The sequence below is a fragment of the Mycobacterium deserti genome, assembly GCF_025345615.1.
Classification (GTDB): domain Bacteria; phylum Actinomycetota; class Actinomycetes; order Mycobacteriales; family Mycobacteriaceae; genus Mycobacterium; species Mycobacterium deserti.
On sequence record NZ_JAODWD010000003.1, the window covers coordinates 792,087 to 849,757 of the forward strand.

The 57,671-nt window shown below is 67.3% G+C and carries 47 protein-coding genes and 1 pseudogene (2 of these 48 cut by a window edge); 33 read left to right on the forward strand and 15 right to left on the reverse strand.

Going from position 1 to position 57,671, the window contains the following annotated elements:
- On the reverse strand, positions 1-1,328 hold the 5' portion of the coding sequence (gene tkt / locus N4S67_RS15290) for a transketolase (protein ID WP_260993805.1). 763 nt of this gene lie to the left of the window's left edge; only the first 1,328 of its 2,091 coding nucleotides appear in the window; its start codon is at positions 1,326-1,328; its stop codon lies beyond the left edge, outside the window.
- A gap of 203 nt (positions 1,329-1,531) precedes the next feature.
- Here tkt and N4S67_RS15295 point away from each other — a divergent pair, with 203 nt between their 5' ends.
- Positions 1,532-2,464 carry a heme o synthase gene (locus N4S67_RS15295; protein WP_260993806.1) on the forward strand — a complete coding sequence of 311 codons (933 nt, stop codon included), beginning with the start codon at positions 1,532-1,534 and terminating at the stop codon, positions 2,462-2,464.
- A gap of 13 nt (positions 2,465-2,477) precedes the next feature.
- Here the strand turns inward: N4S67_RS15295 and N4S67_RS15300 are convergent, their stop codons facing one another.
- The gene (locus tag N4S67_RS15300) at positions 2,478-3,449 is read right to left on the reverse strand and encodes a quinone oxidoreductase family protein (protein WP_260993807.1); all 972 of its coding nucleotides are present in this window, start codon (positions 3,447-3,449) and stop codon (positions 2,478-2,480) included.
- Positions 3,450-3,478: 29 nt separating this feature from the next.
- Between N4S67_RS15300 and N4S67_RS15305 the strand changes: the two genes are divergently transcribed.
- A complete protein-coding gene (locus N4S67_RS15305) occupies positions 3,479-4,414 on the forward strand; it encodes an ATP-grasp domain-containing protein (RefSeq protein ID WP_260993808.1) in 936 nt (311 codons plus the stop codon).
- On the opposite strand, the gene N4S67_RS15310 is transcribed toward N4S67_RS15305, so the two are convergent.
- The gene (locus tag N4S67_RS15310) at positions 4,310-5,293 is read right to left on the reverse strand and encodes a COX15/CtaA family protein (protein WP_260994054.1); all 984 of its coding nucleotides are present in this window, start codon (positions 5,291-5,293) and stop codon (positions 4,310-4,312) included. The genes N4S67_RS15305 and N4S67_RS15310 overlap by 105 nt on opposite strands.
- A 44-nt stretch (positions 5,294-5,337) precedes the next feature.
- A complete protein-coding gene (locus N4S67_RS15315; protein WP_260993809.1) occupies positions 5,338-5,928 on the reverse strand; it encodes a TetR/AcrR family transcriptional regulator in 591 nt (196 codons plus the stop codon).
- Between the two features lie 89 nt (positions 5,929-6,017).
- Between N4S67_RS15315 and N4S67_RS15320 the strand changes: the two genes are divergently transcribed.
- A complete protein-coding gene (locus N4S67_RS15320) occupies positions 6,018-6,701 on the forward strand; it encodes a hypothetical protein (protein ID WP_260993810.1) in 684 nt (227 codons plus the stop codon).
- Here the strand turns inward: N4S67_RS15320 and N4S67_RS15325 are convergent.
- The 3 genes from N4S67_RS15325 to mptB are packed head-to-tail and all read right to left on the reverse strand — an operon-like array spanning position 6,615 to position 10,032.
- On the reverse strand, positions 6,615-7,391 hold the full coding sequence (locus N4S67_RS15325) for an ABC transporter permease (protein ID WP_260993811.1): 777 nt from the start codon (positions 7,389-7,391) through the stop codon (positions 6,615-6,617). The genes N4S67_RS15320 and N4S67_RS15325 overlap by 87 nt on opposite strands.
- Entirely contained in the window at positions 7,388-8,320 is a 933-nt protein-coding gene (locus tag N4S67_RS15330; protein WP_260993812.1) for an ABC transporter ATP-binding protein, read from the reverse strand. Before N4S67_RS15330 ends, N4S67_RS15325 begins: the two co-directional genes overlap by 4 nt.
- Positions 8,317-10,032 (reverse strand): polyprenol phosphomannose-dependent alpha 1,6 mannosyltransferase MptB, encoded by a 1,716-nt coding sequence (gene mptB / locus N4S67_RS15335; protein WP_390893372.1) that lies wholly within the window; start codon positions 10,030-10,032, stop codon positions 8,317-8,319. The genes N4S67_RS15330 and mptB overlap by 4 nt, the downstream gene beginning before the upstream one ends.
- A gap of 91 nt (positions 10,033-10,123) precedes the next feature.
- Between mptB and N4S67_RS15340 the strand changes: the two genes are divergently transcribed.
- From N4S67_RS15340 to N4S67_RS15375, 8 genes are read left to right on the forward strand one after another with little or no spacing between them, the layout of a single operon-like run.
- Positions 10,124-10,825 carry a helix-turn-helix transcriptional regulator gene (locus N4S67_RS15340; protein WP_313959950.1) on the forward strand — a complete coding sequence of 234 codons (702 nt, stop codon included), beginning with the start codon at positions 10,124-10,126 and terminating at the stop codon, positions 10,823-10,825.
- On the forward strand, positions 10,822-12,267 hold the full coding sequence (sufB, locus tag N4S67_RS15345; RefSeq protein WP_260993813.1) for a Fe-S cluster assembly protein SufB: 1,446 nt from the start codon (positions 10,822-10,824) through the stop codon (positions 12,265-12,267). The genes N4S67_RS15340 and sufB overlap by 4 nt, the downstream gene beginning before the upstream one ends.
- Positions 12,264-13,439, forward strand: coding sequence for a Fe-S cluster assembly protein SufD (gene sufD / locus N4S67_RS15350; RefSeq protein ID WP_260993814.1), 1,176 nt, complete (start codon positions 12,264-12,266; stop codon positions 13,437-13,439). Before sufB ends, sufD begins: the two co-directional genes overlap by 4 nt.
- On the forward strand, positions 13,436-14,203 hold the full coding sequence (gene sufC / locus N4S67_RS15355; protein ID WP_260993815.1) for a Fe-S cluster assembly ATPase SufC: 768 nt from the start codon (positions 13,436-13,438) through the stop codon (positions 14,201-14,203). Before sufD ends, sufC begins: the two co-directional genes overlap by 4 nt.
- A 2-nt stretch (positions 14,204-14,205) precedes the next feature.
- A complete protein-coding gene (locus N4S67_RS15360) occupies positions 14,206-15,456 on the forward strand; it encodes a cysteine desulfurase (protein ID WP_260993816.1) in 1,251 nt (416 codons plus the stop codon).
- Between the two features lies 1 nt (position 15,457).
- Positions 15,458-15,934 (forward strand): Fe-S cluster assembly sulfur transfer protein SufU, encoded by a 477-nt coding sequence (gene sufU, locus N4S67_RS15365; protein ID WP_260993817.1) that lies wholly within the window; start codon positions 15,458-15,460, stop codon positions 15,932-15,934.
- Positions 15,912-16,259 (forward strand): metal-sulfur cluster assembly factor, encoded by a 348-nt coding sequence (locus N4S67_RS15370; protein WP_260993818.1) that lies wholly within the window; start codon positions 15,912-15,914, stop codon positions 16,257-16,259. The genes sufU and N4S67_RS15370 overlap by 23 nt, the downstream gene beginning before the upstream one ends.
- Before the next feature lie 53 nt (positions 16,260-16,312).
- A complete protein-coding gene (locus tag N4S67_RS15375; RefSeq protein WP_260993819.1) occupies positions 16,313-16,864 on the forward strand; it encodes a hypothetical protein in 552 nt (183 codons plus the stop codon).
- Here N4S67_RS15375 and nbtC read toward each other — a convergent pair.
- The 4 genes from nbtC to N4S67_RS15395 all read right to left on the reverse strand — a co-directional run bounded on the left by nbtC (position 16,832) and on the right by N4S67_RS15395 (position 22,578).
- Complete coding sequence (gene nbtC / locus N4S67_RS15380; protein WP_313959952.1) at positions 16,832-19,819, reverse strand: nocobactin polyketide synthase NbtC; 2,988 nt, start codon at positions 19,817-19,819, stop codon at positions 16,832-16,834. The two genes, N4S67_RS15375 and nbtC, sit on opposite strands and share 33 nt — an antisense overlap.
- 74 nt (positions 19,820-19,893) lie before the next feature.
- The gene (locus tag N4S67_RS15385) at positions 19,894-21,204 is read right to left on the reverse strand and encodes a beta-ketoacyl [acyl carrier protein] synthase domain-containing protein (RefSeq protein WP_260993821.1); all 1,311 of its coding nucleotides are present in this window, start codon (positions 21,202-21,204) and stop codon (positions 19,894-19,896) included.
- Positions 21,201-21,959 carry a thioesterase II family protein gene (locus N4S67_RS15390; protein WP_260993822.1) on the reverse strand — a complete coding sequence of 253 codons (759 nt, stop codon included), beginning with the start codon at positions 21,957-21,959 and terminating at the stop codon, positions 21,201-21,203. The genes N4S67_RS15385 and N4S67_RS15390 overlap by 4 nt, the downstream gene beginning before the upstream one ends.
- Positions 21,960-22,011: 52 nt before the next feature.
- On the reverse strand, positions 22,012-22,578 hold the full coding sequence (locus N4S67_RS15395; protein WP_313959953.1) for a GNAT family N-acetyltransferase: 567 nt from the start codon (positions 22,576-22,578) through the stop codon (positions 22,012-22,014).
- Positions 22,579-22,717: 139 nt separating this feature from the next.
- On the opposite strand from N4S67_RS15395, the gene N4S67_RS15400 reads away from it, so the two are divergent.
- The 8 genes and pseudogenes from N4S67_RS15400 to N4S67_RS15435 all read left to right on the forward strand — a co-directional run bounded on the left by N4S67_RS15400 (position 22,718) and on the right by N4S67_RS15435 (position 37,055).
- Positions 22,718-23,659, forward strand: coding sequence for a methionyl-tRNA formyltransferase (locus N4S67_RS15400; RefSeq protein WP_260993823.1), 942 nt, complete (start codon positions 22,718-22,720; stop codon positions 23,657-23,659).
- Positions 23,656-28,604, forward strand: a pseudogene (locus N4S67_RS15405) (amino acid adenylation domain-containing protein). The gene N4S67_RS15400 and the pseudogene N4S67_RS15405 overlap by 4 nt, the downstream one beginning before the upstream one ends.
- A gap of 7 nt (positions 28,605-28,611) precedes the next feature.
- The gene (locus tag N4S67_RS15410) at positions 28,612-33,144 is read left to right on the forward strand and encodes a non-ribosomal peptide synthetase (RefSeq protein ID WP_260994058.1); all 4,533 of its coding nucleotides are present in this window, start codon (positions 28,612-28,614) and stop codon (positions 33,142-33,144) included.
- 22 nt (positions 33,145-33,166) lie between these two features.
- Positions 33,167-33,793 carry a hypothetical protein gene (locus N4S67_RS15415; protein WP_260993824.1) on the forward strand — a complete coding sequence of 209 codons (627 nt, stop codon included), beginning with the start codon at positions 33,167-33,169 and terminating at the stop codon, positions 33,791-33,793.
- Between the two features lie 66 nt (positions 33,794-33,859).
- Complete coding sequence (trxA, locus tag N4S67_RS15420) at positions 33,860-34,225, forward strand: thioredoxin (protein ID WP_260993825.1); 366 nt, start codon at positions 33,860-33,862, stop codon at positions 34,223-34,225.
- An 18-nt stretch (positions 34,226-34,243) separates the two neighbouring features.
- Positions 34,244-35,107, forward strand: coding sequence for an enoyl-CoA hydratase (locus tag N4S67_RS15425; RefSeq protein ID WP_260993826.1), 864 nt, complete (start codon positions 34,244-34,246; stop codon positions 35,105-35,107).
- Between the two features lie 24 nt (positions 35,108-35,131).
- On the forward strand, positions 35,132-36,760 hold the full coding sequence (locus tag N4S67_RS15430) for an ABC-F family ATP-binding cassette domain-containing protein (protein WP_260993827.1): 1,629 nt from the start codon (positions 35,132-35,134) through the stop codon (positions 36,758-36,760).
- Positions 36,761-36,860: 100 nt separating this feature from the next.
- On the forward strand, positions 36,861-37,055 hold the full coding sequence (locus tag N4S67_RS15435) for a helix-turn-helix domain-containing protein (protein ID WP_260993828.1): 195 nt from the start codon (positions 36,861-36,863) through the stop codon (positions 37,053-37,055).
- Here the strand turns inward: N4S67_RS15435 and N4S67_RS15440 are convergent, their stop codons facing one another.
- Together N4S67_RS15440 and N4S67_RS15445 are read right to left on the reverse strand one after the other, a co-directional pair.
- Positions 37,056-37,667, reverse strand: a complete 612-nt coding sequence (locus tag N4S67_RS15440) for a TetR/AcrR family transcriptional regulator (RefSeq protein WP_260993829.1) — start codon at positions 37,665-37,667, stop codon at positions 37,056-37,058.
- Between the two features lie 2 nt (positions 37,668-37,669).
- Positions 37,670-40,492 (reverse strand): aconitate hydratase, encoded by a 2,823-nt coding sequence (locus tag N4S67_RS15445; RefSeq protein ID WP_260993830.1) that lies wholly within the window; start codon positions 40,490-40,492, stop codon positions 37,670-37,672.
- A gap of 160 nt (positions 40,493-40,652) precedes the next feature.
- Here N4S67_RS15445 and N4S67_RS15450 point away from each other — a divergent pair, with 160 nt between their 5' ends.
- The 10 genes from N4S67_RS15450 to N4S67_RS15495 all read left to right on the forward strand — a co-directional run bounded on the left by N4S67_RS15450 (position 40,653) and on the right by N4S67_RS15495 (position 50,648).
- Positions 40,653-41,216, forward strand: a complete 564-nt coding sequence (locus N4S67_RS15450; protein WP_260993831.1) for an Rv1476 family membrane protein — start codon at positions 40,653-40,655, stop codon at positions 41,214-41,216.
- A 311-nt stretch (positions 41,217-41,527) separates the two neighbouring features.
- Positions 41,528-42,946, forward strand: a complete 1,419-nt coding sequence (ripA, locus tag N4S67_RS15455; RefSeq protein WP_260994059.1) for an NlpC/P60 family peptidoglycan endopeptidase RipA — start codon at positions 41,528-41,530, stop codon at positions 42,944-42,946.
- On the forward strand, positions 42,940-43,665 hold the full coding sequence (gene ripB / locus N4S67_RS15460) for an NlpC/P60 family peptidoglycan endopeptidase RipB (RefSeq protein ID WP_260993832.1): 726 nt from the start codon (positions 42,940-42,942) through the stop codon (positions 43,663-43,665). Before ripA ends, ripB begins: the two co-directional genes overlap by 7 nt.
- A gap of 149 nt (positions 43,666-43,814) precedes the next feature.
- Positions 43,815-44,963, forward strand: coding sequence for a chaperone MoxR1 (gene moxR1, locus N4S67_RS15465; protein ID WP_260993833.1), 1,149 nt, complete (start codon positions 43,815-43,817; stop codon positions 44,961-44,963).
- A complete protein-coding gene (locus tag N4S67_RS15470; protein ID WP_260993834.1) occupies positions 44,960-45,904 on the forward strand; it encodes a DUF58 domain-containing protein in 945 nt (314 codons plus the stop codon). The genes moxR1 and N4S67_RS15470 overlap by 4 nt, the downstream gene beginning before the upstream one ends.
- Positions 45,905-45,935: 31 nt before the next feature.
- Complete coding sequence (locus tag N4S67_RS15475; protein ID WP_260993835.1) at positions 45,936-46,943, forward strand: VWA domain-containing protein; 1,008 nt, start codon at positions 45,936-45,938, stop codon at positions 46,941-46,943.
- 28 nt (positions 46,944-46,971) lie between these two features.
- A complete protein-coding gene (locus tag N4S67_RS15480; RefSeq protein WP_260993836.1) occupies positions 46,972-47,982 on the forward strand; it encodes a VWA domain-containing protein in 1,011 nt (336 codons plus the stop codon).
- 55 nt (positions 47,983-48,037) lie between these two features.
- Entirely contained in the window at positions 48,038-48,802 is a 765-nt protein-coding gene (fabG1, locus tag N4S67_RS15485; protein WP_260993837.1) for a 3-oxoacyl-ACP reductase FabG1, read from the forward strand.
- 29 nt (positions 48,803-48,831) lie between these two features.
- A complete protein-coding gene (gene inhA / locus N4S67_RS15490; protein ID WP_260993838.1) occupies positions 48,832-49,641 on the forward strand; it encodes an NADH-dependent enoyl-ACP reductase InhA in 810 nt (269 codons plus the stop codon).
- Positions 49,641-50,648, forward strand: coding sequence for a ferrochelatase (locus N4S67_RS15495; protein WP_260993839.1), 1,008 nt, complete (start codon positions 49,641-49,643; stop codon positions 50,646-50,648). The genes inhA and N4S67_RS15495 overlap by 1 nt, the downstream gene beginning before the upstream one ends.
- Here the strand turns inward: N4S67_RS15495 and N4S67_RS15500 are convergent.
- The gene (locus N4S67_RS15500; RefSeq protein WP_260993840.1) at positions 50,645-51,496 is read right to left on the reverse strand and encodes a hypothetical protein; all 852 of its coding nucleotides are present in this window, start codon (positions 51,494-51,496) and stop codon (positions 50,645-50,647) included. The genes N4S67_RS15495 and N4S67_RS15500 overlap by 4 nt on opposite strands.
- A gap of 60 nt (positions 51,497-51,556) precedes the next feature.
- Here N4S67_RS15500 and N4S67_RS15505 point away from each other — a divergent pair, with 60 nt between their 5' ends.
- Together N4S67_RS15505 and N4S67_RS15510 are read left to right on the forward strand one after the other, a co-directional pair.
- Positions 51,557-51,988, forward strand: a complete 432-nt coding sequence (locus tag N4S67_RS15505; RefSeq protein ID WP_260993841.1) for an NfeD family protein — start codon at positions 51,557-51,559, stop codon at positions 51,986-51,988.
- Positions 51,989-52,022: 34 nt separating this feature from the next.
- Positions 52,023-53,243 carry an SPFH domain-containing protein gene (locus tag N4S67_RS15510; RefSeq protein ID WP_260993842.1) on the forward strand — a complete coding sequence of 407 codons (1,221 nt, stop codon included), beginning with the start codon at positions 52,023-52,025 and terminating at the stop codon, positions 53,241-53,243.
- A gap of 9 nt (positions 53,244-53,252) precedes the next feature.
- On the opposite strand, the gene N4S67_RS15515 is transcribed toward N4S67_RS15510, so the two are convergent.
- Positions 53,253-53,999 carry a TVP38/TMEM64 family protein gene (locus tag N4S67_RS15515; RefSeq protein WP_260993843.1) on the reverse strand — a complete coding sequence of 249 codons (747 nt, stop codon included), beginning with the start codon at positions 53,997-53,999 and terminating at the stop codon, positions 53,253-53,255.
- Positions 54,000-54,148: 149 nt separating this feature from the next.
- On the opposite strand from N4S67_RS15515, the gene mutA reads away from it, so the two are divergent.
- Both mutA and scpA read left to right on the forward strand, forming a co-directional pair.
- On the forward strand, positions 54,149-55,996 hold the full coding sequence (gene mutA, locus N4S67_RS15520) for a methylmalonyl-CoA mutase small subunit (protein WP_260993844.1): 1,848 nt from the start codon (positions 54,149-54,151) through the stop codon (positions 55,994-55,996).
- A 3-nt stretch (positions 55,997-55,999) separates the two neighbouring features.
- Positions 56,000-57,671 carry the 5' portion of a methylmalonyl-CoA mutase gene (gene scpA / locus N4S67_RS15525; protein WP_260993845.1) on the forward strand. 617 nt of this gene lie beyond the right edge of the window, so only the first 1,672 of its 2,289 coding nucleotides appear in the window; it begins with the start codon at positions 56,000-56,002; the stop codon falls past the right edge of the window.

Genomic DNA, 57,671 nt, shown 5'->3' on the forward strand with positions numbered 1-57,671 from the left:
GCGTGCTCGCGAATGCCGAAGTGCAGCACCCGGCCGTACCAGTCGGCCGTGAAGTCGTCAGTCGAAATGGACGGCGGACCAAAGGACTTGACGCCTTTGATCGTGGTGTTGTTGCTGCCGGCCAGGTCGGCCGAGCCGCCCCACAGTTCGGGGAGCTTGGGTGCGACGTCGTTGAGCACCTGGCCGAACGCGGCGCGGGTGGCCACCGCCTTGGAGCCGGGCTCCCAGTACGTCAGGTCGGCGTCCCAGCCGTCGGGCAGCTCTTCGGCGGTGAGCCGGTCGAGCAGCTTCTTGCGCTCCGGTTCGCGCTCGGCCCAGGCGTCGAACGCCGGCTGCCACTTCTCGTGCGCCTCCCGGCCCCGGTCGACGAGTTTGCGGGTGTGTTCGATGACCTCGGGCCGCACCTCGAACGTCTTGTCCGGGTCGAAGCCGAGCACTTTCTTGGTGGCGGCGACCTCGTCCTCGCCGAGCGCCGACCCGTGTACCCCGCCGGTGTTCATCTTGTTCGGCGCGGGATAGCCGATGATCGTGCGCACCGCGATGAACGACGGCTTGTCGGTGACCTTTTTGGCCTCCGCGATGGCCTGCTCGATGCCGGCGACGTTCTCGCCGCCCTCGACTTGCTGGACGTGCCACCCGTAGGCGCGGTAGCGGGCCACCACGTCTTCGGAGAGGGCGATGTTGGTGTCGTGCTCGATCGAGATCTGGTTCTGGTCGTAGAACACGATCAGGTTGCCGAGCTGCTGGGTGCCCGCCAGCGAGGAGGCCTCGCTGGTGACGCCCTCTTCCATGTCGCCGTCGGAGGCGATCACGTAGATGTAGTGGTCGAACGGGCTCTCGCCGGGGGGAGCATCGGGGTCGAACAGCCCCCGCTCATACCGCGACGCCATGGCCATCCCGACGGCCGACGCCAGGCCCTGCCCGAGTGGGCCCGTTGTGATCTCGACACCCTTGGTGTGGCGGAACTCCGGGTGTCCGGGCGTCTTGGACTTGAACGTCCGCAAGGCCTCGATGTCGGACAGTTCGAGCCCGAAGCCGCCGAGGTACAGCTGGATGTACAGCGTCAGGCTGGTATGCCCGCACGACAGCACGAAGCGGTCCCGCCCGAGCCAGTGCACGTCGCTGGGGTCATGGCGCATCTGACGCTGAAACAGCGTGTAGGCCAGCGGTGCGAGGCTCATGGCCGTTCCCGGATGGCCGTTGCCGACCTTCTGCACCGCATCCGCCGCGAGCACCCGAACTGTGTCCACTGCAACCGAGTCCAGGTCGGTCCAGTCGTCGGGGTGATTGGGGCGGGTGAGGGCGGAGATTTCTTCGAGCGTGGTCACAGGTGCTACTCCTGGTCGGGGTCGAGCTCTTCGAGCTGCTCGTTAAAAACACCCTAGTGCGCATAGGTCATCCGCTGCAGGCTGCTGGGGGACGATTAGGCCGCCGTCAAGGCGCGGTCTACCATCGTCTGTAGTAGACGCCGCGCGCTGCAGCATCTTCTGCTCCTCACGTGCGCATCGCCATTTCGACAGGAGTTAACTGCGTGAGAATTCGCGAAGGGCACCTCATCGATAGGGCGCCCCGCCGATTCCGCGACACGCTCCTTGGCTATGTCTCGTTGACGAAACCGCGGGTCATCGAGCTTCTGCTCGTCACGACTATTCCCGCGATGCTGCTGGCCGACCGCGGAACCGTGGACCCACTGCTCATCCTCAACACGCTCGTCGGCGGCCTGCTGGCCGCCGCGGGCGCCAACACGCTGAACTGTGTCGCCGACGCCGACATCGACAAGGTGATGAAGCGCACGTCGCGACGACCGCTTGCGCGGGCGACGGTGCCGCGCAGTCACGCGTTGATCTTCGGCCTGGCGCTGTCGGTCGGCGCCTTCTTCTGGCTGTGGTGGACCACGAACCTGCTCTCGGCGCACTTGGCCGGCGCGACCATCGCGTTCTACGTGCTGGTGTACACCCTGCTGCTCAAGCGCCGGACGTCGCAGAACGTGGTCTGGGGCGGGGCGGCCGGCTGCATGCCGGTGATGATCGGCTGGTCCGCGGTCACCGGGACCATCCAGTGGCCCGCGTTGGTGATGTTCGCGATCATCTTCTTCTGGACACCCCCGCACACCTGGGCGCTCGCCATGCGCTACAAGGAGGACTACCAGGCCGCAGGCGTGCCGATGCTGCCCGTGGTGGCCACCGAGCAGCAGGTGACCAAGCAGATCCTGGTCTACACGTGGCTGACCGTCGTCGCCACTTCGGCGCTCGCCCTGACCACCGGCTGGCTGTACGCGGCGGTCGCGCTGCTGGCGGGGGCCTGGTTCCTGGTGATGGCCCACCAGCTCTACAGCGGCGTGCGCCGCGGCGAGGCGATCAAACCGCTACGGCTGTTCCTGCAGTCGAACAACTACCTGGCGGTGGTGTTCTGCGCGCTGGCGGTGGACTCGGTGCTGGGCCTGCCGACGTTGCTCGGGCACTAGGCACACCGGGCGGCTAGGGCACCAACACCACCGATCCGACCGTCTTGCGGCCCTGCAGGTCGCGATGGGCCTGCTCGGCGTCGGCCAGCGCATACCGCTCGCTGACCGTCACGTTGATGGTTCCGTTCGCGATCGCCTCGAGCAATTCGCCTGCACGCCACGAGAACTCGTCGGCCGTACGGGTGAAGTGCACGAGCGTCGGCCGAGTCAGAAACAGCGAGCCCGCCGAGTTGAGCCGCTGCGGGTCGAACGGCGGGACGGGGCCGCTGGACGCCCCGAACAGGGCCAGCGTGCCGCGGATGGCCAGGCTGGCGAGGCTCGCCTCGAACGTGGCTGCGCCGACACCGTCGTACACGGCCGCGACACCGCCGTCGGTGAGCTCCTTGATCCTGGCGCCGAACTCCGCCGGGTCTTCGGGATAGTCGAGCACCTCGACCGCGCCGGCCTGGCGGGACAACTCGGCCTTCTCCGGGGTGGACACCGTGGTGATGACGCGGACGGCCATGCTGGTCGCCCACTGCGTGAGGATCAGGCCGACACCACCGGCCCCTGCATGCAGGAGCACCGCGTCGCCTTCGGCCACCGGGTACACCGACTTCAGCAGATAGTGCGCAGTCATACCCTTGAGCAACGACGCGGCGGCTACCTCCGGGCTCACCGCGTCCGGCACGTAGGCAACGAAATCGGCAGGCGCAACGCTGTATTCGGCGTACGCGCCGTTTGCCTGCGCGGTGACGACCCGGTCGCCGACCGACAGCGCGGCGACGTCGTCACCGACCGCTTCGACGGTCCCGCACACTTCGCTGCCGACGATGAACGGCGTTTCGCGCGGATACTGTCCGGACCGGAAGTAGGTGTCGAGGAAGTTGACGCCGATGGCTTCGGCTTTGATCAGCACCTCCCCGGGACCGGGTGAGGGCTGTGGTTTCTCGGCGTAGGTCAGGACTTCAGGTCCGCCGGTCTCGGCGACTTCGATGGCGTGCATGCTCACATCCTCCCAATATCCTTGCAGTTGTGAAGCTCGCCCGGCCCGACGTGTTTCATCCGCGCATCGTGTTGGCGTCCTGCCCGGCGCTGCCCGACGGCGACGGGGACGACGCCGGGCTCGTGCCTGCGCTGCGCCAACGCGGCCTGCACGCCCGGTGGCTGCCGTGGGACGACCCCGCCACACTCGACGCCGACCTGGTGATCATGCGAGCCACGTGGGACTACATCGACCGGCTTGACGAGTTCCTCGAGTGGACGCGAAATGTCCGCAATCTCGTCAACTCCCGCGACGTCGTGGTGTGGAACACCGACAAGCGGTACCTGTCCGACCTCGCGGACGCCGGCGTGCCGACGGTGCCGAGTGAATTCTTCGCCCCCGGTGAAGACGTGGCGCTGCCGGGCGGCGAAGTCGTCGTCAAACCGGCGATCGGGGTGGGAAGTGTTGGCGCGCAGCGGTTCACCGACGGTGCTGCCGCTCGGCGCCATGCCTGTGAGCTTCATGCGAGCGGGCGCACAGTACTGGTGCAACCGTACGACGCGCGGGTGCAGGACGGCGAAACCGCGCTCGTCTTCCTCGGCGGCGAGCAGTCGCACGCGTTCACGAAGGGCCCGATCCTGCCCGCGGACGGTCGGCCGGACTTCGACGCGTCGGGCACCTACGCCGAGGAGACACTGTCGCCGGCAGAGCCGGACTTCGAGGTCTGGGATGTCGGTCATTCCGCGGTGGCCGCGGCGGCCGCGCACCTGCGGATCGATGTCGGCGAACTGCTGTACGCCAGGGTCGACGTCATCGGCGGACGCCAGGATCCGCGGCTTCTCGAGCTCGAACTCGTCGAGCCGTCGCTCGGCTGGCGTCAGCTAGATGCCGCCACGCGGGGGCGCCGCGAGCGGCAGTTCGTCGTCGGGGTCGAGCGCACCCTGGATCGGCTCGGGCTTGGTCCGCTCTCGCATCGACGCCCATAGTGCGGCGGTCGCCGCCGTACAGATCGCGGCCCCCGCGACGTGGACCGCGACCAGTGCTGCGGGCACATCGAGGGCGTACTGCACACGTCCGACGAGCGCCTGCACGGCGACCACCGCCAACAACACAGCGAGACGCCGCACGACATGGCGCGGCGCGGCGACTGCGCGCAACCCGAAGATCATCGCAATCAGCAGTGACAGATAGGCCACGAGCAACGTCGCGTGCAATTGCACGAGGGTGACGATCTCGACCTCGAGCCGCGGTACCGGGGCGTCGATGCTCTTATCTCCGGCGTGCGGGCCTGCGCCTGTGACGAGGGTGCCGGTGACCAGAACCGCTGCCAGCGCGAGGCCACTGAGGAAGGTCAACTGCCGCAACGGTTTCGGTACCGAACGGGTCGGGGCACCGTCGTCGGGCTCGCCGATCTTGACGAAGAGCAGTACCGACAGCCACACCATCGTCATGGAGGCCAGCAGATGGATCGCGACGGTCCACCACAGCAGCCCCGTGAGCACCGTGATGCCGCCGATCACCGCCTGGACGACCGTCGACGCCGGCATCAGCCAGGCGTAGACGAGCACCTCGCGTCGGCGCCGGGCGCGGACGACGACCAGCACCGCGGCCGCGGCCGTCAGCACGACGAGGAAGGTGATCATCCGGTTGCCGAATTCGACGGCCTGGTGCACGACGGGCACCTCGGCCACCGGCACCGGGGTGAAGCTACCGGGGAAGCACTGCGGCCACGTCGGGCAGCCGAGCCCTGAAGCGGTGACGCGGACGATCGCGCCGGTGACGGCGATGCCGCCCTGGGTCAGGATGACGAGAAGAGCGACGACGCGCTGGACCCGCAGACTGGGCAGCGGCAGAAGGTCGACCAGCCGCAAGAAGGCGCGACGCACACATCGATGGTAGAGCAGCGCAACTACAGCTCGTAGTAGCGGTCCGGACGAGGCGCGACGAATGGCACCAGGACATCGTCGACCAGCGCCACGATGAGCTCGTCGGTGATCTCGTCGCCGGTGATGAGCAGTCGATGCCACAGCACGCTCTGGCCCAGTTCGCGGGCGATGTCGACCGGTACGTCGGCGCGCACGTCTCCGCGGGCGATGCCCCGGTGCAGCAGCGCGGCCATTTCCTGCTTGCGCCAGCCGATGACGTCGTCCCGGAACGTCGCGGTGAGTTCCGCATCGTTGACGGCCGCGGCGGCGGCTGCCCTGATCACGGCTGCGTGGGGGCCGGTGAACAGCGCTGCCCAACCGCGGAGGACGGCCAGCATGTCTTCGCGGTAGCTGCCCGTGTCGTCATGAGGGATGGCGGCCGTGGCGACGCCGAGCAGGCTGTCACGCAGCAGGCTCGTCCGGTCGGGCCATCGCCGGTAGAGAACCGGCTTGCTGGTGCGCGCCTCGGCCGCGACGGATTCCATGGTCACGCCGCCCGGGCCGCGCTCGGCCAAGAGTCGCAGCACTGCGGACCGGATTGCGGACTCGAGTTCCTCGCCGCGGCGACGGCTCATCAAACCTCCCAGAAGATACGCTTGCGTATCTTATCGCACGGGTCTAGGGTCGGTGATATAAGAAACGAATTCGTATCTCGGGAGTCTCGATGTCTCGTCCAGTGCTCTATCCGCTGCGTTCCGTCGATACCGCCACGGTCCGGATCACGAACGCGCCCCACGGTCGCCGGCGGGTGACCATCGATCACCGGCCGCTGGCTGGGCTGACACCCGCGATGCTGCTGGATTGGTTCACCCATCTCGGCGGCACGATGTCTTACGGCGGCGAGATCATCGACCGCTACCTCGCCTGGCACCCGATCGACCACATCACATGGGAGCTCGCGCGATCGGCACCAGGCGGAGGAGCGGCCGAAGGTGCTCGCTTCCGCATGGTCGAGGCGTTCGGCGGCAGGCCCGAGTTCACGATCGACGAGGTCGCCCGCGTCGAGAAACTCGACGAAACGGGCATCCGGTTGGTCAAGCGCGTGGCCGGGGTGCCCGTCTTTCAGCTCGAGCACACCTGGTCGGCGGGTGCCGACGGGGCCCACTACGTCACGGTGATGGACCTGGGTCCCCGGGCTGCGGTGCTGGCCCCGGTCAACCGGATCGTGCGTCACCGGTTCCCCGACACCAAGGTCCGCGCCTGGGTGAAGCACAACATCGAAGAGGTCGGCCAGCTCGAATACCTGCTGCCGGCGCTGCACTCAGGTGAAGCGGAACCAGCGCAGCGCGCACAACCCGGCAACGGTGCCCCAGACCGCGAGTACGGCCAGACCGAACAAGTCCACTGACGGTGTCATGGCCTGAGACAGCGCTTCGGTGAGCGCACCAGAAGGCGTCAACCGCGCGACCCACTGCAGCCCGCTGGGCACCATGCCGCCCTCGAGCGTCAGTGCGCCGAGCGCGGCGAAGACGAACCACAGCAGGTTGGCCACCGCGAGGACGATCTCAGCGCGCAGTGTGCCGCCGAGCAGCAGACCGAGCGCGGCGAATCCAGCCGTGCCTAGAGCGATGATCACCGCGCCGAGAGCCAGGCCGATGATGTGCGGTCGCCAGCCGAGCGCAAACCCGATGGTGCCCAACAACATCGACTGCAGGAACACCACCGTCACCACGGCCAGTGACTTGCCTACGATGATGCCCCAGACCGGCAGCGCGGTCGCGCCGAGCCGCTTCAACGCGCCGTAGCGGCGGTCGAAGGCCACCGCGATGGCTTGACCCGTGAACGCCGTCGAGATCACCGCCAGGGCCATGATCGCGGGCACGAACGTGGCCGCTCGGTCCTCGCCGAAGTCGCCCAGCGGCAGCAGCGTCAAGCCGATCAACAGCGTGATCGGAATGAACATGGTCAGCAGAAGTTGTTCGCCGTTGCGTAGCAGCAGCTTCAGCTCCAACGCGAACTGCGCGGTGAGCATCTTCGCCACGGTCGCCGACCGCGGGTCGGGCGTGAAGGTGCCCGGCGCAAAGCGATTCGTCGTCACGACCGCAGGTCCCGTCCGGTCAAGTCCAGGAACACATCCTCGAGGCTGCGCGTCTCCACCCGCATGTCGGTGGCCAGCACGTTGAGCCGCGCGCACCATGCCGTCACCGTCGCAAGCACCTGAGGATCGATGTGGCCTTCCACCAGGTACTCGCCCGGCGCGGTTTCGGTGGCTTTGTAGGACTCCGGCAGCGCGGTTACCAGTAGGGAGAGATCAAGCATGCGCGGCGCGCGGAAGCGCAACTGGTTCTCCGCGCCACTGCGCATCAACTCCTCCGGCGTACCGCTGGCCACCGCGGCACCGTGATCGATGATGACGATGCGGTCGGCCAACTCCTCGGCCTCGGTCAGCTGATGGGTGGTCAGCACGACCGTCACCCCGTCGCGGCGCAGTCCATTGATCAACTCCCACACCATAATTCGAGCATGAGCGTCCATGCCTGCGGTGGGTTCGTCGAGGAACACCAGTTCCGGTCTACCCACCACCGCGCACGCCAGCGCGAGCCGCTGCTGCTGTCCGCCGGAAAGCCGCCGGTAGGTCGTGCGGGCGGCCTCGGTGAGTCCGAGTGTGTCCAGCAGCCACTTCGGGTCCAGCGGGTCGGCGGCATAGGCGGCAACCAGGTTGAGCATCTCGCCCGCCCGCGCCGCCGGATACGCACCGCCGCCCTGCAGCATCACCCCGATGCGTTCTCGGACGGCGGCGTTGTCGCCAACCGGGTCCAGCCCGAGAATCTCGATAGTGCCCGAGTCGGGTTTGAGGAAGCCTTCGCACATCTCGACCGTCGTCGTCTTGCCCGCGCCGTTGGGGCCGAGCAGTGCGAACACCTCGGCGGTCTGCACGTCGAAGTCGAGGCCGGCCACCGCGGTCGTCGACCCGTACCGCTTGCTGACCCCGCGCAGACGCACGGGGGTGGACGAGCGGGGGGTCACGGGGATTCAGCGTAGGCGTCGGACCTCACCGCGCGCGGCGGCGGTGGCTCTCGTGGCTCCGCGGCGTCGGCGGCTTCCGCCTCGCGGTCGCGTTGGTCGGATCCGGGCACCTCGCGCCACGGCAACCGGTGGTAGGTCATGCCGATGATCAGCAGCACGATGAGCGTGCTGGCCACTACGGCGAGCAGGATCTGGAACAACGTGAACCGGTCGCCGTTGGCAGTGGGACCAAAGATGCCGACCACCAGCGTCACCGCGATCGTCGTGCTGCGGAACGCGGGACGGGTGGCCCATGCGGCGAGGGGGATGACGGCCCACAGGACGTACCACGGCTGGACCACCGGGAACAGCAGCACGGTCATGCCGAGCACGACGCCCAGCCCGCCGACTGGGTGGAGCCGTCCGCGCAACACAGCGAACAGCAGCCACGTCACGATGATCGCGATGATGGACACGCCTATCGCACGGGTGAGGCCCAGGACCGCCGTCGTGTGGTCCCCCAGACCGAGCAGAATGCCCACCTGACCGGTGCCCAATGCGAGCAGGGTGGGCAGCGACATCCAGCTGCGCACCACGTTCGCGGTGCCGAGGGTGAACAGCCAGCCGAATCCGAGGCCGCTGGCCCAGCCGACGACGGCCATCACGGCGACGGAGATCGCGGTCAGTGAGCCGCCGGCGAGCACGAACGCCTTGAACGTCCCACCCCATCGACACGCCAGCGCCATCGCGACGAACCCGACCGCGAGCAGTGAGGGCAGTTTGACCTGCGACGACATCGCGATCAGCACCGTGCCTGTCACGAGCATCGTGAGTGGATACCAGCGCAACCAATCGACCCGCTCGCGCGGCCAGCGCAGCGGCCGGGGGAGAAGACGCACGCTGGCGTCGACACCGCGCAGCGCGAACTCGGTGCCCGCGAGCATCAGGCCGAGCATCAGCGCCTCGTTGTGGATGCCTGCGACCAGATGCATGATCAGAAGCGGATTGGCCGCCCCCAGCCACAGTGCGCTGACCTCGGCGACTCCGCAGCGGCGGGCCAGTCGCGGCGTCGCCCACACGATCAGGCCGACCCCGAGCAGCACCACCAGCCGGTGACAGAGCACCGCGGCGACGATGTTCTCGCCCGTCACCGCCGAGATGCCCTGACCGATCCACAGGAACAACGGGCCGTACGGCGCAGGCGTCTCGCGCCACATGTTCGGCACCGACAGCGTGAACACGTGGTCGAGACCGAGACCGGTGGCCGGGCCGACGCGGTACGGGTCAAGGCCTTTGATCGCGATCTCGCTCTGCGCCAGGTACGAGTACACGTCGCGGCTGTACATCGGCGGCGCGATCAGCAGTGGTAGCACCCAGAGCAGCAGGGTGCGATCCAGTTGGCTGCGCGTCATGCGCCGCTTGCCGAGCGCGAAGCGGCCGAGCATCAGCCAGGCCAGGGCCATCATCACCGCGCCGGTGGTCGTCATGGTCAGCGACACTGTCTGGATGCGCGAGGGAAGATTGAGCAGCCGCACGCCGAAGGTGGGGTCCTGCACCACCGGGCGGGCGCCGACGCCGAGCGCGCCGATCGTCATCACCACCGTGCCGGCGGCACCGAACAGGCGCGTGCGGCGCAGTGCCATCACTTCGGCGTCGTTGAGCGGGGAGCCCACCGTTCGCTCGTCAGCATGCCACGTGGCAATCGACGAGCTCAGGGACCGGACGCGGGCCATCAGTGCAGCGTAGCCGCCCGCAATATGGCAGTCGTCACCCGTTAGGGTGCCCTTGCTTTACCGGGTTTCGGAATTCCGTCACAATAGTGTTGTGAAATTCGATCCGGGCGCCGACCGCCACACGCGTGGCGCGATCGTCCAGCTTCTGCTGGAGTCCGGACCGGTCACGGCGGGCGAGATCGGCGACCGCCTCGGCATCTCTGCCGCGGGTGTGCGCAGACACCTCGACGCGTTGATCGACGCGGGCGACGCGCAGTCCAGCGCGGCGGCGGCGTGGCAGCACCATGGCCGCGGCAGGCCGGCCCGCCGCTATCGATTGACGGCGCAGGGCCGAGCCAAGCTGGACCACGCCTACGACGACCTCGCCGTAGCCGCCATTCGTCAGCTGCGCGAGATCGGCGGAGACGACGCGGTGCGGACTTTCGCGCGACGTCGCATCGACAGCATCCTGGCGGGAGTAAGTCAGGGGTCCGATGACGTTGAAAAGACTGCGGACAACGTGGCCGCGGCACTGAGCGACGCTGGTTACGCGACCACTGTGACTTCGCTGACACCGGCAAGCGGGCCGATCCACGGAATCCAGCTGTGCCAGCACCACTGCCCGGTGTCACACGTCGCCGAAGAGTTCCCGGAATTGTGCGAGGCCGAGCGCGAGGCGTTCGCAGACATCCTGGGTACCCACGTACAGCGGCTCGCGACCATCGTCAACGGTGACTGCGCGTGCACCACTCACGTCCCGCTCGTTGACACGAGCACCCAACAGCCCTCAAGCAAGCAAGGAGCGTCGACATGACGACCACCCCCGAGGTTCACAAGCTAGGCGAGCCGCTCAGCCAGGACGAGGCCATCGCCTCGCTGGGCCGGTACGGCTATGGCTGGGTGGACTCCGACGTCGCGGGCGCGGCCGCCGCACGCGGGCTGTCCGACGCGGTGGTGCGCGACATCTCGGCGAAAAAGAGTGAGCCCGAGTGGATGTTGGAGACCCGCCTGCGCGCACTGCGCACCTTCGACAAGAAGCCGATGCCGAATTGGGGCTCCAACCTCGAGGGCATCGACTTCGACAACATCAAGTACTTCGTGCGGTCCAGCGAGAAGCAGGCGGCCACATGGGACGACCTGCCTGCCGACATCAAGAACACCTACGACAAGCTGGGCATCCCTGAGGCGGAGAAGCAGCGTCTGGTGTCCGGGGTCGCGGCCCAGTACGAGTCCGAGGTGGTCTACCACTCGATCCGAGAGGATCTCGAGGCTCAGGGCGTCATCTTCCTCGACACAGACTCCGGTCTGCGTGAGCATCCCGAGCTTTTCAAGCAGTACTTCGGCACCGTGATCCCCGCCGGCGACAACAAGTTCTCGGCGCTCAACACGGCGGTGTGGTCCGGCGGTTCGTTCATCTACGTGCCGAAGGGTGTGCACGTCGACATCCCGCTGCAGGCCTACTTCCGGATCAACACCGAGAACATGGGCCAGTTCGAGCGCACACTGATCATCGTCGACGAGGACGCCTACGTGCACTACGTCGAGGGCTGCACCGCGCCGATCTACAAGAGCGACTCGCTGCACTCGGCCGTCGTGGAGATCATCGTCAAGCCGGGCGGTCGCTGCCGCTACACGACCATCCAGAACTGGTCGAACAACGTCTACAACCTGGTCACCAAGCGGGCCCGCGCCGAGGCCGGCGCCACCATGGAGTGGGTCGACGGCAACATCGGGTCGAAGGTCACCATGAAATACCCGGCGGTCTGGATGACCGGCGAGCACGCCAAGGGTGAAGTGCTCTCGGTCGCGTTCGCGGGCGAGGGTCAGCACCAGGACACCGGCGCGAAGATGCTGCACCTGGCGCCGAACACGTCGTCCAACATCGTGTCCAAGTCGGTGGCCCGCGGTGGCGGTCGCGCGTCCTACCGCGGCCTGGTCCAGGTCAACAAGGGCGCGCACGGCTCGCGCGCAAGCGTGAAATGCGATGCGCTGCTTGTCGATACGATCAGCCGCAGCGACACCTACCCCTACGTCGACATCCGTGAGGACGACGTGACCATGGGTCACGAGGCCACGGTGTCCAAGGTCAGCGAGGACCAGCTGTTCTACCTCATGAGCCGCGGCCTCACCGAGGACGAGGCGATGGCCATGGTGGTGCGCGGCTTCGTCGAGCCGATCGCCAAGGAGCTCCCGATGGAGTACGCGTTGGAGCTCAATCGGCTGATCGAGCTGCAGATGGAAGGCGCTGTCGGTTGAGTCATAACCTGACGACAGCGGTCGAGGGTCAGAACAAGGGCGAGCTCTTCACCTCCTTCGACGTCGAGGCCTTCGAGGTCCCCGGCGGCCGCGACGAGCTCTGGCGGTTCACGCCGCTGAAACGCCTGCGCGGCCTGCACGACGGCTCTGCGGTCGCCACCGGCGCCGCGACGATCGAGGTACAGACACCCGACGACGTCTGGGTCGATCGGACGAGCCGTGACGACTCACGCCTCGGCGAGGCCGGGGCGCCAGCCGACCGCGTTGCCGCGCAAGCGTATTCGTCGTTCGAGACCGCGACCCTGGTCGAGGTCCCGAAGGGCACGGTCGTGCGTGATCCGATCGAGATCACCGTGACCGGACCGGGTGAGGGCAAGGTCGCGTTCGGCCACCTCCAGGTGCGGGTCGGCGAATTGGCTGAAGCGGTCATCGTCATCGACCAGCGCGGCGGTGGAACCTATGCCGACAACGTCGAGTTCATCGTGGGTGATGGCGCAACGCTGCGGGTGGTGTCGATCGCCGATTGGGCCGACGACGCCGTGCACGTCAGCACGCACCATGCCGTCCTGGGCAAGGACGCGGTGCTGCGCCACGCTGCGGTCACCCTCGGTGGCGACGTGGTCCGGTTGACGGGACGGGTGCGGTTCTGCGCGCCCGGCGGCGACGCCGAACTCCTCGGGCTGTACTTCGCCGACGACGGCCAGCATCTCGAGACACGTCTGCTGGTCGATCACGCCCAGCCGAACTGTCGCTCGCACGTGACGTACAAGGGTGCGCTGCAGGGTGATCCGGCGTCGGACAAACCTGATACGCACACCGTCTGGATCGGCGACGTGCTGATCCGGGCCGCGGCCAGCGGCACCGACACGTTCGAGACCAACCGCAACCTGGTGCTCACCGACGGCGCCCGTGCCGACTCCGTACCCAACCTGGAGATCGAGACGGGTGAGATCGCCGGCGCTGGACACGCCAGTGCCACTGGACGATTCGACGACGAGCAGTTGTTCTACCTGCAGGCCCGCGGCATCCCCGAGGACCAGGCCCGGCGGCTTGTCGTGCGCGGTTTCTTCGGCGAGATCATCCAGAAGATCGCCGTACCCGCCGTGCGCGACCGCCTCACCGAGGCCATTGAACACGAACTCGAGTTGACCGAAGGAAAGTCGCAGCAATGACCACACTGGAAATCAAAGACCTGCACGTCAGCGTCGTCTCCAAGGAGGACGGGACCGACATCCCGATCCTCAAGGGCGTCGACCTCACCGTGAACTCCGGTGAGACACACGCGTTGATGGGACCCAACGGATCTGGGAAGTCGACGCTGTCGTATGCCGTAGCCGGCCATCCGAAGTACACGGTGACCTCGGGTTCGATCACGCTGGACGGCCAGGATGTGCTCGCGATGAGCATCGACGAGCGCGCCCGCGCGGGGCTGTTTCTGGCTATGCAGTACCCGGTCGAGGTGCCGGGCGTGTCGATGTCGAACTTCCTGCGCACCGCCGCGACAGCCGTCCGGGGCGAGGCGCCGAAGCTGCGGCACTGGGTCAAAGAGGTCAAGGGAGCTATGGAGGGCCTCGGGATCGAGCCGTCGTTCTCCGAACGCAGTGTCAATGAAGGCTTTTCGGGTGGCGAGAAGAAGCGTCACGAAATCCTGCAGCTGGCGGTGCTCAAGCCGAAGATCGCGATCCTGGACGAGACCGACTCCGGCCTCGATGTCGACGCGCTGCGCGTCGTCAGCGAGGGGGTCAACTCCTACGCCGCTGCCGAGAACGGCGGCGTGCTGCTGATCACCCACTACACCCGCATCCTGCGTTACATCCAGCCGCAGTTCGTGCACGTGTTCGTCAGCGGTCGCATCGTCGAGTCCGGCGGTCCCGAGCTGGCCGACGAGCTCGAGGAGAACGGCTACGAGCGGTTCACCCAAGCCGTCGGAGCCTGACCATGACGACCGCGGCGAATCTGGATGTGTCCGCCATTCGCGCGGACTTCCCGATCCTCAAGCGGGTCATGCGCGGGGGGCGTCAGCTGGCGTACCTGGACTCCGGTGCGACGTCGCAACGGCCGCTGCAGGTGCTCGACGCCGAGCGCGAGTTCCTGTTGACTTCCAACGGCGCGGTGCATCGCGGAGCGCACCAGCTGATGGAGGAGTCGACCGACGCCTATGAACAGGGCCGCGCCGACATCGCGGCGTTCGTCGGCGCCGACGTCGACGAGCTGGTGTTCACCAAGAACGCCACCGAGGCCATCAATCTGGTGTCCTATGTTTTGGGCGACAATCGATTTGAGCGCGCCGTCGGCCCCGGTGACGTGATCGTCACCACCGAACTGGAACACCACGCCAACCTGATCCCATGGCAGGAGCTGGCGCGTCGCACCGGCGCGACGCTGAAGTGGTACTCCGTCACTCCCGACGGACGCATCGACCTGGATTCGCTGTCGCTCGATGAACGCGTCAAAGTGGTTGCATTTAGCCATCATTCGAATGTCACCGGTGCTATCGCCCCAGTGGTCGAGCTGGTGAGCCGCGCGAAGTCCGTCGGCGCCCTGACGCTGCTCGATGCCTGCCAGTCCGTTCCGCACCAGCCCGTCGATCTTCACGAGCTGGACGTCGACTACGCAGCGTTCTCCGGTCACAAGATGCTGGGTCCGAACGGAATCGGGGTCCTCTACGGGCGGCGGACTCTGCTGGACGCGATGCCGCCGTTCATCACGGGCGGGTCCATGATCGAAACCGTCACGATGGAAGAGACCACCTACGCACCGGCTCCGCAGCGGTTCGAGGCGGGCACGCCGATGACGTCTCAGGTCGTCGGGTTGGCCGCGGCCGCGAGGTATCTGCGGGAGGTGGGCATGGATGCCGTCGCGGCCCACGAGGCTCACCTGGTCGAGAGGGCGCTGGACGGACTGTCACAAGTCGACGGTGTGCGCATCGTTGGTCCGCTGTCGATGGAGAACCGCGGCTCCCCGGTGTCGTTCGTGCTCGACGGAGTCCACGCCCACGACGTCGGTCAGGTGCTCGACGACGACGGTGTCGCGGTGCGGGTCGGCCATCACTGCGCATGGCCGCTACACCGCCGATTCGGGATCGCGGCGACCGCGCGCGCGTCGTTCGCGGTCTACAACACCCCCGACGAGGTCGACCGCCTGGTTGCCGGCGTGCGGCGGGCCGTTGAATTCTTCGGCGGGGACTGACGTGCGGCTCGAGCAGATCTATCAGGAAGTGATCCTCGATCACTACAAGCATCCGCACAACCGCGGGTTGCGCGAGCCGTTCGGAGCGGAGTCGTTCCAGGTCAGTCCCACCTGCGGTGATGAAGTCCGGTTGCGGGTCGCCCTGAGCGAGGACGGCGAACACGTCGCGGACGTGTCGTATGACGGCGTCGGCTGCTCGATCAGCCAGGCCTCGACATCGGTGCTCACCGATCAGGTGATCGGCCAGAGCGTCGGCGATGCGTTGCAGACGGTCGCCGCGTTCACCGAGATGGTGTCGTCGCGCGGCAGGGTGGACGGCGACGAAGACGTCATCGGAGACGGCATCGCGTTCGCCGGTGTCGCGAAGTATCCGGCGCGGGTGAAATGCGCGCTGCTGGGCTGGATGGCTTTCAAGGATGCACTCGCGCAGGCGAGCCAAGAACTGGAGGAAGACAATGAGCGACACCGCAGTGCCTGACGAAGAGATGATTGCCGACCTCGAAGAGGCGATGCGCGACGTCGTCGACCCCGAACTCGGGATCAACGTCGTCGACCTCGGCCTCGTCTACGGTCTGAACATCGAGAAGGGGGAGCAGGGCAACGTCGCGTTGATCGACATGACGCTGACATCGGCCGCCTGCCCCCTCACTGACGTGATCGAGGACCAGTCGCGCACGGCGCTGGTCGGCGCCGGGCTGGTCAACGAGATCAAGATCAACTGGGTGTGGAACCCGCCGTGGGGCCCGGACAAGATCACCGAGGACGGCCGCGAGCAACTGCGCGCGCTGGGATTCACCGTCTAGCTGTTTTTCGCCGGTCCGCCAGCACGGGATGGCGAAATGCGGACAATCACCGTGTGGTGACGGTTCCGGCGGTCGTCTGGCGAGGCGGCGCCGTGTGCAGAGCGCTCACGATCGGAGCGGTCGTCGGAATGTGCACCGGCGGGCTGGCATGGCTGGATTCCGGCGCCCTGCTGACCGGTGTGATCGTCTTTGGGATCGTCGGCACGTTCTATGGCGTCTGGATGCATCGACGGATGACGCGGTTCTGGCCCGGTGCCCGCAGGCTCACCGGCGACGAACGCGTGGTGGTCGCCCACACCGCACGCCGTGGTGAACGGGTCCCCGACGAACGGTTGGCGCAGGCCGTCACCGACTACGGCCGCGGCCTGCACGCGGCGGCCGAGACCGCGCGGCCGTTCCGCTGGGTGGTGCCGTTCGTTCTCGTGGTAGCGGTGGCGACGGCGGTGTGGGACGCGGCCATCGGCTCGTGGGGCAACGCCGTGGTGTCGGCCATCTACCTCGTCGCGCTCTTGGTCGAGGTGTTGTGGTGGCCGAAACGGCAACAGCTGATCCTCGACAACGCCGACCGCGCCTCAATGAGCGCCGAGCCGGACGAGCACGTCTGAGATCGAGGCGCCCCCAAGCAGATCCGCAATCTCCAGGTCGTGGTTGAACTCTGACTTGACGCGACGGCGGATCTCCAGCGCCTGAAGGGAATCGAGGCCGATGGCGACCAACGGGAGCGTGGTGTCGATCGACTCGACGCCCTGGACGCCGATGGTGCCCGCGACCAGGTTCATGAATCGCTGCGATACGTCGCCGTCGTCGCCGTCGTCGCCCCCAACCAGGTTGTCGGTGACCGGCGAACTGAGCTCCGACAGCAGCGACGCACGCCCGCAGATGTCGAGCACCGACCGCGCTCGTTCGAGGTCGAATGCCGCGACGATCGAGTTCTCCGGCAGGTGGCCCAGTCCCATCGCCAATGCACCGTCGGTTGCCATCGGCAGCAGACCGGTCGAGCCCAGGCGGTTCGTGTGCTCGGCTTCGGGATCGAACGTCACTGCCCAGTGGCCCCACTGCACCGCAACGCAATCCAGACCTTCGGCGCGTCGCCGCCGCGCCATCGCGTCGAGCATCCGGTTCGCCGCGGCGTACACGACCAGCCCGCGACCGCCGACATTGGCGCCGATAGAGGAGCAGAGCAGCACTCGGCACGCGGATGTCCGGGGGAAGCTCTCGAGAACCCGGGAGATTCCGACGACCTTGGCGCGCAGTGCTTCGTCGACCTTATCTGCAGTGATGTCACCCAGCTCGTTGCCGGTGAACACCACGGCGGCGTGGACGATCAGATCCGCAGGGGTGCTCAGGTTCTCGTCGGCCAACCGCTGCACCGCGGCTCCATCGCCGATGTCGCAGGCGCTGACCTGAATGGTGGTCGAGGCGGCAGAGCGGATGTGTCCGAGGCGCTCGGCGACTGCGTCGGTCTCACCGGATCGGCTCACCAGCGTGATGCGCCGCGCACCTCGGTGTGCATAGTGCTCGCAGACTTCGAGTCCCACGTTGCCGGTCCCGCCGACGATCAGGACATGCTCATAGTGGGTGGCGTCGGCTGCGGGGGAGTCGCGTTCGACGACGCGCTTGGCGTACACGGCGCCGTGGCGCAGCGCGAGTTCGGTCTCACCGTCGGTGTGCAGCGACGCCAGGATGTCGATGGCCGACGGTGCCGCCCCCGTCGGCAGGTCCAGGTGACGGAACCTGACGCCGGGGTGCTCGGCGCCGACACTGCGGAAGCCCGCGCTCGCCGCGGCCGCCAGCAGGTCCGGTGGCGCATCGTCGTCGAGGACGGATTCGCCGCCGGCGGTCACCAGCCAGCAATCCGTCACCGTCTCGTCCAGTCCCGGCCACCAGTCGCGCGCGCCGAAGAACGCCGCGACGTCGGCGGCGGCGGCGGAGTCGTTGGTCGCGGCCGACGGCGGAACGAGGATCACCAGTGTGTCGAACCCTGCCGTAGCGCCCCCGCTTTCGTCCGCCACCGGTCGGGCCGAGGCGCCGATGTCAGCGGCTGCCGAGCAGAGATCCGACACCAAAGCCGCGAAAGTCCCGGTGTGATCGACGACTCCGATCGTGCGCGGCGCCATCAGCGAGCGCCGGGACAGCCGCTGCCAGTGCTCGACGAGGAGTCGCGGCCGTGCCCCTGCCGCCGGTTGGCGCACAGGCTCGGCGGGCCGGACCGGTTCGACGCGGGTCGCCTGCGGGTTCTGGCCGGTGATGTACGGCAGCCATGAGACCGACGCGCGCATCGGCGAATTCGGGAAGTCGAGAAGCGGCAGCGGAGCGGGCCGGTCGGACTCGTCACCCAGGCGATCCCACGGGAAGTCCGCAATGTTGATGGCAGCGACCGCCAGGTTGCGGGTGAACTCGTCGAGGTTCCGGGCCGTACGGACCGATGTGCCGATCACGGTCGGCGCGCCGTCGTCGGCCAATGCGGCGAGATTCTGCTCGATCGCCACCTGCAGCGTCGGGTGCTCGGCCAGTTCGACGAACAGGCCGATTTCGTGCTTCCCGGCGGCTTCGATCGCCCTGTCGAACCGAACGGTGTTGCGCAGGTTGAGGAACCAGTACTGGTCCGTGGTGAACTCGTCGGTGAGCCGGCCGCCGAGAGTCGCACCGATGCAGGCGGTTTCGCTGTCGAGGAAGGTGCGGTTGTCCAGGTGGCGATGCATATCACGGCGCACGGTGTCGCCGATCTTGTTCATCAACACGGTGTGGGCGGGATACCGCACGCGGATGACGCGAGCGAAGACCCCCCGCTGCGTGAATGCCTCGACGATGCCCTCGATGACCGTAACCTCGCCCGAGATCCCCACCATCGTGGGCGAGTTGACCACCGAGAGTTGCGCCCAGCCGTCGGACCGGGCGAGCAGGTCCTCACAAGCGTCGCGACCCGCGGCCACAACGCCCATTGCGTAATCGCCCCCCGTGGACACGTCGACCGCCTGCGCCCGGATCCAGATGGCGCGGACGGCATCGGGCAGGGTCATGACCTGCGCCACATAGGCCGCGGCGATCTCACCTTGGCTGTGGCCCACGGTGACGCTGGGCGCGATACCGAACGACTTCCAAATCGCGGCCAGCCCGGCCATCTGCGTGAACAACGCGGGCTGGACCGTGGTGGCCGTGTCATCGACCGGAAACTGTTCTTCGAGAAGGTAGTTGAGCGGCGAGTGGCCGAACTGCTCCTCGAACACCGCGGCGCAGCGGTCCGCCTCGTCGCGGAACGCGGGCACCGACTCGTAGAACAGGCGTCCCATACCGGGCCGCTGGCTGCCCTGCCCGGGGAAGACGAATGCGGCGCGACCGGTCGCTGCGGGCGTGCCCGTACCCACGACCGCCGGATGGTCGCGGCCGTCGGCAACCGCGCGCAGTGCGGAGAGCAGGCCGTCGCGGTCCTCGACCATGCACAAGGCGCGGTATCGTCGCGGACCTCTGGTGCGGAACAACATGTCCGCGATGGCCTGCGGCGGTACCTGCGGATGATCGACGACATACGAGTGAAGCGCGGCGGCATCAGCGGTCAGCAGATCCGGGGCGTCAGCCGACACCAGTACGGGAACGGAGCCGTTCGGAAGCCGGTGGTCAAACGTTGTCACAGTTCTCACTCACTCGCTGGCATGGCGAAGATCGCGTGGGCGTTGGCGCCGCCTGCGCCGAATGACGACACCGCGCCGTAGCGCACACCGTCTTTCGGCTCCCAGGGGTGCAGCGTCGTCGCCAGCCGCAGCCCGGTCAGGTCCCAGTCGACCATCTTGGTGGGTTTGTCGGAAAACAGCGTCGGCGGAATATGTCCGTGCTGGCCGGCCAGGAGCAGTTTGATCACTCCGAGAATTCCCGATGCCGCCTGGGCATGTCCTGCATTGCTTTTCATCGAGCCGACGCGCGCGTGCGATCCGCCTGCGCCGTAGGTCTTCATCAGCGCGATCAGCTCCACCGGGTCACCGGCCAATGTCGCCGTGCCGTGCCCCTCGATCATGCCGATGTCGGCCGGATCGACACCTGAGGCGTCGATCGTCTTGCGCATCAGCTGTTCCTGGGCGCGTAGCCGGGGCACCAGGATCGGCTTGCCCTTGCCGTTGTGGTTGGTGCGAATGGCGCGGATACGTCCGTAGACACGGTGGCCGAGTTGCCTGGCCCGCGACTCGTGCTCGACGAGCACCATTCCCACACCCTCGCCCCAGAGAGCGCCCGATGCGCCTTCGGAATAGGAGCGGCTGTGCCCGTCCTGGGATAGCGCGTTCAGCCGCGCGAACTCGTAAAAGGCTGCGGGCGAACCCATCACACAGGTACCGCCGGCCAGCGCCCAGTCGCATTCACCCTCGCGCACAGAGGAGGCCGCCAGATGCAGTGCGGTCAACGACGAGGCACACGCGGAATCGACGGCCATCGACGGCCCGACAAGGCCGAGGCAGTGCGAGATCCGGCCGGCGGCCCCGAGCTGTCCGAGGTTGGTGATCCGATGTCCGCTGTAGTCGTCGGGCGTGCACGCGCGCGGGCCGTATTCCATGGGCGACATCCCGACGAAAACACCGCCGTCGGTTCCCGCCAGCGCGCCGGGATTGACTCCGGCGTTCTCCAGTGCCTTCCACGCGACCCGGATCGCGACGCGCTGTTGCGGCTGCATGACCGTCGCCTCGCGCTGCGTGATACCGAAGAACGCGGGATCGAATACGCCTGCGTCGTCGAGAAATCCGCCCGCGTCGCACACCTTGCCCCAGCCCTCGTAGGCGTCCAGTGAGAGCAGATCCTCGACGGGCCAACCGCGGTCGCGCGGGAAGGGGCTGATCAGTTCCTTGGCTTCGGCGAGTGCCGACCACATCTTGGCCGGGCTGTCGACGCCACCGGGTGCCTCGATCGCCAATCCTGAGATGACGATCGGGTCGTCATGCGGCGAATATCCGTTGCGGCTCACGCGATCTGTCCGGACATCGCACCCGGCACCAGCAGGTCGGCGACCGCCTCGACGTGCTGATTGACGAAGAAGTGGCCCCCCTCGAACATCGTCACCTTGAAGTCGTCGGTGTGCTTGCTCCAGCCGTAGAGGTCGGCCAACGTGATGAGGACGTCCTGTTCGCCGCCCATCGCGTGGATCGGCGCGCACACCTTGACGTCGTCGGGGCAGGAGTACACGTCGACGGCGCTGAAGTCGGCCCTGACGACGGGCAGCGTCCGCATCATCAGCTCACGGTTGCCCATCACGCCCGCGTCGGTGCCCTCGAGCGCCGAAAGGTGGTTCAACAGCGACTCGTCGTCCTTGGGGTGCGATGGCTTGGCCGCCGCCAGGTGCGGTGCCACGGTGGCCGCGACGTTGAGTTGTCGAACGTCGACACCGGCGGCCTCGGCGATGCGCACGAACTCGAATGCCACAAGGGCGCCCATACTGTGGCCGAAGACGACGAGTGGGCCACGGCGAATGTGCTCCGACGTCGAGAATTCGTCGAACGCTCCGGAAGCGATCTCGGGAAGCGTCCCCAGCAACGCTTCGCCGGCGCGGTCCTGGCGGCCAGGGTACTGGAACACGAGCACGTTGAACTTCGCGCTGAGCACCTTGGAGAACTCGCGGTAAGCCGATGCACCCGCCCCGGCGTGCGGGAAGACCAGTAGCGGGGGACTGTCAGGTCCGGCGGGCTTATGGAATTGCCGGATCCAGCCCAGTTTGCGCGCCATGCACAGACACCTCTCGACTTCCTCCGCCGCGACCGGCGCCACCCCATGCAAGTTAGCGAAGGCTAACATAAGGCGATCGTCGGAACGCCCTGTACCCGGAGCGTTCGCGGACCATCAGAGCAGCTCTCTTCTTCGGCAGATCGATATCGGCCATGCGACGGAACCCGGCTCCCTCGAACGCGCGGATCGACCGGTGGTTCTCTACGTCGGGTTCGGCGACGACACGGGAAGCGCGCGGGTCGGTCCTGAGCAACCAGCCGGAGACCACCTCGATCAGGGGCGCAGCCAGGCCTCGACCTCGAAACTCGGCGGGCCCCAGTAGCAGGTGCACGCCCGCGTCATGTGCGCGCGCCGGGTAGTGCTCGGCGAGCGGATCCAGGTCGGCCCGGTAGAGCTCCCAGTAGCTCATCGGTACGCCGTTGGCTTCGCCGACATGCGCGACGGAATGCGCGCTGTCGTGTTGGTCCCGCAGATAGGACGCGACCTTCGCGAGTGGCCATGCCATGTTCCAGAACTGCGCCACCTCCGGGTCGTTCAGCCAGGAGTGCAGCAGCGCGAGATCGCGATCGGGTTCCAGCCGGCGCAGCGAGAACTCGCCCGGGAAGCGCGGGGGGTTCAGCCCGGCACCTCCTGCGAAGAGTGTGGCCTTGCGCGACGGCGAGGGAGCTGCGCAAGTTAGCGAAGGCTAACATAATCTGCTGACCTGATGGTGGCGCTCATGACTCGGCCGAGAGCGTGGAACGGAAAGGGATCGTGCGATGCGCGTCGTGTTCTTCGGATTTCAGACCTGGGGCCGAAATACGTTGCAGGCTTTGATCGATCAGGGCCACGACGTACCGCTGGTGGTCACCCATCCGGCCAGCGCGCAGGGGTACAAGGCGATCTGGTCGGACTCCGTCGAGGAGCTCGCCCGTGACCACGGCATCCCCGTGCACCTCACCGAGCGCATCGATCCGGAGACGATCGATCTGGTCAAGCGGGCAGAGCCGGAGGTCAATGTCGTCAACAGTTGGTACACGCGGTGGCCCGCGGAGCTGTACGACCTCCCGCCGCACGGCACGCTGAACTTCCACGACTCGCTGCTACCGAAGTGCACGGGCTTCTCGCCCGTCCTCTGGACGCTGATCAGTGGTGAGTCCGAGTTCGGGCTGACGGTGCACCGAATGGACGACGACCTGGACACCGGCGACATTCTGATTCAGCACGCTCTACCGATCGGTCCCACCGACACCGGAACCGAATTGGTGCGCAAGGCCATGGAGCTGATCCCCGGGGTGCTTAAGGATGCGCTCGACGCACTGGAGTCCGGAACCGCGGTCTGGCGCCCGCAGAACCGAGCCGAGCGAACCTATTTCCACAAGCGATCGGAGCGCGACAGCCTGATCGACTGGAGCTGGCCTGCAGAAGATCTCGAACGGTTCGTCCGAGCGCTGTCAGAACCCTATCCCCGGCCCTTCAGCTTCTATCGCGGCGAACGGATCGAAGTGCTCGAGGCTCATGTGTCCGACGCCAGGTATGGGGGAACCCCCGGTCGGGTCATCGTGCAGGAGGGTGGAGGCGCAGTGGTCTGCGGCCTCAATGCCCATCGCGGGGGTAACCGCGCCCTGGTCGTCACCCGCGTCAGCAGCGCCGATGGCGTCGAGCACCGCGGATCCGAATTCTTCCTGCGCGGCGGGTATCTGGACGGCCAGTCCCGATGACCAACGATGCCCGCGACGTGAACGAACTTCGCCGGGAGTTGATGCGCAAGCGGCTGGCCGAACGGGGACTGAAGACGGCCAGACCGGTTGAACAGACGCGCTTGCGGGCAGGGCAGCGCTACCCGCTCTCGACCGGGCAGCGGCGGATGTGGTTTCTGCAGAACCTGGATCCGTCGGACACCACCCTGAACATCTGCATCGCCTACCGGTTGACCGGCGTCGTCGATGAGCGGCGTCTGCGTCGCGCGTTCACCGACGCGGTGGCGCGCCATTCGATTCTGCGGACCACCTACGGTGTCGATGCCGAGGGGGAGCCGTACCAGGTGGCCCACGAGAACATCGACATCGGTTGGCGGGAACGCGACCTGACCGAGCTACCCGACCCCGAGCGCGATCAGCAGCTCGAAGCGCTGGCCCGGGACGAGTTCGGAACGCCGTTCGCCCTGGTGGCGGATGCACCACTGCGCGTCACGCTGGCGCGCACGGCAGCCGACGAGGTCGTGCTGCTCCTCGTCGCACATCACATCTGCTGGGACGACGACAGCACGGCTGTGTTCCTGTCCGATGTAAGCGCGGCTTACAACGGCATCCGACGTAGTACACCTGCCGAGGACTTCGTCGTCGTCGGTGTTTTGAACGGCCGCGGTGAACCCAGCGAGACCGATGTCGAGTACTGGCGCAACGTGCTGCGGCCCCCGCCCGAACCGTTGGTGCTTCCCGGTTCGAGCGCGGCGTCGACATCGCGGCGGGCCGAACGCAGGACCCGTCCGCTACCCAGCCAATTGTGGTCCCGAATCGAGGCTTTCGCGCAGGAACGGCGCGCCTCACCATTCATGGTGCTGCTTGCCGCGTTCGGGGTGCTGGCCCGCCGCTACACCGGATCGACAGATTTTCTCATCTCCATTCCGGTCACCGAGCGCAGCGGCACTGCCGAAGGCGCGCTCGGCTACTTCGGTAACACCTTGCTGCTGCGCTTCGCTGCCGGCTCGCAGAACACCTTTGCCTCGTTCGTCGATTCGGTGCGCGAAACGTGCCTCGCCGGTTTCGCGCACCAATCGGTCGGCGTCGATCGCGTCGTGCGCGAGGCGAACCCGCAGCGATCGGTCGGACGCGACGGCATGGAGCAACTCGTCCAGTTGGGCTTCAGCATGCGTAAGACCGCCACCGAGCTTGCGTTGGACGACGTCGTCGTGCGCCAACTCGAGCTGGGCGCGGTGACGGCCCAGCTGCCGCTTTCCCTTGCCGTCGTACGGGATCCCGACGCCACCATTCTCGAACTCGAGTACCAGACGAGTGTGCTGTCCGATGCTCTCGTCGATCAGATGCTCAGTAATTTCGCGCACTTGCTCGATCACGCGCTCAGCGAGCCGGACCGGCGCCTCACCGCCCTGGAGCTGCTCGGTGAGCGTGAGCGGGCAGCGGTGCTGGCGCAGTCGCGAGGCGAGCTCGCCGCCACCCCGGCGACCACGATGGTCGCCATCTTCGAGGCGGCGGCCGACTCAGCCTCCGAGGCGATCGCCGTGGTCTCCGAGGAGCACCGACTCACCTACGGCGAGTTGCACCGGCGGGCGAATCGACTGGCCCGCTGGCTGATTGGGCAGGGGATCGGCGCTGAGGACGTCGTCGGCCTGCGCATGACGACGTCGACCGAGTTCATCGTCGCCGTACTCGCGGTGCTGAAGTCCGGTGCAGGCTATCTGCCTATCGACCCGGCCTATCCGGACGAGCGAATCGATTACCTGATTGCCGACGCGCGACCCGAACTCGTCATCGGGCCCGCCGACATGGCCGAAGCCGAGCGCGTGTCGGAGACGAACTCCGACGCGGCGCTCACCGATGCCGACCGCGTGCGCCCGCTACGGCCCGAGAATCTTGCCTATGTCATCTACACCTCCGGCTCCACCGGTACGCCGAAAGGCGTTGCCGTATCGCATCGCGCGATCGCCGAGCACGTCGTGAGCTTCGTCGCCGACTGGGACATGACCGCGCAGGACCGGTTGCTCCAATCGTCGTCGGTCAGCTTCGACGCGTCGCTGCTCGACATCTTCGTGACGCTCTCGATCGGGGCTCAACTGGTGGTGCCCAAGCCCGACGCATTCGCCGACATTCCGTACGTCGCCGACCTGATCGACCGGCACCAGGTCACGGTGCTGCACATGGTGCCGTCGATGCTGAGCACGCTGCTGCTGTTGCCGCAGGTTCGCCAATGGCGCCAGCTGCGTCTGGTACCGGTGGGCGGCGAGGCGTTGCCCAGCGAGGTCGCCGACCGGTTCGCCGACTATTTCGACGCACAGTTGCGCAACCACTACGGCCCGACAGAGGCGGTGGTCTGTTCGACGCACAAGCCGGTGCACGGGCCGCAGGGCAGCGCGGTCGTGCCGATTGGCGTACCGAACCGCAACGTATACGCCTACGTACTCGACGAGGAATTGCAGCCGGTCCCCAACGGGGTGGTCGGCGAGCTCTACCTCGGCGGTAACCAGTTGGCCCGTGGCTATCTGCGCCGGGCGGGTCTGACGGCGCAGCGCTTCATCGCCGACCCGTTCATTCCCGGTCGGCGGGTGTACCGCTCGGGAGACCTGGTGCGCCGCAACCTCTCCGGCGACCTCGAGTTCGTCGGTCGCGCCGACGAGCAGGTCAAGGTCCGCGGTTACCGGATCGAGCTCGGCGAGGTCGAGGCGGTGATCGCACGCCATCCCGCGGTGCGGCACTGTGTGGTTCTGGCGCAGGACGCCGAGGCCGGGCCGACACTGGCGGCATACGTGGTGCCTGCTGTCGGCGATGGCGGCATTGCGCCGCTGGATCTCGAGGAGGTTCGCGCCCATGCGGCGGCGGCGCTGCCGGACTACATGGTCCCAGGTGCGTACGCGGTGATCTCCGAGGTTCCGTTGACGGTCAGCGGGAAGCTGGATAAGCGGGCGCTGCCCGCGACGACGCGAATCGCGGCTCGGCGATATCGCGAGCCGACCACGGCGACCGAGCGCGGGGTGTGCGCGATCTTCGGCCGGCTGTTCGACAGCGAGGACATCAGCGTCGACGAGTCCTTCTTCGAACTCGGCGGTCACTCACTGCTGGCAGCGCGGTTGGTGGCTTTGATCAGAGCGGAATTCGACGTCGAGTTGAACGTGCGCGCGGTGTTCGACAACCCCACCCCTGCGGGACTGGCGGCTGCGCTGGCGCAGGCCGCGGCGACACGCCGGCCGGCGCTCGCCACCACGGTTCGACCGGACAAGCCGCCGCTGTCCTACTCGCAGCTGGCGATGTGGTTCCAGCACCGCCTCCGAGGTCCGAACGACGTCTTCAACCTTGCGCTGTCGCTTCGCATCAACGGTCCGCTCGACATCGAAGCGCTGACCGCGGCGATCAACGATGTGGTGGCCCGGCACGAGGCCTTGCGCACGACCTTCGCAGAAAGCGCGGGTGTTCCTTTTCAGGTCGTTCACCCTGGGTTGGCGGTGAAGTTGACGGTGGCGGAGAGCACCGCCGAGCATGCTGATGCCAAGGTGGCCGAATTGCGGCGCCACCTCTTCCCGCTGGAATCCGGACCGCTGATCAAGCCGACGTTGTTGACTGTCGCGCCCGAGTCGCATCTGCTGCTCCTGCTTGTCCACCACATCGTCACCGACCACACCTCACTCGGCGTGATCTTCGACGATGTCGTCGCCGCCTATCGCGCGCGAACGCGCGGCGAAACTCCGCAGTGGGACAACGTACCGGTGCAGTTCGTCGAGTACGCGGTGTGGCAACGGGAGGTGTTCGAAGCCGGAAGCGGCTGGGGTCAGGCCGAACTCGACTACTGGTCGGACGCATTGGCCGGGCTGCCCGAAGAGATACCGATGGCGGCCGATCATTCCCGTCCCCCCGTGCTGGGCACTCGCGCAGAGGTGACGACGTTCACGGTGCCGACAGCCCGGCGGGCGCAGCTCACGGCATTCGCCGAGCAGGTCGGGGCCAGCGAATTCATGGTGTACCAGGCCGCTTTTGCGGTGCTGCTGCACAAGCTCGGTGGCGGCACCGACCTGCCGATCGGCAGCCCGGTCGCATCCCGCAACGAGTTGGCGACGGCGGGCTCGAACGGACCGTTCGCCAACGTGGTGGTGCTGCGCAACGACCTGTCCGGGGATCCGAGCCTGCGCGCCACGGTGGTGCGCAGCCGCGACACGGTGCTCGATGCGCTGGCACACCAGGAACTGCCGATCGACCGGCTCGTCGAGGCGCTCAACCCGCGTCGGTCGACGTCGCGGAACCATCCGCTGTTCCAGAGTTCGATTCACTTCCGGGGTGACGATTGGGCACTCCGGCCGCGCACCCTCACCGACGAAACCAGCGTGGTGCCCGAGTCATTGGACTTCGAGGTGTCCCTGCTCGACCTGAATGTGGGCATGGACGTCAGGTCCGACGGCGGACTCGACGTGCGGGTGGTCGCCAACGCCGATCTGTACGAGCCCGAGACCGTTCGGCACCTCGGCGACGCGTTGGCCGCCGCGCTTGAAGCGTTCGCGACCACGCCCGACGCCGCCTTGTCCTCCGTGCAACTGCTGCCCGACGACATCATGGAGCGGCTGCTCGCGCCGCCGACGGCACGCACTGGCGAGGTGTCGCAGCCCATCGCCGGGGGGTCTGTCGAGACCGAGCAGGCCCTGATCACACTGCTCGAGGAGCTTCTTGACATCACCGACGTCGAACGCGACGACAACTTCTTCGCTCTCGGCGGCGACAGCATCATCGCCGTACAGCTGTCGGCGCGCGCGACCGCACAAGGGCTGGCGCTCACCCCGTTGATGGTGTTCGAGCACATGACCGTCGCCGAATTGGCCGCCGCCGTCGACGCCGGACTGGGACAGCTTGCCGAACAGGCTGATTCACCGTCTGAGCCTGTCAACGCATCCGGTCTGGACACCGACGCGCTGGCCGCGCTCACCGGGCGTGGCAGAACCAGACGTGAGGCGCCGATGACGTCCGCCCCGCCGCAGATCGAAGACGTTCTTGCGCTCACTCCCCTGCAGGAGGGCCTGTTCGCGCTGTACCGGCTGGCCGAGGACGGCGTCGACATCTACACCATGCAACTGCGGGTCGACATCGACGGTCCGGTCGATGTCGCACTGTTGCGCCGCAGCGCGGAGACAATGCTGGAACGCCACCCCAATCTGCGCGCCGCCTTCTGGGACCGTGATGTCCCGAAGCCGGTGCAGATCGTGCCCGCCAAGGCCGCGCTGCCGTGGACCGAACGGACCGCTGCGCCAGCCGAGTTCGACGCGATCGCACGATCTGAGCGGCGCCGTCGGTTCGACCTGAGTCGTGGTCCGGCGTTGCGCATCGTGCTGCTCACCGTTCCCGGTGAGACGAGACGGCGGATGATCTTCACCGCGCATCACATCCTGATGGACGGTTGGGCACTCGCGGTCTTCTTCACCGAGATGCTCGCGATCTACCGGGCAGGCGGATCGCAGGCGAGTCTGCCAGCGCCGCGACCATACCGCGACTACATCATCTGGCTCGCGCAGCAGGACAGCGACGCGGCGCTCGCCAAATGGACTCGGTATCTGGGTGCTCTGTCCGCGCCGCTGATGATCGCCGACAGCGCGGTGCCTGCGGGCGACGGCGTGCCGGTGACAACCCGGCTCGTGTTGACCGCCGAAGACACCGCCCGCCTCCGGGCGTGGGCGGGACGGCACGGACTCACGCTGAACACGGCGGTGATGTTCGCGTGGGGCGTTGTTCTGAGCCGACTCACCGACCGCAGCGACGTCGTTTTCGGCACCATCGTGTCCGGCCGCCCGCAGAGCCTCGCCGGGGTGGAGAGCATGGTCGGGCTGTTCATCAACAGCGTTCCGGTCGCGCTCGAGGTGAGCACCACGGCCTCCGTCGTCGATCAGTGTGTGCGGTTGCAGCGTGAGTCGTCGGCCATGCGCGACATCGGCTACCTCAGCCTGGCGGAGATTCAGCGGGCACACGGGCGGGGCACGCTGTTCGACAGCATGTTCGTCTTCGAGAACGCCCCGATCGACGACGCCATCGACACAATCACCACACCCGACGGCGCGAGCTTCACGCCGATCGAGGGGGAGAGCCTGACGCACTACCCGCTGACGGTCGTCTCCCATGTACTCGACGACACATTGGTGCTGCAGGTCGAGGTGCTGCCGCATGTACTGCCGCACCTTCCTGCGGCCGCACTCTGCGAGCGGTTGCGAAGCGTGCTTCTGCAATTGCCCGATATCGGCGACGAAACGCCCAACGGCCTCGACGTTCTCACCGCGGCCGAGCGTGCCCGGCTGCCGCGACCCGGCACTGCGCCGGCGCCCGTGGACACGATCTGGGAGGCTTTCGAGCGACAGGTCCGCGCGACACCGGGCGCCGACGCCCTCACCACCAGCGGTGGTGTGCGCCTCAGCTACGCGGAACTGCACGCCGAGGCGTGCCGGTTGGCTGGCGAACTGCGTCAGCACGGGGTGGGCCCGGAATCGACGGTGGCTCTCGTCCTTCCGCGTTCGGCGCGAGCGATCGTCGCCCTATTGGCCGTGCTCGCCGCCGGCGGTGCCTACGTGCCGATCGACGTCGCACTGCCGAACACGCGTATCGCGTCGATTGTGGCTCAGTCCGATCCGGTGCTCGCCCTGACTGAGCGGCGTCACTCCGGTCGTGTCGGTCGAGTGCCCGAGCTGGTACTCGACGACGCCGCTGTGGCGGAGCGGATCTCACGCCTAGACGCCGTCGCCGAGGCCATCCGTCGCCATCCCGAGCAGAACGCGTACATCATCTTCACCTCGGGCTCGACCGGAGAACCCAAGGGTGTCATCGGAACCAACGCAGCGGTCCTCGGCTACCTCGCCGACCACAGACAACGGGTGTATGTGCCTGTCGGAGAGCGGCTCGGCAGGCCGCTACGCATTGCGCACGCGTGGTCGTTGAGCTTCGACGCGTCCTGGCAGCCGATGGTCGGCCTGCTCGACGGGCACTGCGTGCACCTGTTCGACGCCGACGAGATGAAGGATGCGCTACGGCTCGTAAACGGCATGGCGTCCTTCGGTATCGACATGATCGACACCACTCCGTCCATGTTCGTCCAGCTGCACGCGGCCGGGTTACTGGATCGACCGCTTGCCGTCCTGGCTCTGGGCGGCGAAGCGGTCAATCCCGCGCTGTGGGCGCAACTTCGGGCGTTGCCCGACACGACGGTCTTCAATTGCTATGGGCCGACCGAGTCGACGGTCGAGGCGGTGGTGGCTCCGGTCGGCCGATACGAGGCGCCGACGATCGGCACGGCGAACGCCGGGACGTTCGCCTACATCCTCGACTCGGGATTGCGGCCGGTTCCCGACGGCGCGGTGGGGGAGCTGTACCTATCGGGTGTGCAGACGGCCCGTGGATATGCGAGCAGGCCCGATCTATCGGCGGCTCGATTCGTCGCTGACCCGTTCCGGGCAGGACACCGGATGTACCGCACCGGTGATCTGGTGCGCCGCCTGCCCCACGGCGGCCTCGCCTACCTGGGACGCGCCGACACCCAGGTCAAGATCCGCGGCTTCCGGGTGGAGATCGGCGAGATCGAGGCCGCGATGCGCGATCAACCCGGGGTGTACGACGCGGCGGTGTCGGTGGTACGCCGCAATGAAAGCACTAGCTTGGTGGGTTTCGTTGTGTGGCAGCGGAATACGACGGGCGAACCGTTGCTCGTACGCGCCGGGCTGATTGATCGGCTGCCGCCCTACATGGTTCCCGCCCGTGTCGTTGCTCTGCCGCAACTGCCGTTGAACGCCAACGGCAAGTTGGACGGTCACGCCTTGGACCGGTTGGCCTCCGACGCGATCTTCAGCGGACATGGTGACGGCGCCGCGTCGGCGTCCACCGCCACCGAGCGTGTGTTGTGCGACGTGTTCTCCGAGCAGTTCAACGCCCCCGCGCCGCACGTCGACGACGACTTCTTCTCGCTGGGCCTCGACAGCATTCTGGCGATTTCGCTCGTCACCAAGGCGCGCCGTCGCGGCCTGATGCTCAGTCCGCGAATGATGCTTGCGAGCCCGACGATCCGTACGCTCGCGGCGGCGATCGACGCCGGTGCCGAGTCGGAGGCGTTCGTCGACGGTGGCGACTTCGGTGAAGTGCTTCCGTTGCCCATGGTGTCCTGGCTTTGCGAGCACGGGAACTATCGCCGCTTCACCCACAATTTCCTGTTGCAGCTGCCATCCGACGTCGATCGGTCGACCATCGAGGCGGTGTTGCAACTGCTTCTCGACGCGCATGACACGCTGCGGTCGGTCATCGTGGAGACCGCCGACGGGCCGCGCCTGGCGACCCGGGACCGAGGCATCGTCAGCGCCTCGGACCTGCTCACCCGCGTCGAGTTGCCCGGTGCCGGCCGGCATGAACTGTGCTCGGCCATTGGGGAATCTGCGCGAAAGGTCATCGACGAGATCGACCCGCACACGGGGCAGATGGTGCGTGCGGTGTGGTACACCGGTGCCGAAAGCGGCGACGTGTTGCTGCTGACCGCGCATCACCTGACCGTCGACGTGGTGTCGTGGCACATCATGCTCGGCGACGTCGCCGAGGCGGTGCGGGCGCTGGGGGCGGGCGAGACGCCGAGGCCGCTGCCCGAGTTCACGTCGTACCGGCGGTGGTCGCAGATGATGTGGCAGCGCGCCGAACTGGCCGAGGTCAGGGACCAGCGCGGCTTCTGGGCCGCTGAGGTCCGCGGACCTGACCCGGCGCTGGGCCGCCGACTGCCCGACCCCACCAGGGACACATGGTCCACCCTTCGCGTCACCCGCGTCGTCACGCCGGCCGAGGTCAGCGAGCACGTGCTGTCGGCGTCGACGAAACGCGAAGGCGCACGCGAGATCCTGCTTGCCGCCACGGCATTGACCGTAGCGAGTTGGCGCCGCGATCGTGGACAGGACCCGTCGACCGGTGCGCTCGTCGCGCTCGAAGGTCACGGGCGCGCTGACGCCCTATTGGATGCGGACACAACCAACACTGTCGGTTCCTTCATCTCCTCGTACCCGATTCGACTCGGCGTGGGGGGTGCCGCCGACGTCGAACAGGCCGAACGCCGGCGAGGTTCGGCGCGAGCGCTTCTCGACACCGTCGTCGCCCGCCTCGACGCGATCCCGAACGATGGCCTCGACTACGGCCTGCTGCGCCATGTTGTCCGGCTGCCCGAACTGCAGGACGCCTCCGAGCCCCAGATTCAATTCAGCTTCCTTGGCCGCCTGGACCTCAGCGGCGCAACCGAACAGCCGTGGTCGCTGCTCACCGAGCCATACGTGGACGCGTTGCCGATCGCACCGGAGCCGGACCTTCCGCTGCGGTTCGCCCTACACATCAGCGCCGCCGTCGCGAACACCGGCCAGGGGTCGCAGCTGATCACCAACCTGCGGTGGAGCGACGCTCTGTTCTCGCCCGGCGACATCGACCACCTGAGCGCACTGTGGCAGCGCAGCATCGCCGCGCTGGCCGACGACTTGAGCCTCGTCCGCGACTGATCGATGTGGTAACTCCATTGCTGTGACCTTTGACGAGACCTACGCCGCCACCCGCGACCAGTTGCGCGGCGTCGCCGAGAGCCTGATCGCCGGCCCGCAGTACCGCGCGTCGAACACGATCCGGTTGGCCGTGCGCCCCGACGGTTTCGCCGGTGTAGCCCTTCCGGTCGCGGTGCGCGGAACCGACCTCGTCTTCCCGAATGGCACCGTCGCGCTGGCCGGGAACCTCGGCGCGATCGCCGAGGCTGCCGGCCTGGACGCCGGCCCGCCCGTCGGCGTGTACGACCTCGTCGACCCGCTGTCGACGGACACCGTCCTCGACATCGACGGCGCCGCCGCCGAGTGGATTCACCGCAGCCATTACGCCGGTGGGCACGCCCTCAAACAGGTTGTGCCTGCGCAGCATCCCGTCCTGTGGCCCGAGCACTTCGACGTCGCGGTCGTCGAGGACGAAGTGAACTACGGCGTGTCCGCGGGTGACTCGGTGCACCCGCGTCCGTACGCCTACGTCGGCCCCTGGGCCAAGCGCACCGGCCCCTTTTGGAACGCACCGTTCGGCGCGCTGTACGCGCTCGACCCCGCCGATGACGTCGACACGTTGACCGCCCGCATCGTCGAGTTCTTCGAGCGCGGCCGCGCCGCGCTCTGACGCGCGAGCCGGTTTGCCCGACCTCATTGTGGGAACACCCAGCTACAACCCGGCGTTAGGAAGATCGTGGCTACCCGAGACATCACCGCTGAACTGTTCAACGAAACCATCAACGACAACGACATCGTGCTGGTGGACTTCTGGGCGTCGTGGTGCGGTCCGTGTAAGGCCTTCGCACCTACCTTCGCCGCGTCGTCCGAGCAGCACCCCGACGTCGTGTACGCCAAGGTCGACACCGAGGCCGAGCAGCAGCTCGCCGCCGCCGCCGACATCCGCTCCATTCCCACCTTGATGGCATTCAAGAAGGGGAAACTGGTGTTCAACCAGGCCGGCGCACTGCCGCCGGCGGCCCTGGAGGAGCTGGTGCAGAAGGTCAAGGAGTTCGACATCGACGCCGCGATCGCGGCACAGGACAACGGTCAGCCGGAGTGACGGCGCGCACGCGATAGCGTGCAGTTCGTGACGGAGCACTCGAACCTGGTTCTTGTTGATCGACCGCGACCCCACGTCGCCCTGGTGACGCTGAACCGGCCCGAACGGATGAACTCCATGGCGTTCGACGTCATGGTTCCGCTCAAGCGGATCCTCGACGAGCTGACGTACGACAACGCGGTTCGCGTGATCGTTCTCACAGGTGCGGGCCGGGGGTTCTCGTCGGGAGCCGATCACAAGTCGGCGGGTTCGGTGCCGCACATCGACGGCCTCACGCGCCCGACCTTCGCGCTCCGATCGATGCAGGTGCTCGACGATGTCATCCTCGCGCTGCGCAAGATGCATCAGCCCGTCATCGCCGCGGTCAACGGCGCGGCGATCGGGGGTGGGCTGTGTCTGGCGCTGGCCTGCGACATTCGGATCGCCGCTGATGGGGCCTATTTTCGCGCGGCGGGCATCAACAACGGCCTGACCGCGAGCGAGCTGGGCTTGTCCTACCTGCTGCCGCGCGCGATCGGGACGTCGCGGGCGTTCGAGCTGATGCTCACCGGCCGGGACGTGCACGCCGACGAGGCCGCGCGCATCGGCCTGGTGTCGACGACCGTTCCGGGCGACCGACTACTCGACACCTGCTATGAGATGGGCGAGCGCATCGCCTCGTTCTCCCGGCCGGGAATCGAGTTGACCAAGCGCACACTTTGGAGTGGACTGGACGCCGCTAGCCTGGAAGGGCATATGCAGGCCGAAGGCCTCGGACAACTCTTCGTCCGCCTGCTCACCGCAAATTTCGAAGAAGCGGTAGCGGCGCGCGCGGAGAAGCGGGCCCCGGTCTTCACCGACGAGCGCTCGCGCGAAAAATCGACGAGCACCGACGACAAGTAACCCCGACGCAGAAGGAGAAGCAGCGTGATCACCGCAACGGACCTCGAGGTCCGCGCCGGGGCGCGCACGCTGTTGTCCACGGACGGGACCGCCATGCGCGTGCAGCCGGGCGACCGCATCGGACTGGTCGGCCGCAACGGTGCGGGCAAGACCACCACCATGCGGATCCTGGCCGGCGAGGGCGAGCCCTACGCCGGAACCATCACTCGTACCGGTGAGATCGGTTACCTGCCACAGGATCCCAAAGAGGGTGACCTCGACGTGTTGGCCCGCGACCGGGTGCTCTCCGCCCGCGGCCTCGACACGTTGATGTCCGACCTGGAGAAGCAACAGGCGTTGATGGCCGAGGTGGCCGATGACACGGCCCGCGACAAGGCCGTGCGGCGCTACGGCCAACTCGAGGAACGGTTCGCCGCGCTCGGCGGGTACGCCGCCGAAAGCGAAGCCGGCCGGATCTGCGCGAGTCTCGGCCTGCCCGAACGGGTTCTGACCCAGCCCTTGCGCACGCTGTCGGGCGGTCAGCGCCGAAGGGTGGAGCTGGCCCGCATTTTGTTCGCCGCATCCGACACCGGCGCCGGGTCCGCGACGACGCTTTTGCTCGATGAGCCGACCAACCACCTCGACGCCGACTCGGTGGGGTGGCTGCGCGACTTCTTGCAGCAGCACACCGGCGGCCTGATCGTCATCAGCCACAACGTCGACCTGCTGGCCGATGTCGTCAACCGGGTGTGGTTCCTCGACGCGGTGCGCGGCGAGGTCGACGTCTACAACATGGGGTGGCAGAAGTACCTCGACGCCCGGGCGACCGACGAACAACGCCGCCGCCGCGAGCGCGCCAATGCCGAGCGCAAGGCGACCGCGCTGCGTACCCAGGCCGCCAAGATGGGCGCCAAGGCCACCAAAGCCGTTGCCGCACAGAATATGCTGCGCCGTGCCGACCGGATGATGGCCGCGCTCGACGAGGAACGGGTTGCTGACAAGGTGGCCAGGATCAAGTTCCCGACACCTGCGCCGTGCGGGCGCACACCGCTGGTGGCCAAGGGGCTGACGAAGAACTACGGCTCGCTCGAGGTCTTCACCGGGGTCGACCTCGCGATCGACCGCGGCTCGCGCGTGGTGATCCTCGGGCTCAACGGCGCGGGTAAGACGACACTGTTGCGGCTGCTGGCCGGTACCGAGAAACCCGATGCCGGCGCGCTCGAACCCGGCCACGGCCTCAAGGTCGGTTATTTCGCGCAGGAGCACGACACGCTGGACAACCTCGCGACGGTCTGGGAGAACATCCGACACGCCGCACCCGACACCGGCGAGCAGGATCTGCGGGGACTGTTGGGCGCGTTCATGTTCAGCGGCGCGCAGCTCGAGCAGCCGGCGGGGACGCTGTCCGGCGGCGAGAAGACCCGCCTGGCGCTGGCCGGCCTCGTCGCGTCCACGGCCAACGTGCTGCTGCTCGACGAGCCGACCAACAACCTCGACCCCGCGTCGCGTGAGCAGGTACTCGACGCCCTGCGCAGTTATGTCGGCGCGGTGGTGCTGGTGACGCACGACCCCGGCGCGGCAGAGGCATTGAATCCACAGCGCGTGGTGCTCCTGCCCGACGGCACCGAGGACTTCTGGTCCGACGACTACCGCGACCTCATCGAACTCGCGTAATCCCGAAAACGAACCGTTTAACGAAATCGGTGCGCCAGGGTGTAGGCCATTCTTACGCTGGGTATGTGTCGGGGCATCGCGAGAGCGGGGAGGTGTGCCGATGAACAAGACAGACAAGTCAAGGGACGATCTGCTGACGGAGTTGCGCAGCGCTTACGAGGGGGGCGCGAGCATCCGGACGCTGGTGGCGTCAACGGGTCGCTCGTACGGCTCGATTCACAGCATGCTGCGTGAGTCGGGTACGACGATGCGCAGCCGGGGTGGTCCCAACCACCGCAGCAGGCGCGCAAGCTGATCAGTGCTGCGGCGAGGGAGTTTCTCGCGACCGCAGGGGCTCGTCTGCGCCTCGCGTCCGCAGTGAAGCTTCGACCAGGTCCAGTACGGCACTGAGCTTTTCGGGATCGTCTCCCGATGCGAGTCGCGCTACCAAGCCGTCGAGCACCAGGTCGAGGTAGGTCTGCAGGACAGCGCTGGGCACGTCGTCGCGCAGCCTGCCGGCCTGCTTCTGTCTGCGCAGGCGTGCCGTCGTGGCCGCCGACAGTTCTGCGGAGCGCTCCGACCAGCCACGGTGAAACGCCGGATCGTTGCGCAGCTTGCGCGCGATCTCCAAGCGGGTCGCCAACCAGTCGAACTGATCGGGTGCGGCCAGCATGTCCCGCATCACCTGGACCAGACCTTCGCGTGCGGCGACGTCGGCCATGCGTTCGGCGTCCTCGCGCGCCAGCTCGAAGAACAGTGTGTCCTTGTCGCGGAAATGGTGGAAGATGGCGCCGCGCGACAGCCCGATCGTCTGCTCGAGCCGTCGCACGGTCGCCTCGTTGTAGCCGTACTCCGCGAAGCACCGCCGGGCGCCGTCGAGAATCTGCCGACGACGCGCCGCCAGATGGTCGTCGGTCACCCGGGGCACGGTCAGGACTTCAGCATGTTGCGCAGTACGTACTGCAGGATGCCGCCGTTGCGGTAGTAGTCGGCCTCACCCGGTGTGTCGATACGCACCACCGCATCGAACTCGATGGTGTCGTTCCCGGAGTCGCCATCTCCCTGTTTCGTCGCGGTGACGTGAACCGTCTTCGGCGTCTTGCCCTCGTTGAGCTCCTCGATGCCGGTGATGTCGAACGTCTCGGTGCCGTCGAGTTTCAGCGACGCCGCGGACTCACCCTCGGGGAACTGCAGCGGGATGACCCCCATGCCGATCAGGTTCGAGCGGTGGATGCGCTCGAACGATTCGGTGATCACGGCGCGCACACCCAGCAGGCTGGTGCCCTTGGCCGCCCAGTCGCGCGACGAGCCGGACCCGTACTCCTTGCCGCCGAGCACCACCAACGGAATGTCCTGCGCCGCATAGTTCTGGGCGGCGTCGTAGATGAAGGCCTGCTCACCGCCGTTGGTGAAGTCGCGGGTATAGCCGCCGGACACGTCGTCGAGCAACTGGTTGCGCAGCCGGATGTTGGCGAACGTGCCGCGGATCATCACCTCGTGGTTGCCGCGCCGCGACCCATAGGAGTTGTAGTCGGCCTTGTCCACGCCGTGCTCGTCGAGGTACTGGGCGGCCGGCGTGCCCGGCTTGATGCTGCCCGCGGGGGAGATGTGGTCGGTGGTGACCGAATCACCGAGCAGCGCAAGCACTCTGGCGCCCGTGATGTCAGAGACCGCCTCCGGCTCGGCAGGCATGCCGTCGAAGTACGGTGGCTTGCGCACGTACGTCGAGTCCGGATTCCACTCGAAGGTGTTCCCGCTCGGGGTCGGCAGGTTGCGCCACCGGTCGTCGCCCTTGAACACGTCCGAGTAGTTCTTGACGAACATTTCGGTGTTGATCGCGCTGGCGATCGTGTCGTCGATGTCCTGCTGCGACGGCCAGATGTCCTTGAGGAAGACCTCGTTGCCGTCGGTGTCGGTGCCCAGCGCATCGGCCTCGAAGTCGAAGTCCATCGTTCCGGCCAGCGCGTAGGCGATGACCAACGGCGGCGACGCGAGGTAGTTCATCTTCACGTCCGGATTGATGCGGCCCTCGAAGTTGCGGTTACCCGAGAGCACCGCGGCGACCGACAGGTCGGCGTCGTTGACCGCCTTGCTGATGTCCTCGGGCAGCGGACCGGAGTTGCCGATGCACGTGGTGCACCCATAGCCGACCAGGTAGAAGCCCAGCTTCTCGAGGTACGGCCACAGCCCGGCCTTCTCGTAGTACTCGGTGACGACCTGTGAGCCCGGCGCCATCGTCGTCTTCACCCACGGCTTGGTGGTCAGGCCCCTGTCGACCGCGTTCTTCGCGAGCAGCGCCGCGCCCAGCATCACCTCGGGATTGGAGGTGTTGGTGCACGACGTGATCGCGGCGATCACCACGGCGCCGTGGTCCAGGATGCAGTCACCGCGTTCGGACGACTTGACCTCTACCGGGTTGCTCGGCCGTCCCGCCGAGCCGTTAGCGGCGGAGACGACGTCGACCGCGTCCTCCTCGGCGAAGGACAGCGACACCGGGTCGCTCCCCGGGAACGTCTCCTCCACCGCCTCGTCGACGTTCGAGTGCGCGGCGGAGTTGCCGTTCTCGACGTAATTGTGAATGTCCTTGCGGAACGCCGATTTCGCGTCGCTCAGTGCGATGCGGTCCTGCGGCCGCTTCGGACCCGCGATGGACGGCTCCACGTCGGACAGGTCGAGCTCGATGTACTCCGAGAACTTCGGCTCGCGCTCGGGGTCGTGCCACAGACCCTGTTCCTTGGCGTAGGCCTCGACGAGTGCCAACTGCTCCTCGCTGCGCCCGGTCATCTTCAGGTATTCGATCGTCACCTCGTCGATCGGGAAAATTGCTGCCGTGGAGCCGAACTCCGGGCTCATGTTGCCCAGCGTGGCGCGGTTCGCCAGCGGCACCTCGGCGACGCCCTCGCCGTAGAACTCGACGAACTTGCCGACGACGCCGTGCTTGCGCAGCATCTCGGTCACGGTGAGCACCACGTCGGTGGCGGTCACGCCGGGCTTACGCTCGCCGGACAGCTTGAACCCGACGACGCGGGGGATGAGCATCGAGACGGGCTGGCCCAGCATGGCCGCCTCGGCCTCGATGCCGCCGACGCCCCACCCGAGGACGCCGAGGCCGTTCTCCATCGTGGTGTGTGAATCGGTGCCAACGCAGGTGTCGCAGTAAGCGACGCCGTCACGCTCCATGACGACGCTGGCCAGGTATTCGATGTTGACCTGGTGCACGATGCCGGTGCCGGGGGGCACCACCTTGAAGTCGTCGAAGGCGCCCTGACCCCAGCGCAGGAACTGATAGCGCTCGCCGTTGCGTTCGTACTCGATCTCGACGTTGCGCTCGAAGGCGTCCGCGGTGCCGAACAGGTCGGCGATGACCGAGTGGTCGATCACGAGATCGGCCGGCGCCAGCGGGTTCACCTTGTCCGGGTCGCCGCCCAGCTCACCGACGGCCTCGCGCATGGTGGCGAGGTCGACGATGCACGGGACACCCGTGAAGTCCTGCATGATCACCCGCGCGGGGGTGAACTGGATCTCCACGCTCGGGTCGGCCGAGGGGTCCCAGTTCGCGATGGCCTCGATGTGGTCCTTGGTGATGTTGGTCCCGTCCTCGGTGCGCAGCAGGTTCTCCGCCAGCACCTTGAGGCTGTAAGGAAGTTTCTCGGTACCGGGTACCGCGTCGAGGCGGTAGATCTCGTAGCTGTTGTCCCCGACCTTCAGCGTGTCGCGGGCTCCAAAAGAATTCACCGAATCTTTGCTGCTCACTTCAACTCCCGGCTAGACATCGCCGCGACGGGCTGTGTCGGCGGCGCTCACAATCCTAACAGTACGCTTGTCCTGCAAAGAACTCAGGGCTGTTTTCAGTCTCGTCCCTCACAGGTCGTGCTGCCACCTGGTTACCCACTCAATGCAGTACCGTGCCGGTGTGACCGGACCGCACCTGCTCCCGTTCCCGCCTGCCTACATTCCGCCCGACATCTGTGGTCCTGTCGGGCAGGATCCCGCGACGACGCCGGTCGACGTGTGCGTTGACATGGTGCGCGCCGACGTCGCCGACGATGGGGTCAGCGCCGCGCCAACCCCCGAGAACGAGGGTCTGGCGGCGGTCGTGGCGGACGCGAAGCAGCAGGGCATCGACCTCAAGGTTGTCGTGGTCGGGGAGAACCCGGCGATCGATACGCCGCTGCGGGATATCGCCACCGAGATCGGCGAGGCGTTTCCGGATTCGACGGTGTTGGTGCTGAGCCCATCGGAGTCCGGCACCTACAGCGCGACCTACGACCGGGCGACGCTGGAGGCCGGCCAGGACGTCGCCGAGGGGCGCGGTCCGGTGCAAGGGACGAAGAATTTCGTCAGCCAACTGACCACTCCGGATTTCCCGTGGACCGCATTCACGATCGTGCTCGTATTGGGCGTCGCGGCCGCCGTCGTCGTTACCCGCGCGCTACAAGTGCGTAGTAGGCGCGCGCTATCTCGAGAGCCGTCGTAAAGGGTGCGCCAGCAGGCGTTTCAGAAGTAATTCGCGCATATTGCGCAATTACGAAAGTCACAGCGCGATAACGCTATTCGCAATTACACTGCTGTAATTTGTGACTAAAGTTTCTTTAGCGTCAGATGTGACGTACGGTGCAATCGGCGCCTGATGTTGTAGTTGTGCTTCTTGGGACTTCTGCGCACTCGCGCTGACCAATCTGCTGGCACGTTCGCGTTTGAGCCCGAGGAGACCTGAGTCGAATGAGACGCACCCTTGGCGCCTTGCGGACGCGAGGAGCCATAAAGCCATGGCGGACGCGAGGAGACATAAAGCCATGGCGGACGCGAGGAGCAGTAAAGCCGTCACGGCTGTGCGGGCGTCTGGGCGCGGCTTTGCTGGCGGTCGGTGTACTGGCCGCGACACCGGGACTGGCCACGGCTCAACCTGGAAGTCCTGACAGCCTGGCCTCGCTCGTTGCCGCTGTCGCCGATGCGGACCAGAAACTGCACGACCTCGGCGCGGCGATTCAGGCCAAACAGGAAAGCGTCAACAAGGCGATCCTCGACGTGCAGACGGCGCGGGACAACGCTGCGGCCGCGCAGCGCGAGGTCGAGGCCAGCGGTCAGCGGGTCGCGGAGGCCAACACAGCGATCACGGCCGCGCAGCAGCGATTCGACTCCTTCGCCGCCGCCACGTACGTCAATGGCCCGTCGGATTCCTACCTGACCGCCGCCGACCCCGACGACATCCTCAACACCGCCGCGGCCGGGCAGACGCTGTCGGTCAGCGCGCAGCAGGTGATGGACGATCTGCAGCGCGCGCGCACCGAACAGGTGAACCGGGACTCGGCGGCGCGGCTGGCCAAGCAGAACGCCGATCGGGCGGTCGCCGACGCCGAAGCGAGCCAGCAGACCGCGGTCTCGGCATTGGCCGAGGCGCAACAGACGTTCGGCGCCCAGCAGGCCCAATTGGACAAGCTGGCCGCCGAACGCGCCTCTGCGCAAGCCAAACTCGAGCAGGCGCGGCCCACCGTGAAATCTGCGGCGACCAACCCCGCGGCGGCACAGCCCGTGGCGGCCGAGACGGGCGACAACTGGGATCGTGCGCCCAAGCGCGCGTCGCCGGCGACCGGCAACTGGGCCACCGGATGGGACCCGACGCTGCCCGCTATTCCGAGCGCGTTCGTCAGCGGCGATCCGATCGCGATCATCAACACCGTGCTGGGCATGATGTCCACCTCGGCGCAGGTGACCCAGGACATGGGCCGTAATTTCGCGCGGAAGCTGGGCCTGCTGCCGACCCCCAGCGGCTACACCAACGGCGCGATTCCGCGCGTCTACGGCAGGCAGGCCACCGAGTACGTGATCCGTCGCGCGATGTCACAGATGGGTGTGCCCTACTCGTGGGGCGGCGGCAACGCCGCCGGGCCCAGCCGCGGAATCGACTCCGGCGCAGGCACTGTCGGTTTCGACTGCTCCGGGCTGATGCTTTACGCGTTCGCGGGCGTCGGCATCAAGCTCGACCACTACTCGGGTTCGCAGTACGACGCCGGTCGCAAGATCCCGTCGTCGCAGATGCGCCGCGGCGACATGCTCTTCTGGGGTCCCAACGCCAGCCAGCACGTCGCGCTGTACCTCGGCGACGGGCAGATGCTCGAGGCGCCCTACACGGGCTCGCATGTGAAGGTCTCGCCTGTGCGCACCAGTGGCATGACCCCGTATGCAACGCGACTCATCGAATGGTGACGAAAAGGAATACTTTGCGGTCCAGGCTCTTTCGGCTCCTGTCCGGCTCCATTGTCTCGGCGGCGGCGCTTGCCGTCGTTGTCGGCTTGTCCACCCCGGCCACGGCCGCACCCGACGACGGTCAGTGGGATCCGACACTGCCCAAACTGATCAGTTCGGGTGCGCCGGGTGATCCACTCGCGGTGGCCAACGCGTCACTGGCGGCCACCGCGCAGGCCACTGAGATCACGATGGATCTCGGCCGGAAGTTTCTCAGCGGCCTCGGCTTCGGCCCCGCGCCGACGGTCGCCAGCGTGGCTCCGGGTCGGGTCCGCGGACCCCAGGCCATCGAGTACGTGATCCGTCGCGGCGCGACGCAGATGGGTGTGCCGTACTCATGGGGCGGCGGCAAGCCCAACGGACCCAGCCGCGGCGTCGATTCCGGGGCCAACATCGTCGGATTCGACTGCTCGGGGTTCACCCAGTTCTCGTTCGCCGGCGTCGGCGTGCTCATCCCGAAGTACTCCGGCGATCAGTACGACACCGGGCGCAAGGTTCCGGTAGCGCAAGCCAAGCGCGGCGACTTGTTGTTCTGGGGGCCCGGCGGCAGCCAGCACGTGGCGCTGTATCTCGGCGGCGGCCAGATGATCGAGGCCTCCGGCAGCGCGGACAAGGTCACCGTCAGCCCGGTGCGGCGCGGCGGCCTGCAGCCCTATGCGGCGCGGATCATCGAATCCTGAGCAGCACCTGAGCGAATCGGCCAACGGTGCGGGCAACGTCGACGGATTCCGAACTGCCTGGAATAGTTGACCAGAAGCGTGCGGTCAAGACTGGCCAACGTGGCTCGGACCAGCGAGCTGACCAGCGAGTCGATGTGGAAGGAACGTTGATGACGTCACCGAGTGGGCCGTCGCAGGGCGCCGGAGGATATCCCGGCCAGGCACCGGCGCAGGGCTACCCGCAGGGCTCGCACTCCGCACCGCCCGCCCCCGCCAACAATGGCGGGCTGCAGCAGGAGGTGCACACCCTCGAACGGGCCATCTTCGAGGTCAAGCGGATCATCGTCGGCCAGGACCAGCTGGTCGAGCGGATGCTCGTTGGCCTGCTCGCCAAGGGCCACGTGCTGCTCGAAGGTGTGCCCGGCGTGGCCAAAACGCTGGCCGTGGAGACCTTCGCCAAGGTCGTCGGCGGCACCTTCGCCCGCATTCAGTTCACCCCCGACCTGGTGCCCACCGACATCGTCGGCACCCGCATCTACCGGCAGGGCAAGGAGGAGTTCGACATCGAACTCGGCCCGGTGGTGGTCAACTTCCTGCTCGCAGACGAGATCAACCGCGCGCCCGCCAAGGTGCAGTCGGCACTGCTGGAGGTCATGGCCGAGCGCAAGATCTCCATTGGCGGCAAGACGTTCCCGCTGCCCGCACCGTTCCTGGTGATGGCCACGCAGAACCCGATCGAGCAGGAAGGCGTCTACGCGCTGCCCGAGGCTCAGCGCGACCGGTTCCTGTTCAAGCTCAACATCGACTACCCGACGCCCGAGGAAGAGCGCGAAATCATCTACCGGATGGGCGTGAAGCCGCCGGAGCCCAAGCAGGTGCTCGCGCCGGGCGACCTGCTGCGCCTGCAGGACGTCGCCGCGAACAACTTCGTGCACCATGCGCTCGTCGACTATGTGGTGCGGGTCGTCACCGCCACCCGTGAACCCGAGAAGTTCGGCATGCCCGATGCGAAAGCGTGGATCGCCTACGGCGCGTCGCCGCGCGCCTCGCTGGGCATCATCGCCGCTTCCCGCGCGCTCGCACTGGTGCGGGGTCGCGACTACGTGATCCCGCAGGACGTCGTCGAGGTGATCCCGGATGTTCTGCGTCACCGGCTGGTGCTGACTTACGACGCGCTGGCCGACGAGATCTCGGCCGAGACGGTGATTAGCCGGATTCTGCAGACCGTGGGTCTGCCGCAGGTCAATGCCATTCCGCAGCAAGGTCATTCGGTGCAGCCCGTCGTGCCTGCCGCAGCGGCTGCGGCCAGCGGTCGGTGACCAGCTCCCGACGTAGGGTCGACCTGCCGTCGCTGAAGCGCGGGGAGATCCGCGACCCTGCGCTGTCGGCTGCGCTGCGCAAGCTCGAGTTGACCGTGCGCCGCAAGCTCGACGGCGTGCTGCACGGCGATCATCTCGGTCTGCTTCCCGGCCCGGGCTCCGAGCCGGGCGAATCGCGGATGTACCAGCCGGGCGACGATGTGCGACGGATGGACTGGTCGGTGACCGCGCGCACCACCCATCCGCACGTGCGTCAGATGATCGCCGACCGTGAGTTGGAGACCTGGCTGGTCGTCGATGTCTCCGCCAGTCTGGATTTCGGCACCGTCGAGTGCGAGAAGCGCGACCTCGCAGTGGCCGCGGCTGCCGCGATCGCGTTCCTCAACAGCGGCGGCGGAAACCGGCTGGGCGCCATCATTTCCAACGGCGACGCCACGCGGCGGGTCCCTGCGTTGTCGGGGCGCATGCACGAGCAGGAACTGCTCCGCGCCATCGCCACCACCCCCAAGGCGCCGCCCGGAGTTCGTGGCGACCTCGCCGCCGCGATCGACGCGCTGCGCAGGCCCGAGCGGCGGCGAGGTATGGCGGTCATCATCAGTGACTTCCTCGGCCCCATCGACTGGATGCGTCCGTTGCGGGCCATCGGCGCACGGCATGAGGTGCTGGGCATCGAGGTGCTCGATCCCCGCGACGTCGAGCTGCCGCCGGTCGGCGACGTGATACTGCAGGACGCCGAGACTGGCCGGGTCCGCGAATTCACCATCGACGAGCAGTTGCGTGACGACTTCGCCAAGGCTGCGGCGGCGCATCGGGCCGAGGTCGCGCGGACACTGCGTCGATGCGGCGCCCCGCTACTCTCGCTGCGCACCGACCGCGACTGGATTGCCGACGTGGTCCGGTTCGTCGCGACCCGACGGCTGGCGTTGGCCGGTCGCGCTTGAGAGCTTTTGACCTCGAAATGTTAGAGCGCACATGACGTTACCGTTGCTCGGCCCGATGTCGCTGTCGGGGTTCGACAATGTCTGGTTCTTTCTGTTCCTGCTCGCGGTACTCGGGCTGATCGCGCTGTACGTCGTCGTCCAGCTGGCCCGGCACCGGCGCATGTTGCGGTTCGCGAACATGGAGTTGCTCGAAAGCGTCGCGCCCAAGCGACGGGCCCGCTGGCGGCACGTGCCCGCGATCCTGCTCGTCATCGCACTGGTGTTCTTGACCGTGGCGATGGCCGGTCCGACGCACGACGTCCGGATCCCGCGCAACCGCGCGGTCGTGATGCTGGTGATGGACGTGTCCCAGTCGATGCGGGCCACCGACGTCGCGCCGAACCGGATGGCGGCCGCCCAGGAGGCGTCCAAGCAGTTCGCCGACGAGCTGACGGCGGGCATCAACCTCGGCCTGATCTCCTACGCCGGCACCGCCACCGTGCTGGTGTCGCCGACCACCAGCCGCGAGGCCACCAAGAACGCGATCGACAAGCTGCAGTTCGCCGACCGCACCGCCACCGGTGAGGGCATCTTCACCGCTCTGCAGGCGATCGCGACGGTCGGCGCGGTGATCGGTGGCGGCGACGAGCCGCCGCCGGCGCGCATCGTGTTGTTCTCCGATGGCAAGGAGACGGTGCCGTCCAATCCAGACAACCCGAAGGGCGCCTACACCGCGGCGCGCACGGCCAAGGATCAGGGGGTGCCGATCTCCACGATCTCGTTCGGTACGCCCTACGGCTACGTCGAGATCAACGACCAGCGCCAGCCGGTGCCCGTCGACGACGAGATGCTCAAGGAGATCGCCGACCTTTCCGGAGGCGAGGCGTTCACCGCGTCCAGCCTCGAACAGCTGCGTGAGGTCTATGCCAACCTGCAGCAGCAGATCGGCTACGAGACGATCAGGGGTGACGCGAGTGTCGGCTGGCTGCGTCTCGGTGCGCTCGCCCTGGCGCTGGCGGCGTTGTCGGCGCTGTTCATCAACCGTCGCCTGCCGAACTGATGCGCATGCCAAGGGGTGACGATCTGATATGACCCTTCCGCTACTGGGACCGGTGTCGCTGACGGGTTTTCAGCACATCTGGTGGTTCGTGCTGTTCCTGGTCGTCGTCGCGGGGCTGGTCGGGTTCTACCTCGTCGTCCAGCGCTCCCGACGGCGACGGTTGCAGCAGTTCGCCAACACCGAGTTACTCGACAGCGTGTCGTCGAAGCGTCCTTCCAAGTGGCGCCACATTCCGGCCGCGCTGCTGGCAATCTCGTTGTTGCTGTGCACGATTGCGTTGGCGGGCCCCACCCATGACCAACGGCTGCCGCGTAATCGGGCCGTCGTGATGCTGGCCATCGATGTGTCACAGTCCATGCGGGCCACCGACGTGGAACCCAACCGGCTCGCCGCGGCGCAGGAGGCGTCCAAACAGTTCGTCGACGAGCTCACCCCCGGAATCAACCTCGGCGTGATCGCCTATGCGGGCACGGCCACGGTGCTGGTCTCGCCGACCACGAACCGAGACGCGAGCAGACGTGCCATCGACAATCTGCAGGTGGCCGACCGCACCGCCACCGGTGAAGCGATTTTCACTGCCCTGTCGTCGATTTCGACCGTGGCGGCCGTAATCGGCGGGGGGGACGAGCCGCCGCCCGCGCGCATCGTGTTGTTCTCCGACGGCAAGGAGACCGCGCCGTCGAACCCGGACAACCCCAAGGGCGCCTTCACCGCGGCGCGCACGGCCAAGGACCAGGGGGTGCCGATCTCGACCATCTCGTTCGGCACCCCGAACGGGTCGGTCGAGGTGAACGGCGAGCGCGTGCCGGTGCCCGTCGACTCCGAGATGATGGAGAAGGTTGCGCAACTGTCCGACGGCGAGTCCTACACCGCGTCCAACATCGCCGAATTGAATAAGGTGTACTCCACGCTGCAGGACCAGATCGGCTACGAGACCGTCCGAGGCGAGGCGACGACGGGCTGGCTACGGCTCGGCGCCCTGGTCGCGGCTCTGGCGGCGCTCGCGAGCCTCCTGATCAACCGTCGGCTGCCGTTGTGAGCGCCGCGACTAAGGCGATTTCTTAAGAATGCTGTCCAGGCGATAGGTTGGCCGCATGACCGAGACTGCTGTACCTGAATCGGCCAGCCAGACCGACGTGGGCCGTCCGCCCTTCGTTTCCCGCTCGGTGCTGGTGACCGGCGGCAACCGCGGCATCGGCCTGGCCATCGCCCGGCGCCTCGCCGCCGACGGCCACAAGGTGGCGGTGACCCATCGCGGATCGGGTGCTCCCGACGGGTTGTTCGGCGTCGAGTGTGATGTCACCGACAACGAGGCCGTCGACCGCGCCTTCTCAGCGGTCGAGGAGCACCAGGGCGCGGTCGAGGTGCTGGTGTCCAACGCCGGCATCTCCGCGGACGCGTTCCTCATGCGGATGACCGAGGACCGTTTCGAGAAGGTCATCGACGCGAACCTGACCGGGGCGTTCCGGGTGGCGCAGCGCGCCTCGCGGAGCATGCAGCGCAAGCGGTTCGGGCGGATCATCTTCATCGGTTCGGTGTCTGGCATGTGGGGGATCGGCAATCAAGCCAACTACGCGGCCGCCAAGGCGGGCCTGATCGGAATGGCGCGCTCGATCTCCCGTGAGCTGTCGAAGGCCGGTGTCACCGCCAACGTGGTCGCGCCCGGCTACATCGATACCGAGATGACCCGCGCGCTCGACGAGCGGATCCAGGAAGGGGCGCTGCAGTTCATCCCGGCGAAGCGGGTCGGCACCGCCGAGGAGGTCGCCGGGGCAGTCAGCTTTCTGGCGTCCGAGGATGCGAGTTACATCGCCGGTGCGGTAATCCCGGTCGACGGCGGTATGGGCATGGGCCACTAGTCGGCATCGAACACAAGGACAGGACATTCATGACAGGGTTTCTCGAAGGCAAACGCATCCTCGTGACGGGGATCATCACCGACTCCTCGATTGCATTCCACATCGCGCGGGTGGCCCAGGAGGAGGGGGCCGAGCTGGTGCTGACCGGTTTCGACCGGCTCAAGCTGATCAAGCGGATCGCTGACAGGTTGCCCAACCCGGCGCCGCTGCTCGAACTCGACGTGCAGAACGAAGAGCACCTGAGCACGCTGGCCGACCGGGTCACCGAGGTGATCGGCGAGGGCAACAAACTCGACGGCGTCGTGCACTCGATCGGCTACATGCCGCAGTCCGGAATGGGAATCAACCCGTTCTTCGACGCCCCCTACGAAGACGTCGCCAAGGGCATCCACATCTCGGCGTATTCCTATGCCTCGCTGGCCAAAGCGGTGCTGCCCATCATGAACCGTGGCGGCGGCATCGTCGGCATGGACTTCGACCCGACACGCGCAATGCCGGCGTACAACTGGATGACCGTGGCCAAGAGCGCGTTGGAGTCGGTAAACCGGTTCGTTGCCCGCGAGGCGGGCGCCTACGGTGTGCGCTCCAATCTCGTTGCCGCAGGCCCGATTCGGACGCTCGCAATGAGCGCGATCGTCGGAGGTGCACTCGGTGACGACGCGGGCGACCAGATCAAGCTGTTGGAGGAGGGCTGGGATCAGCGGGCGCCGCTGGGCTGGAACATGAAGGATCCCACGCCCGTGGCCAAGACGGTCTGCGCGCTCGTGTCGGACTGGCTGCCGGCCACCACCGGCACTGTCGTCTACGCCGACGGCGGCGCCAGCACTCAGTTGCTGTAGTGGACATAGACGCGGTACTGCTGCTGTCGTTCGGGGGGCCCGAGGGCCCCGACCAGGTGATGCCGTTCCTGGAGAACGTCACTCGGGGCCGCGGCATACCGCGCGATCGGCTCGCCAGCGTCGCCGAGCACTATCTGCACTTCGGTGGCGTTTCGCCGATCAACGGCATCAATCGTGCGCTGATCGAGCAATTGCGAAGTTACGTCCACGTGCCGGTGTACTTCGGCAACCGCAACTGGGACCCGTATGTCGAAGACGCGGTGACCGCCATGCGCGACGAGGGAGTCCGCAGCGCCGCGGTGTTCACCACCTCAGCGTGGGGCGGTTACTCCAGTTGCACCCAGTACGTCGAAGACATCGCGCGCGGACGCGGCGCAGCGGGTGAACGCGCCCCGCACCTGACCAAGCTCCGGCAGTACTTCGACCACCCGCTATTCGTGCAGATGTTCGCCGACGCGGTGACCGTGGCCGCGCAAACCGTCCCACAGGGCGCCCGCCTGATCTTCACGGCCCACTCGATCCCGGACGCGGCCCGATCGCGTTGCGGCGCAAACCTGTACGCACGCCAAGTGGCATGGGCGTCCAAGCTTGTCGCGGCCGCGGCGGGGTATGACGACTACGACCAGGTGTGGCAGTCGCGGTCAGGCCCGCCGCAGGTGCCCTGGCTCGAACCCGATGTGGGCGACCATCTTGCGGCGCTGGCCGAGGCGGGCACCGAGGCGGTGATCGTCTGCCCGATCGGGTTCGTGGCCGATCACATCGAGGTGGTGTGGGACCTCGATCACGAACTGCGCCAGCAGGCGCAGGAAGCGGGCGTCGGTTTCGCGCGGGTCGCGACGCCGAACGCGGACCTCGCACGGGTGGCGGCCGACCTGCTCGACGAGTTGCGCACCGGCCGGGAGCCCCTCCGCGTGTCGATCGACGCCGAGAGCCCGCCCCTACAGGGGTTTTCCGTCGACGGCGCGCTATGCACGTCGATGTGCGAGTCGACTGTCGCGCGGCGCTAGTTCCGCCACGCCGAGTGCAGGATCGCGTTGACGGCGGCCAGCCGGGCCGACCGCACGACGCCGGTAAGCGGGCGAAGCGCCTCGTTGGCGATCTGGACCTCGGTCGAGCTGTGCAGGCCGATCGGGATCAGACCCGAGCTGACGGTGATGATCGCGTCGACGTGTCCCGCGTTCTCCAGTACGCGAAGCGCCCGCGTCGGTGCGTGGTCGGGAACCCGGTGTCCGCGTGCCTCTTCGAGAATCTGCTCGACGAGCCCGCGCGGATCTTCGACGTCAGCTCCCGCGGCGCCCGCGCGCAGGGTGCCCAGCGCCTCGGCGGCCGACCGGACCGCCGACCGCAGGGTGTATTCGGCCTCACCGAGATCGACCGGCTCCGCCGGGGGCACACCGGGCACCGAGTACACCGTCCAGGACAGAGCGCAGAGGGCGCTCTCGAAGTCGGGGTCGTCGTCGCCCTCGTCGTATTCGAAATCCGGCACCAAACCGACTGCCGCGGAGGGATCGCCCGTGACGAGGATGGCCTCACCGGCGGTCACTGCATCGCGCTGGAACTGTGTTCCTGCGGGTAGGCCGCGGACGTCGCCGGGCACCGGCAGTGCGACCGATATCGCGGGCACCGAGGCCGCTGTGCCCGCCGCTGTCCGCAGCGTCTGCAGCAGCGACACCGCACCGACATCGTTGAGATCCGGCCACGAGAGGCCGGTGCGCATCGCAGCGATCGAGTCGTACGCCGTGACGGAATGCCTTGGCGCCCACTGCGATAGCGCGTCCAACACGTCATCGGGCGCGGCCGCGCCGGCGAGCCAGGCGTTGGCCCAAATAGACAGCGAAACACTGGGACACCACATGATGCTCGCAGTGTAGTTGTAAGCCGCTCATCGGGCTGCTCGCGAGGATAGGCTGGGGCCATGCCCGTTTGGTTGATCTGGTTCATCGCCGCGCTCGGTCTTGCCGGGGCCGAGGCACTGACCGGTGACCTGTTCCTGCTCATGCTCAGCGGCGGGGCTCTGGCCGCCGTCGGATCGAATCTGATCTTCGACAACTACGTCATCGACGGCGTGGTTTTCCTGGTGGTTTCCCTCCTGCTGCTCGTGCTGGTCCGTCCGGCGCTGCGGAAGCGCTTCAACTCGGGTCCCGCGCTGCCGGACCGGGCCAAAGCCCTGGAAGGCAAGAACGCGCTGGTGCTCGACCGGGTGGCGCGCCACGAAGGTCAAGTGCGACTCGACGGCGAAGTCTGGACGGCGCGGCCGTACAACGACGACGATGTCTACGAACCGGGGGACCACGTCGCAGTCGTTCACATCGACGGCGCCACGGCCGTCGTCGCAAAAGTCGTCTAAAGAAGCCCGGACGAACAACGGAAGGACATCGGTCATGGAAGGTGCCGTCGCCGGCCTGATTCTGGTGGGTGTGCTGGTGATATTCGCCGCCATCATCGTCGCCAAATCGGTCGCTCTCATCCCGCAGGCCGAGGCCGCGGTGATCGAGCGGTTGGGTCGTTACAGCAAGACGGTTTCGGGACAGCTCACGCTGCTGTTGCCCTTCGTCGACAAAATCCGCGCCCGCGTCGACCTGCGCGAGCGGGTGGTGTCCTTCCCACCGCAGCCGGTGATCACAGAGGACAACCTCACGGTCAACATCGACACCGTCGTCTACTTCCAGGTGACCAATCCGCAGGCGGCGGTCTACCAGATCAGCAACTACATCGTCGGCGTGGAGCAGCTGACCACGACGACGCTGCGCAACGTGGTCGGTGGCATGACGCTGGAGCAGACGCTGACCTCACGCGACTCGATCAACGGGCAGCTGCGCGGCGTGCTGGACGAGGCCACCGGCCGGTGGGGACTGCGCGTGGCGCGCGTCGAGCTGCGCAGCATCGACCCGCCGCCCTCGATCCAGGACTCCATGGAGAAGCAGATGCGCGCCGACCGCGAGAAGCGCGCCATGATTCTGACGGCCGAGGGCAACCGGGAGGCGTCGATCAAGCAGGCCGAGGGCCAGAAGCAGGCTCAGATCCTTGCCGCCGAGGGCGCCAAGCAGGCGGCCATCCTGGCCGCCGAGGCCGACCGGCAATCCCGGATGCTGCGCGCCCAGGGTGAGCGGGCCGCCCAGTACTACCAGGCCCAGGGTCAGGCCAAGGCCATCGAGAAGACGTTCGCCGCGATCAAGGCGGGTCGGCCGACGCCGGAGATGCTGGCCTATCAGTACCTGCAGACTCTCCCGCAGATGGCCAAGGGCGAGGCCAACAAGGTCTGGCTGGTGCCGAGCGACTTCGGGGCCGCACTGCAAGGGTTCACCAAGATGCTCGGGGCGCCGGGCGACGACGGCGTGTTCCGCTATCAACCGTCGCCGGTCGAGGAGAACCTGCCCCGGCCGGAGGACGACAGCGACGAGGTCGCCGACTGGTTCAACACCCAGACCGATCCCGAGATCGCTCAGGCGGTTGCCGAAGCGGTCGCCGAGGCGCGCACGCCCGTGTCGGGTGCCATCGACGCACCGCCGCAGTACCCGCCGCTCAGCCAGCAGCAGCAGCCGCCGTCGAGCTATGCCCAGCCGCCGATCGCCGGACGCCACAGCGGCTCGACGGAGTTGTGAGCCCGGCCCTCAGCGGCTGACGGCAGGCTCGGTGGACTGTTCGAAGCCCTCGACCGGCGATCGGTGCGCGCGGCGGTGCGCGCGGACCTCTAACACCAGGCCCGCCACGCCGACGCTCGCGGTGCACACCGAGACGAGCACCAGGAGCGGGTTCACGTTGCCGGTCAGCGCGTCGCCGAGGATCACGACGGCGGCGGTGCCCGGCAGCAGACCCGCCAGAGTGGCGAGCGTGTACGGCAGGACCCTGACCGCCGACGCCCCGGCGGCGTAGTTCAGCACCGAGAACGGCACGGCGGGAATCAGCCGCATCGACACCACCGTCGGCCACCCGCGCTCGCGCAGCCGGGCGTCCAGCGAGGCGATCCGCGGGTGGCTCACCAACCGGTTCAGCTGCCACCCCGCGGCGCGGACCAGAAGGAGCGCGATGAGGGCACTGACGGTCGCGGCGCTCACCGCCAGCGGTACGCCGAGCGCAGGGCCGAAGAGGAGGCCGGCGGCCAGCGTGAATGCCGTGCGGGGGAACGGAAAGACGGTCACCACGATGTGGGCGGCGAGAAAGGCCAGCGGGAACCACGGGCCGACGGACCTCGCCCAGTCGCGCAGTTGAATCGCCGTCGGCAGCGGTACGAACACCGCAAATGCGACGAGGATCACAACGCCGGCCACGATGGTCACCACACGCCGCCGCGGCAGGCCGGCCGCCGTCGCCGCCACCGCGCCGGGTACGGCGCGCAGCGTGCTGACGACGGGTTTCACAGCTACCCACAGTACGTGCCGAGGCGCCGGTACTCCTGTCGGCGACGTAGTGAGTCGCCCGCCCGGCGGTCCGCGGCGTGACGCCGATCATTTAGCCTGATGAGCGGTGGGATGAACAACATTCAGCAGCGTTTGTCAGCTAGTGGGAGATGCCGGTGCCCGTAGAGAGCGCAGAGTCGGATCGCGAGCAGTGGCGGACCGCGGTTGCGGCCGTCCTGGCCAAGACCGCCCGCAAGGACCCGGCCGAGCTCGGCGCGGAGCCCGAGCAACTCCTCGACTCGCCCACGTACGAGGGCTTTCCGATCCGGCCGCTCTACACGATCCTCGACGCCCAGCCCGAGGCTCCGCTGCCCGGCCGCTGGCCGTTCACCCGCGGCGGCGACGCTCTGCGCGACGTGAAGGCGGGGTGGAAGGTCGCCGAGTCCTTCCCCGCGCCAGGGCAGGTGTCGGTGGCCGACGGAAACGGGGCGGTGTTGTCGGCGCTCACCGCGGGGACCGGCGCGCTGGTTCTTCGCATCGGACCTGATGACGGCGTGCCGGCCGACGAGGTGGACCGCCTACTCGAGGGCGTGTTCCTCGAACTGGTGCCGGTCGTGCTCGACGCAGGCGCCGAGTACACGGCCGCGGCCGACGCGGTCCTCGCGCTCACCACGGGCCTCGACGACGAACGCCGGGCCCGCCTTTCGGTCGATCTCGGGGCCGACCCACTGACCGCACCGTTGAGCCGGCGTCCTGCGCCGTCGATGGACGACGTCGCAGCCGTCGCCGCGAAGGCGGCGGGCTATGACGGTCGGGTCCGGGCGATCACCGTCGACGGCGCGGCGTTCCACGACCTCGGCGCCAACTCGTCGTGGGAGTTGGCCGGCGCTATCGCCGCGGGCGTGACGTATCTGCGACAGCTGAGCGAGCGAGGTGTGTCGGTATCGGATGCGCTGCGACAGGTCAGCTTCCGGTTCGCGGCTGACGACGACCAGTTCATGACGATCGCCAAGCTGCGGGCGGCCCGGCAGGTGTGGGCCAGAGTCGCCGAGGTGGTCGGTGCCGCCGAGGCCGGCGCGGCGACCATTCACGCGGTCACGTCCGCACCGATGATGTCGCAGCGCGACCCCTGGGTGAACATGTTGCGCACGACCGTCGCGGCGTTCGCCGCAGGCGTCGGGGGAGCGGACACGGTGCTGGTGCGCACATTCGACAGCGCGGTACCGGGCGGATTGCCCGGTACCGCACCGAGTTTTGCCCGGCGCATGGCGCGCAACACTCAGCTCCTGCTGCTCGAGGAGTCACACATCGGCCGAGTGCTCGACCCGGGCGGCGGGTCATGGTTCATCGAGGACCTCACCCGCGCACTGGCCGAGCAGGCTTGGGAACACTTCCGCGACATCGAATCCCGCGGCGGTTTCGAGTCGGCGCGCGACTACGTGACCGAGCAGATCACTGCGGTCGCTGAGAAACGCCGCGATGACATCGCGCATCGGCGCACGGCGCTCACCGGCGTCAACGAATTCCCGAACCTCGCCGAAGCGCCGCTGCCGCATACAGAGCCGGTGCCGGGCATCGAGCGTTACGGCGCGGCGTTCGAGGCACTGCGGGATCGCTCCGACGCCTACCTGGCCGAACACGGTCAGCGCCCCACAGCGGTGTTGCTGCCGCTCGGCCCGCTCGCCGAACACAACATCCGTGCGACGTTCGCGGCCAATCTGCTGGCCTCGGGCGGGATCGAGGCGGTGAACCCGGGGCAGGTGAGCGCCGACGACGTCGGCCGGGCGGTCTCCCAAGCAGGGACCGCCGTCGCCGTCATCTGCGGCACCGATGCGCGGTACGGCGAGGACGTCTCCGAGGTCGTGAAAGCCGCTCGCGGCGCAGGTGTGTCGCACGTCTACCTGGCCGGACCCGAGAAGGCGGTCGCCGACGCCGCGAACAAACCCGACGAGTACCTGACCGCCAAGATCGACGCGATCGCCGCACTGTCGACCCTGCTGACCCGATTGGGGGCCTAGATCATGACCGCCTTGGGACAGAACACCGGACAGAACACCGAACCCGCGAAGATCGAGAGCTTCGCCGACGTCCCGCTCTACGGCGAGAAGACGGCCGCCCCCGCCACCGAAGCCGCGGTGAGCGAGCAGATCGCGGCAGCGGCGCAGGCCCATGGCTACACGCCGGACCAACTCGCCTGGGCCACACCGGAAGGCATCGACGTCAAACCGGTTTTCATCGCCGCCGACCGTGACGCGGTCGCCGATGCCGGCTATCCGCTGGACACCTTTCCCGGTGCGCCACCGTTCGTGCGGGGGCCGTACCCGACGATGTACGTCAACCAGCCGTGGACCATCCGCCAGTACGCCGGCTTCTCGACCGCCGCCGAGTCCAACGCCTTCTACCGTCGCAATCTCGCGGCCGGCCAGAAGGGCCTTTCTGTGGCGTTCGACCTGGCCACCCACCGCGGTTACGACTCCGATCATCCGCGCGTGGCGGGTGATGTCGGAATGGCGGGTGTGGCAATCGATTCCATCCTCGACATGAGGCAGCTGTTCGACGGGATCGATCTGTCGACCGTGTCGGTGTCGATGACCATGAACGGCGCAGTGCTGCCCATCCTCGCGCTGTACGTCGTGGCGGCCGAGGAGCAGGGCGTGCCGCCGGAGAAGCTGGCCGGCACCATCCAGAACGACATCCTCAAAGAGTTCATGGTCCGCAACACCTACATCTATCCGCCCAAGCCGTCGATGCGGATCATCTCCGACATCTTCGGCTACACCAGCGTGAAGATGCCGAAATTCAACTCGATCTCGATTTCGGGCTATCACATCCAAGAAGCCGGTGCCACAGCCGATCTCGAGCTGGCATACACGTTGGCCGACGGTGTGGAGTACATCAAGGCCGGGCTGGACGCCGGTCTGTCGATCGACAAGTTCGCGCCGCGCCTGTCGTTCTTCTGGGGCATCGGCATGAACTTCTTCATGGAGGTCGCGAAACTCCGTGCGGGCCGGCTGCTTTGGAGCGAGCTGGTCGCGGAGTTCGGGCCGAAGAACGACAAGTCGCTGTCGCTGCGGACCCATTCGCAGACCTCCGGCTGGTCGCTGACCGCGCAGGACGCGTTCAACAACGTCGCACGCACATGCATCGAGGCGATGGCCGCGACACAAGGGCACACCCAGTCGTTGCACACCAACGCGCTCGACGAGGCGCTGGCGCTGCCGACCGACTTCTCGGCCCGCATCGCGCGCAACACCCAACTGCTGCTGCAGCAGGAGTCGGGCACCACGAGACCGATCGATCCGTGGGGTGGGTCGTATTACGTGGAGTGGCTGACCCATCAGCTCGCCGAGAAGGCGCGCGCGCACCTGCGTGAGGTCGCCGAGCACGGCGGCATGGCACAGGCCATCGGCGAGGGCATCCCGAAGCTGCGCATCGAGGAGGCCGCCGCACGCACGCAGGCCCGCATCGACTCGGGCGCCCAACCGGTGATCGGCGTCAACAAATACCAGGTGGACGAAGACCAGGAGGTCGAGGTCCTCAAGGTGGAGAACAGCCGCGTGCGGGCTGAGCAGATTGCCAAGCTGCAGCAGCTGCGCGCCGCGCGTGACGAGACCGCCACCCAGGCGGCGCTGGCCGAATTGACCCGCGCCGCAGGCGAACACGGGGTGGCCGGCGACGACGGCCTGGCCAACA

What these genes read in the sequence shown, in the direction of transcription:
- N4S67_RS15300 (WP_260993807.1), bottom strand. Translation starts at nt 3,449, where the DNA reads ATGCACGCCATCGAAGTCGCCGAGACCGGCGGACCTGAAGTCCTGACC.
- N4S67_RS15315 (WP_260993809.1), bottom strand. Translation starts at nt 5,928, where the DNA reads ATGAGCCGTCGCCGCGGCGAGGAACTCGAGTCCGCAATCCGGTCCGCA.
- N4S67_RS15320 (WP_260993810.1), top strand. Translation starts at nt 6,018, where the DNA reads ATGTCTCGTCCAGTGCTCTATCCGCTGCGTTCCGTCGATACCGCCACG.
- mptB (WP_390893372.1), bottom strand. Translation starts at nt 10,032, where the DNA reads ATGGCCCGCGTCCGGTCCCTGAGCTCGTCGATTGCCACGTGGCATGCT.
- sufB (WP_260993813.1), top strand. Translation starts at nt 10,822, where the DNA reads ATGACGACCACCCCCGAGGTTCACAAGCTAGGCGAGCCGCTCAGCCAG.
- sufC (WP_260993815.1), top strand. Translation starts at nt 13,436, where the DNA reads ATGACCACACTGGAAATCAAAGACCTGCACGTCAGCGTCGTCTCCAAG.
- N4S67_RS15360 (WP_260993816.1), top strand. Translation starts at nt 14,206, where the DNA reads ATGACGACCGCGGCGAATCTGGATGTGTCCGCCATTCGCGCGGACTTC.
- N4S67_RS15370 (WP_260993818.1), top strand. Translation starts at nt 15,912, where the DNA reads ATGAGCGACACCGCAGTGCCTGACGAAGAGATGATTGCCGACCTCGAA.
- N4S67_RS15390 (WP_260993822.1), bottom strand. Translation starts at nt 21,959, where the DNA reads ATGGCGCGCAAACTGGGCTGGATCCGGCAATTCCATAAGCCCGCCGGA.
- N4S67_RS15400 (WP_260993823.1), top strand. Translation starts at nt 22,718, where the DNA reads ATGCGCGTCGTGTTCTTCGGATTTCAGACCTGGGGCCGAAATACGTTG.
- N4S67_RS15410 (WP_260994058.1), top strand. Translation starts at nt 28,612, where the DNA reads ATGACGTCCGCCCCGCCGCAGATCGAAGACGTTCTTGCGCTCACTCCC.
- N4S67_RS15435 (WP_260993828.1), top strand. Translation starts at nt 36,861, where the DNA reads ATGAACAAGACAGACAAGTCAAGGGACGATCTGCTGACGGAGTTGCGC.
- ripB (WP_260993832.1), top strand. Translation starts at nt 42,940, where the DNA reads ATGGTGACGAAAAGGAATACTTTGCGGTCCAGGCTCTTTCGGCTCCTG.
- moxR1 (WP_260993833.1), top strand. Translation starts at nt 43,815, where the DNA reads ATGACGTCACCGAGTGGGCCGTCGCAGGGCGCCGGAGGATATCCCGGC.
- N4S67_RS15475 (WP_260993835.1), top strand. Translation starts at nt 45,936, where the DNA reads ATGACGTTACCGTTGCTCGGCCCGATGTCGCTGTCGGGGTTCGACAAT.
- N4S67_RS15480 (WP_260993836.1), top strand. Translation starts at nt 46,972, where the DNA reads ATGACCCTTCCGCTACTGGGACCGGTGTCGCTGACGGGTTTTCAGCAC.
- fabG1 (WP_260993837.1), top strand. Translation starts at nt 48,038, where the DNA reads ATGACCGAGACTGCTGTACCTGAATCGGCCAGCCAGACCGACGTGGGC.
- inhA (WP_260993838.1), top strand. Translation starts at nt 48,832, where the DNA reads ATGACAGGGTTTCTCGAAGGCAAACGCATCCTCGTGACGGGGATCATC.
- N4S67_RS15500 (WP_260993840.1), bottom strand. Translation starts at nt 51,496, where the DNA reads ATGTGGTGTCCCAGTGTTTCGCTGTCTATTTGGGCCAACGCCTGGCTC.
- N4S67_RS15505 (WP_260993841.1), top strand. Translation starts at nt 51,557, where the DNA reads ATGCCCGTTTGGTTGATCTGGTTCATCGCCGCGCTCGGTCTTGCCGGG.
- N4S67_RS15510 (WP_260993842.1), top strand. Translation starts at nt 52,023, where the DNA reads ATGGAAGGTGCCGTCGCCGGCCTGATTCTGGTGGGTGTGCTGGTGATA.
- mutA (WP_260993844.1), top strand. Translation starts at nt 54,149, where the DNA reads ATGCCGGTGCCCGTAGAGAGCGCAGAGTCGGATCGCGAGCAGTGGCGG.